Source organism: Flavivirga rizhaonensis (assembly GCF_004791695.1).
In the GTDB taxonomy this organism is placed as follows: Bacteria; Bacteroidota; Bacteroidia; order Flavobacteriales; family Flavobacteriaceae; genus Flavivirga; species Flavivirga rizhaonensis.
Genome location: NZ_SRSO01000016.1, coordinates 57,672 through 111,089 on the forward strand (window position 1 = coordinate 57,672; position 53,418 = coordinate 111,089).

Annotated in this window: 29 protein-coding genes (1 of these 29 cut by a window edge); 25 read left to right on the forward strand and 4 right to left on the reverse strand. The window is 33.6% G+C overall.

The annotated features are described in order from the left end of the window. The 25 genes from EM932_RS12370 to EM932_RS12490 form a co-directional block, all read left to right on the forward strand. On the forward strand, positions 1-315 hold the 3' portion of the coding sequence (locus EM932_RS12370; protein ID WP_135877507.1) for a Ni/Fe hydrogenase subunit alpha. 1,134 nt of this gene lie to the left of the window's left edge; only the last 315 of its 1,449 coding nucleotides appear in the window; its start codon lies off the left edge, out of view; the stop codon is at positions 313-315. After that, complete coding sequence (locus tag EM932_RS12375) at positions 299-766, forward strand: hydrogenase maturation protease (RefSeq protein WP_135877508.1); 468 nt, start codon at positions 299-301, stop codon at positions 764-766. Before EM932_RS12370 ends, EM932_RS12375 begins: the two co-directional genes overlap by 17 nt. Positions 767-777: 11 nt before the next feature. Then, positions 778-1,587: a hydrogenase nickel incorporation protein HypB gene (gene hypB / locus EM932_RS12380; protein WP_135877509.1), complete on the forward strand. Its 810-nt coding sequence runs from the start codon at positions 778-780 to the stop codon at positions 1,585-1,587. A 33-nt stretch (positions 1,588-1,620) separates the two neighbouring features. After that, a complete protein-coding gene (locus tag EM932_RS12385; protein ID WP_135877510.1) occupies positions 1,621-1,881 on the forward strand; it encodes a HypC/HybG/HupF family hydrogenase formation chaperone in 261 nt (86 codons plus the stop codon). A gap of 365 nt (positions 1,882-2,246) precedes the next feature. Beyond that, positions 2,247-2,801, forward strand: coding sequence for an RNA polymerase sigma factor (locus tag EM932_RS12390; protein WP_135877511.1), 555 nt, complete (start codon positions 2,247-2,249; stop codon positions 2,799-2,801). Positions 2,802-2,867: 66 nt separating this feature from the next. Further along, positions 2,868-4,049, forward strand: coding sequence for a FecR family protein (locus EM932_RS12395; protein WP_170179796.1), 1,182 nt, complete (start codon positions 2,868-2,870; stop codon positions 4,047-4,049). 373 nt (positions 4,050-4,422) lie between these two features. Beyond that, complete coding sequence (locus EM932_RS12400; RefSeq protein ID WP_135877513.1) at positions 4,423-7,866, forward strand: SusC/RagA family TonB-linked outer membrane protein; 3,444 nt, start codon at positions 4,423-4,425, stop codon at positions 7,864-7,866. 11 nt (positions 7,867-7,877) lie between these two features. Next, the gene (locus tag EM932_RS12405; RefSeq protein ID WP_135877514.1) at positions 7,878-9,227 is read left to right on the forward strand and encodes a RagB/SusD family nutrient uptake outer membrane protein; all 1,350 of its coding nucleotides are present in this window, start codon (positions 7,878-7,880) and stop codon (positions 9,225-9,227) included. A 93-nt stretch (positions 9,228-9,320) separates the two neighbouring features. After that, positions 9,321-12,122, forward strand: coding sequence for a M16 family metallopeptidase (locus tag EM932_RS12410; RefSeq protein ID WP_135877515.1), 2,802 nt, complete (start codon positions 9,321-9,323; stop codon positions 12,120-12,122). Between the two features lie 200 nt (positions 12,123-12,322). Continuing rightward, complete coding sequence (locus EM932_RS12415; RefSeq protein ID WP_135877516.1) at positions 12,323-15,118, forward strand: helix-turn-helix and ligand-binding sensor domain-containing protein; 2,796 nt, start codon at positions 12,323-12,325, stop codon at positions 15,116-15,118. Between the two features lie 227 nt (positions 15,119-15,345). Beyond that, on the forward strand, positions 15,346-18,369 hold the full coding sequence (locus EM932_RS12420; RefSeq protein WP_135877517.1) for a SusC/RagA family TonB-linked outer membrane protein: 3,024 nt from the start codon (positions 15,346-15,348) through the stop codon (positions 18,367-18,369). Between the two features lie 11 nt (positions 18,370-18,380). Further along, complete coding sequence (locus EM932_RS12425) at positions 18,381-19,907, forward strand: RagB/SusD family nutrient uptake outer membrane protein (protein WP_135877518.1); 1,527 nt, start codon at positions 18,381-18,383, stop codon at positions 19,905-19,907. A gap of 18 nt (positions 19,908-19,925) precedes the next feature. Further along, a complete protein-coding gene (locus EM932_RS12430) occupies positions 19,926-21,701 on the forward strand; it encodes a LamG domain-containing protein (protein WP_135877519.1) in 1,776 nt (591 codons plus the stop codon). A 95-nt stretch (positions 21,702-21,796) separates the two neighbouring features. After that, positions 21,797-23,170, forward strand: coding sequence for a glucoamylase family protein (locus EM932_RS12435; RefSeq protein ID WP_135877520.1), 1,374 nt, complete (start codon positions 21,797-21,799; stop codon positions 23,168-23,170). A 6-nt stretch (positions 23,171-23,176) separates the two neighbouring features. After that, on the forward strand, positions 23,177-24,547 hold the full coding sequence (locus tag EM932_RS12440; RefSeq protein WP_135877521.1) for a glucoamylase family protein: 1,371 nt from the start codon (positions 23,177-23,179) through the stop codon (positions 24,545-24,547). 263 nt (positions 24,548-24,810) lie between these two features. Next, the gene (locus EM932_RS12445; protein WP_135877522.1) at positions 24,811-27,066 is read left to right on the forward strand and encodes a glycoside hydrolase family 3 N-terminal domain-containing protein; all 2,256 of its coding nucleotides are present in this window, start codon (positions 24,811-24,813) and stop codon (positions 27,064-27,066) included. 644 nt (positions 27,067-27,710) lie between these two features. Continuing rightward, a complete protein-coding gene (locus tag EM932_RS12450) occupies positions 27,711-30,341 on the forward strand; it encodes a glycoside hydrolase family 2 TIM barrel-domain containing protein (protein ID WP_135877523.1) in 2,631 nt (876 codons plus the stop codon). Between the two features lie 444 nt (positions 30,342-30,785). Continuing rightward, entirely contained in the window at positions 30,786-31,688 is a 903-nt protein-coding gene (locus tag EM932_RS12455) for an alpha/beta hydrolase (protein ID WP_135877524.1), read from the forward strand. Continuing rightward, positions 31,685-33,352 (forward strand): sulfatase family protein, encoded by a 1,668-nt coding sequence (locus EM932_RS12460; RefSeq protein ID WP_135877525.1) that lies wholly within the window; start codon positions 31,685-31,687, stop codon positions 33,350-33,352. Before EM932_RS12455 ends, EM932_RS12460 begins: the two co-directional genes overlap by 4 nt. 846 nt (positions 33,353-34,198) lie before the next feature. Continuing rightward, positions 34,199-36,031 carry a family 43 glycosylhydrolase gene (locus EM932_RS12465; protein WP_135877526.1) on the forward strand — a complete coding sequence of 611 codons (1,833 nt, stop codon included), beginning with the start codon at positions 34,199-34,201 and terminating at the stop codon, positions 36,029-36,031. A gap of 10 nt (positions 36,032-36,041) precedes the next feature. Beyond that, the gene (locus tag EM932_RS12470) at positions 36,042-38,120 is read left to right on the forward strand and encodes a glycoside hydrolase family 97 protein (protein ID WP_135877527.1); all 2,079 of its coding nucleotides are present in this window, start codon (positions 36,042-36,044) and stop codon (positions 38,118-38,120) included. A gap of 112 nt (positions 38,121-38,232) precedes the next feature. Continuing rightward, complete coding sequence (locus EM932_RS12475) at positions 38,233-39,081, forward strand: endonuclease/exonuclease/phosphatase family protein (RefSeq protein ID WP_246041046.1); 849 nt, start codon at positions 38,233-38,235, stop codon at positions 39,079-39,081. A gap of 1,338 nt (positions 39,082-40,419) precedes the next feature. Continuing rightward, positions 40,420-40,947: an RNA polymerase sigma-70 factor gene (locus EM932_RS12480; protein ID WP_135877528.1), complete on the forward strand. Its 528-nt coding sequence runs from the start codon at positions 40,420-40,422 to the stop codon at positions 40,945-40,947. A 66-nt stretch (positions 40,948-41,013) separates the two neighbouring features. Then, positions 41,014-42,171 carry a FecR family protein gene (locus EM932_RS12485; RefSeq protein ID WP_135877529.1) on the forward strand — a complete coding sequence of 386 codons (1,158 nt, stop codon included), beginning with the start codon at positions 41,014-41,016 and terminating at the stop codon, positions 42,169-42,171. A gap of 1,522 nt (positions 42,172-43,693) precedes the next feature. Further along, positions 43,694-45,187 carry a M16 family metallopeptidase gene (locus EM932_RS12490; protein WP_135877530.1) on the forward strand — a complete coding sequence of 498 codons (1,494 nt, stop codon included), beginning with the start codon at positions 43,694-43,696 and terminating at the stop codon, positions 45,185-45,187. A 138-nt stretch (positions 45,188-45,325) separates the two neighbouring features. Here EM932_RS12490 and EM932_RS12495 read toward each other — a convergent pair whose 3' ends face one another. The 4 genes from EM932_RS12495 to EM932_RS12510 all read right to left on the reverse strand — a co-directional run bounded on the left by EM932_RS12495 (position 45,326) and on the right by EM932_RS12510 (position 52,607). Then, positions 45,326-45,613 carry a DUF6520 family protein gene (locus tag EM932_RS12495; protein ID WP_135877531.1) on the reverse strand — a complete coding sequence of 96 codons (288 nt, stop codon included), beginning with the start codon at positions 45,611-45,613 and terminating at the stop codon, positions 45,326-45,328. A gap of 483 nt (positions 45,614-46,096) precedes the next feature. Beyond that, the gene (locus tag EM932_RS12500) at positions 46,097-46,675 is read right to left on the reverse strand and encodes a hypothetical protein (protein WP_135877532.1); all 579 of its coding nucleotides are present in this window, start codon (positions 46,673-46,675) and stop codon (positions 46,097-46,099) included. Between the two features lie 829 nt (positions 46,676-47,504). After that, entirely contained in the window at positions 47,505-47,819 is a 315-nt protein-coding gene (locus EM932_RS12505; protein ID WP_135877533.1) for a GIY-YIG nuclease family protein, read from the reverse strand. Between the two features lie 2,121 nt (positions 47,820-49,940). Next, positions 49,941-52,607, reverse strand: coding sequence for an outer membrane beta-barrel protein (locus tag EM932_RS12510; protein ID WP_135877534.1), 2,667 nt, complete (start codon positions 52,605-52,607; stop codon positions 49,941-49,943). Between the last annotated feature and the right edge of the window lie 811 nt (positions 52,608-53,418).

The window sequence follows — 53,418 nt, forward strand, 5'->3', positions numbered from 1 at the left end:
GGAATTATTGAAGCACCACGTGGCACCTTGATTCATCATTATGAAGTTGATGACAAAGACCGCATTACCCGTTGCAATTTGATAGTTTCAACCACGCATAATAATGAAGCTATGAACCAGGCCGTAAAATGGGTAGCAAATAATGTTATTAGTGGCAAAACCAAAATTACTGAAGGGATGTTAAATCAAGTAGAAGTAGCCATTAGGGCTTACGATCCTTGTTTGAGTTGTGCAACGCATGCTCTGGGGCAAATGCCTTTAGAAGTTTCTCTTTATAATCATGCTGGAGAATTAATACATGAAAAAAGAAGGTAAATATAAAACAATAGTTTTTGGTATTGGCAATACCGGAAGACAAGATGATGGTTTAGGATGGCTGTTTTTAGATTTTCTTAAAACCCAAAATCCTCATATGGATTTGGAATACAGATATCAACTTCAAATTGAAGATGCCGAGTTGATTTTAAATTATGAAACGGTTATATTTATAGATGCCACAAAGGAAGATACAGGAGATGGGTTTTATTTTAAAACCTGTAAACCTTCAGAAGCATACAGTTTTAGTACGCATGCATTGAAGCCAGAGACTATTTTGCATTTAACTAATACACTGTATTATTATAATCCCAAAGCATTTATTTTAGGAATACAAGGCTATCAATGGGAATTAGAAATAGGAATAAGCAAAAAAGCCAAAATAAACATTAATAAAGCTAAAGACTATTTTAAGAAGAATGTAATAGTGGACTGTATTTTAACAAATTAAAAATTTGAATTATGTGTGGAACATGTGGTTGCGGAACTGGAGAGAATGGTGTTACCATTCAAAATCCGAAGGAAATAAAAAGACATCATCATCATCACGATGAAGCACATGGCCATGGTCATGAACATCCTCACCATCACCATGAGCATTCGCATAGTTTTGACCATCATCATAAAACAGTATTACATATAGAACAAGATATTTTGCATCACAATGATGTTATGGCTGCGAGAAATAAAGGCTACTTTGAGGCAAAAAATATTTTTGCTATAAATTTAGTGAGCTCTCCAGGATCAGGTAAAACATCAATTTTGGAACGCACTTTAAAAGATTTAAAAAAAGAGATACAATTTTATGTTATTGAAGGCGATCAAAAAAGTTTAAATGATGCTAACCGAATTGATGCTTTAGATATTCCAGTAATACAAATTAATACAGGAAAAGGGTGCCATTTAGAAAGTGATATGGTTTACAATGCAGTCAAGAAATTAAATATTGAGGACCATGCTATTTTAATGATTGAAAATGTTGGCAATTTAGTCTGTCCTTCCATGTTTAACTTAGGGGAATCAAAACGTGTTGTAATAATTAGTACTACGGAAGGAGAAGATAAACCCATAAAATATCCGGATATGTTTCACACTTCTGATATTTGCATTATTAATAAAATGGATTTGTTGCCATATGTTAATATTAATATTGATACATTAAAAGAATATGCTTTACAAGTGAATCCAAAATTACAATTTTTTGAACTTTCCGCTACTACTGGAGAAGGTATGCCGAAATGGTATGATTGGTTGAAAACTCAAAAAGCATAATTCAAAAATCATGAATCTTAAATCAAACTTCTAATGTGCCTTTCAATACCAGGAAAATTATTAGAAATAACATCTCAACTCGACGAAACATTTAGGACCGGTAGAGTATCTTTTGATGGTGTTATAAAAGAAGTCAGTCTTGCTTTAGTTCCCGAAGCCAAAGTAAATGATTATATATTGGTGCATGTAGGGGTGGCCATTAGCTTAATAAATGAAGATGAAGCTAAAAAAACGTTTGATATCCTAAAGCAATTAAACGAATTAAAGGATTTAGGGCCATCTGAAATTAATTGAGTTGCTGTTTCCTGGGACATTTTAAAACAATCAACTTCATGCAATGTCATGTTTTGAATATAAGATGGTTATAATTAATTACTATGTGCATACAAATGCTTAATAGAATAGTGCTGTGGGTAACCTCATTCTTATTAAATAATCGAATCAAATTTCTCCAATTCCAAAATTATTTGGTTCGACATTTTTTCTATATGGTCTACTAGTAAAATCAAAGCTTTCGAGAAATTGAGAGCTTTTTTTTATTTTACTATTTTACTTATATTGTTTCAATCATATTGAGTTAAATACAATTACATTTATTAAATTGATTTATATTAGCACAATATTGGTTACTCACAATACTCTCAATTCAAATCATATAGATGGGATCTAAAGACTTAAAAATCCTTGAAAACCTTAAAAATGGTGATGCTTCAGCCTATAAGGAATTATTTGATGAATATTATATGCCATTGAGTATCTATGCATTAAAGTATTGTGATTCATTTCAATTGGCAGAAGACATCGTACAAGATTTGTTTGTTAAATTTTGGGATGAGAAGCTATACATGAAATTAGAAGGCGTTATAAGTCCTTATTTATTTCGATCTGTGAAAAATAATACATTACAGATTGTGAGGAAACAAACCAAATATCGTTTTGAAGAAATAGAAGATCAAGTCAATAAACTAATTGCGGATGAAAAATTAGATATGACTGCTATTGAAGATAGGAAAAAGAAATTGCTAAAAGAAGTTGAGTTATTACCAGAAAAAAGTAAGGAAGTATTCAAAGCCATTGTTTTAGAAAACATGAAATATAAGGAAGTAGCGGAACAATTCAGTATTTCTGTAAATACAGTAAAAACACATTACTCAAGAGCTTTAAAACAACTTCGTAATTCGTTAGACGTTATTATAATGTTACTTTTAGTTTAAAAAAAGTAAATTTATTGTCACCCATTTTTTGTCTTCTAGTATATGTATAGTATAGAAGATCATCAAATGAATAAGATTAATACAAATATCCTCAAACTTTTTATTGCTTATACTTCGCAAGAAATTAGTGAAGAAGAGTTTAAAACGCTTCAGAATTGGATTAATAAAAGTGTTGAAAATGAAAAGAAATTTTCGGAGTATTTAATATTTCATAAAAAGGCAAGAAGCATAGGCTTTTACGATAATATTAATAAAGAAGAAGCCTGGGATAATATTGTTGTTCAATTACAAAACCCATTGTTAACAGAGAAAAAAGTACCAGTAAAAAGACTATACTGGAAATATATAGCTGCCGCATCTGTGCTTTTAATACTAGCATTAACCTTATTTCTAGATAAAAAAGGAACTCCCAAGTTTGTTGAGCCAATTATTGTAAATAACAATATTAAAACGGGGACTAATAAGGCAATACTAAGTTTATCAGATGGTTCAAATATTACTTTGGAAAAAGGACAAATATATGAGGCAAGTAATATATTCAGTAGTGGAGATCATATTGTTTATAAAACTGACGAAGAAAATTTAAAGGAAGAAGCCTACAATTATATTACCATTCCTAGGGGAGGTCAATTTCAAATAACCTTATCTGATGGTACTATGGTTTGGCTTAATTCTGAATCTCAACTAAAGTATCCCGTAAATTTTAAAGCAGGTGAAACCAGAAAAGTAGAACTAGTATATGGCGAAGCTTATTTTGATGTTTCCCCGAGTACCGAGCATCAAGGTGCAGATTTTAAAGTATATAATAATAAACAGGAAATACAGGTATTAGGTACAGAGTTTAATATTCGGGCATACAAAGATGAGATAACCATCTATACAACTTTAGTGGAAGGCAAAGTTGCAGTAAGTACAGATACTAAAGAAGAAACACTTATCCCAAATCAACAATCAAAAGTTAACACCATTGATAATGACATAACACTTTCTATGGTAGATGTGAATAGTATAATTTCCTGGAAAGACGGCATTTTTGATTTTGAAGGTAAATCATTAAAGGAGATCATGAAAGTATTATCGCGTTGGTACGATATGGAAGTTGAATTTGAAAATGAAACTTTAAAAGGAGAACGTTTTAGTGGTAGGATAGGTAAGAACTATAAAATAGAAGAGATCTTAACGACTATTAAGAATATAAACATTATTAAAAATTACGAGATTAATAATAAGACAGTCATATTAAAATAAAGAACTGATTTAAACTTTTTGCGTTTAAGCGAAAATTAGACATTTTTTGACCATTTGAAGTTTTTTTAGAGTTGCATAGCAGAGCTACAGAAGAAGAAAAAGGCAAAGAATGGGTTAAAAAGAACAATTTTTTAGCGAATGGAAAAAGTTTAAATGAGTTCAAATAGAAAAATTAACTAAAAACAATGATGCCTATGCGAAAAATGACATGAAATTTCTAATAAATAGAAGTCTATCGAAAAGATGGGATTGGAATTTATTTTTAGAAAAAAGAAGGAGGAAAACAGTTTGAACCTTGGAAAGTATTTAACTGTATATCCCCCTTGATGTATTACTTAATTAAAATATTAACTAACTAATAACAAGCAAATTTATGGAAATTAAATTAACTAAAAGCCGTTTTAAAAAACGGTTCTTAATAATAGTTATGAAAACGTTCATTTTCCTATTATGTACCACAGTATTCAGTTTATCTCCAAAGCATGTATTGTCTCAAAATTCAAAAATTGTAATAGAGGAAGATATCACTGTAACTGTCGATGAGGTTTTTAAAATTATAAAAGCCCAAACAAGCGATTATATGTTTATATATCCCGAGGATCTTTTTAGGGACTTTCCTAAAATACAACTCAAAAGGGGAAAAATTCGTTTAAACAAACTATTAAATATGAGTTTGTCTTTAGGGGATGTAAATGTCATAGTCACTAAAAACAACACCATTCTTATAAAGGAGAAATCACGAAACGATAAAAGACAACAGAAGGAAGTATCTGGAAAGGTTACAGATAAAAATGGGCTTGCAGTACCAGGGGCTACGGTACGTATAAAGGGTACAAATACAGGAACAGCTACTGATTTTGATGGCAAATATTCTATAACAGTGCCAAGCCCGGAAAATGTATTGGTTTTTTCATTTTTGGGTTATGAAACACAAGAAATTGTTGTAAATGATCAGACAACTATCAATGTTTTACTAAACGAATCGGTTACCAGTTTAGATGAAACTGTAATTATAGGTTATGGTAGTGTTAAAAAACAAAACTTAACAGGTTCTGTAGGCGTAGTCGATATGGTAGGGATCACTAACCAAGCACCTACTGTTAATTTAGATAACGCATTACAAGGTCAAGTAGCAGGTGTTTTCGTATCAAGTTCTTCAGGGCAGCCAGGTTCTGCTGCTAGAGTTAGGATTAGAGGTGCTACGTCATTATTTGGCTCTAATCAACCTTTATATGTTATTGATGGTATTCCTGTAGTAGCAACTAGTAATATACCGACAGGAGGTTCTCAAGGTCAAAGTTTAGGAAATGAGCTTAATCAAGAGGGATTAAGTACTCCTTTAGGGAATATAAACTCGGCAGATATAGAATCCATAACAGTTTTGAAAGATGCATCTGCGACTGCAGTTTACGGATCTCGTGCAGCTAACGGTGTTATTGTTATCAATACTAAAAGAGGGGCCTATGGTGAAGACCCAAAGTTTCAAGCTAATATGTCGTTAAGCACACAAAGACCACGAACCTTAGAGGTATTAAACGCAGCTCAATTTAGAGAAGCCTGGACGACTGCTGTTGAAAATGGAACGGTTAATAATGCTTATACGCAAAGTGTCTTGGATGGTTCTTATTTTGGAGATGCCAATACCAATTGGGAAGATGAAGTAAGCCCAGGGTCTCCCATAACATCTAATTATAATCTTAGTGTTCAAGGAGGGTCACAAAAAACACGTTTCGGTTTATCTTTGGGAGCTAATACACAAGAAGGTGTTTTCGAATCAACAGGGTTTGATCGCTATACTTTCAACCTAAATTTAGACACCAAAGTTAACGATAAGTGGCTAATGGGGGTAAAAACAAATATTTCGTTTTCAGAGCAAAAATCTTTAGATCCTGGAATCACCCAAACCATATACAATTACAGACCAGATATACCTGTATTTGATGAAGATGGAAATTATTCATTTTCACCAATGATTACTCGCCAAAACCCAGTAGCACTTTCTAAAGGATCTAATAATAACAAAACGTTTCTCTTTTTAGGCTCTGCATTTGCACAAGTAATATTAGCCGAAGGGCTAAAATTTAAAACATCATTTGCTTTAAATTTTAATAACGGTAATCAAAGGAGTTTTTATCCTAAGTTCACCAATGTAGGTGGTTTTGATAGACGTTTTGGTGATGGTGATGGATATGCTCAGGAAAGCAGAAATAATTCCAGTAATATACTTTGGCAAAACGAATTAAGTTTTGATAAAAGTTTTAATTCTCATAATTTAAATGCTGTAGCTTTAGCCACATTCGAAAAAAATAGTTCTTCACAAGTCTTGGCATGGGGAGAAGGCTTTGAAAATGAAATATTAACAAATATAAATAGTGCCACCATTTTTACAGATGGATCCTCGCAACAAGTAGGATCAGGCTTAATATCTTATATAGCTCGTGTTAATTATGATTTTGATGAAAAGTATTTACTTACTTTGGCAGGAAGGGTAGATGGTTCTTCCAGATTTGCACCAGATAATGAATATGCCTTTTTTCCATCAGTAGCAGGTGCATGGCGATTATCAGAAGAGCCATTCCTAGAGGATAGTGAGATAGTAGAAGATTTAAAAATCAGAGCAAGTTATGGTATTGCAGGACAACAAGCTTTTGGTCCATATCCGTGGAGAACACTGTTTATTGCCGAAGATTACGGGCCAGATCCTTCAGTAATACCTAGCCAGTTAGGTAATAATGCTTTAAAATGGGAAACCACAAGATTGTTTGATTTAGGTTTGGACTTTTCATTGTTCAAAGGACGCCTTTACGGATCTGTAGCATATTTTACTAAAGACACAAAAGATTTACTTTTTAATGCAAGACCAGGAGTTAGTACCGGTTTTAGAAGTATCACTGCTAATATAGGAGATACCCAAAATAGAGGTTATGAGCTTGAAATTAAGGCTGATATTATAAGAAGTGAAAGTTTTAGTTGGAATCTAGATTTAAATATTACCACATTAGACAATAAACTCACTAAGATTTCAGATGATTTTTTAAGGGATGATGGCTATATCTCTGGTTTTGGCGGTGGCGGTTTGTTACGTGTCGGAAGCCCTTTAGGAATTATATTTGGTTATGAAGCTGAAGGATTATTTCAAACTCAAGAAGAAATTGATTTACTTAATGCTGGATCAGATACTGGCGTGTACCAAAATGCAAGGACCTCTCCAGGCGATGTGAGATTTAAAGATATTACTGGACCAGATGGTGTACCAGATGGTAGAATAACTAATTTGGATCAAACAACCATAGGGAATGCGCAACCTGATTTTTTTGGAGGGTTTAATAGTACATTCCGCTATAAAGGCTTTGCTTTATCTACATTCTTTAACTTTTCAATAGGAAATGAGATTGAGGCTTTTGGTTTAGCTAGGGATACAAATTTTGCTAGTACGTTTCTTGGAGAAAATAAAACTACAGATGTTTTAAATGCCTGGACGCCAGAAAACCCAAACACCAATGTACCAAGAATTATATATTTTGATCCTAATAATAATGACAGAACATCTAGTCATTATGTATACGACGGTTCGTATTTAAGACTAAAAACATTAAATTTTAGCTACACGTTTCCAGATAGCGTTATAAAACGTTTAAAATTCGTAGATCAGGTTTCTCTATTTTTTATTGCTCAAAATTTATTGACAATTACAAACTATCCAGGTGCTGACCCAGAGGCTACTAATTTATTTAATAATGACATTAGTGCCGGTAGAGACAACAACCGTTTCCCAGTGGCAAAAGTGTTTACAACAGGAATAAGAATAGGATTTTAAAAAAACGAGATATGAAAAAAATAATAATATATAGTATCATGATACTTTGTTTAAGCGCATGTGAGCTTACCAATGTATTAGAAAACGATCCCCCTAATAATTTAGTGTCAGAAAATGTTGTGAATAATGAAGCTGATGCTCGTGCATTACTAAATGGTGTCTACACAATCATTACATCAAGAACTCTTGATAAGTATTATTTGTTCACAGAGCTCATACCTAGTGCTATGATTGGAACGATGAGTCGTGTAGGTGCAGGTGGTACCAATGGGCAATTTGGTGAAAACGCTTTAGAGTTTGATAACTTCGTAGTAAGGGATTTTTACTTAGCCTTTTACCAAGTAATTAATGCAGCTAATAATACCATTATCCGTACTAGTGAGCTTCCTGAAAGTGAAGTTTCCGAAGATATCAAGCGTGAAATTATTGGAGAAGCATATTTTTTAAGAGCCATGGGCACTTTTGATGCGTTAAGATATTATGGACAGTTTTTTGATGAAAGTAGTAATTATGGCATCGTACTCAGAACGGAACCTGCAGATTTCACAACCAGAAACAAAGCCAGGAGTACTGTAGCTGAGACTTATGCCCAAATATTAGCCGATTTAGATATTGCAATATCAGATGCACCAAGCTATACGGTAAGTTATAGAGCGTCTAAAACAGCAGCAAAAGCCTTAAAGGCTAAGGTGCAGTTATACAGAAAACAATATGCAGAAGCTGCAGCATTAGCTGCGGAAGTGATTAGTGAAGGTACTACCAGTTTAGAGCCAACATATGGAGAAGCTTTTAGTAAAGGATTAAGTTCCTCTGAAATGATTTTTATGACGTTTCGTGATGAAAATTCAGATTCTGAAGATAATAATAGGAAGCGATTTTATGCTGGTAGGCCAGGTACAACATGGTTCCCTGATTTAATGTCAGGCGATCCAAGACAACCCTTAACCTATAGTGGCATTCGTGTCTTAAAAACAAACGATGTTGATACATTTAGACCGACTTATTTTTTACGTTTAGCGCAAATGTATTTAATACGAGCGGAAGCCTTAGCTTTTAGTGGTGCTAGTTTAGATGAAAGCAAAGCACCTCTTAATATTATTAGAAATCGAGTTGGCAATGGAGATTCTCCAGCAACAACAATTGATGAGTTAAAAGATGATATTTTTGATGAGATTGTAAAAGAATTAGCTTTTGAAAATGGTAGTGATTGGTTTGCTGCTATTCGTTTTGACAAAGCGATGACTTTAAAACCTCAGATTACGAGTATCAATCAATATATATTACCTATCCCTGAGGAAGAAATTAATAGTAATTCACTAGTAAATTTAGCCGATCAAAATCCAGGCTATGATAGTATTTAGAAATTTAAATTTTTGAGTTAGTTATGTTTAGTAGAGCTTTAGGTTTCCTAGAGGCTTAGAGCTCTATTTTATTTAAAATTTAATATATCAATCATGAAAAACGCAACAGTAATAGCTTCAATTTTATATTTATGGAGTTTTAGCTTAATAGCTCAGATAAAAGACCTAAGCAATCACATACCCATTGACCCAACTATAAAAATGGGGAAACTAAGCAATGGACTCACCTATTATATAAAACACAACGCGAAACCAAAAAACAAAGCAGAATTACGTTTAGTTCTTAATGCAGGCTCAATCTTAGAAGATGAAGATCAGTTAGGATTAGCACATTTTATAGAACACATGGCATTTAATGGGACTGAAAAGTTTCCAAAAAACGACCTCATCGATTATTTGCAAAGTCTTGGTATTGAATTTGGAGCTGATTTAAATGCACATACTGGGTTTGATGAAACTGTCTACAAATTATCTGTTCCTACAGATGAAAAAACATTAGGTACAAGTTTACAAGTATTACGGGATTGGGCAGATGGCATTACATTTTCTCATGAAGAAATTGATAATGAGCGCGGTGTTGTTGCAGAAGAGTTAAGGGCCAGGAGTGGAGCTGGTATGCGTATGTATTATAAGTCAATTCCTGTAATAACAAATAATTCCAGATATGCGGATAGATTACCTATTGGAACGTTAGATGTTATCATGAACTCTAAATATGATGTCATGAAACGCTTTTATAACGATTGGTACCGCCCGGATTTAATGGCTTTAGTGTTAGTAGGAGACTTTGATGTAGAAGAAACCGAAATAAAAGTTAAGGAGATTTTTAAGAGTATAAAACCAGTAAAAAATCCGAAGGAAAGAGTGTATTATGAAATTTCTGATAATGAGGAACCAAAAATCACGGTCATTACAGATAAAGAAACTAAGGGAGTTAAAGTTTCTATATATATTAAAAAGCAAGAAACTGAGGTCGAAACTTTACAAGATTATAAACAGGTACTTTTAAGGAGATTGTATTCAGGGATGTTAAGGGAGCGATTAAATGAGGTTTCAATTAAGTCTAATGCTCCTTTTTTATCGGCGACTGCTGGAATTGGGAATTTTTTGGCTAATATGGATTGCTATTTTTTAAGAGCTAATCTTAAAGAAGACAAAGTTACCGAGGGGATTGATGCGTTACTAACAGAAAGCGAACGAGCCAAACAATTTGGTTTTACAGCTACCGAATTAGAGCGCTACAAAGCACTTTTACTCAATAATGCTGATATACGCAGAAAAGAAACAGGAAAGCTATCTACAAAATATTATATAGAACAATACATAGATAATTTCACAGACCATGTGCCAATTCCAAGTGATGCATTTAAGTATGAATTTTATAAAGAAGTTTTTCCTGGTATTTCTGTTGAAGACGTTAATAACGTAAGTAAACAATGGGTAAGAGACGTTAACATCGCTGTAGTTATAAATGCCATAGAAAAAGCAGATTTAAAATTACCAACTGAAAATGATATAGAAAAAATACTTAAAAATGTCACTTCAAAAGATATCGAAGCTTACAAAGATAAACTCGGAGATGTTCAATTAATGGCCAATAAGCCAGAGCCAGGAAAAATTATAAAAGAAATATATAATGAGAAGGTAGACGTTACCACTTGGCAACTAGCAAATGGTATTACAATCATAGCTAAACCAACACAGTTTCAAAATGATTTGATTTCTATGAATGGTTTTAGACCTGGTGGAAGTTCGATTGCCCCAGATTCGTTATATGTTTCAGCTAGAAATGCAGGGAATATAATAGGTTCTAGCGGTGTTAATGAGATCTCTAAAACAGATTTGAAAAAGTTAAATATGGGAAAAACACTTAGCATCTCACCACGTATAAACTTTTATGGCGAATTATTTTCTGGTAGTAGTTCATCAAAAGACTTGGAAAGCATGCTGCAAATGACACATTTATACTTTACTAAACCGAATAAGGATAAAAACGTTTTTAATGCATTTAAAGAAAACTTAAAGGCGACATATAAAGATCAAGATAAAAGCCCGGGAAGTTATTTTGAAAAAAGAATAAGTGAGGTCATGACAAAAAAGCATTTAAGAGCAATACCTTTAACTGGCAGCCAAATTGAAGATGGTTTAAAACTTGATGCAGTATACGATTTTTATAAAGAACGATTTTCATCTGCAAATGGCTTTACTTTTATTTTTGTTGGAAGTTTTCAAATCGATTCCCTAAAAGAATATGTAACGCGATATTTAGGAAGTCTCTCTTCTAATTTAAACGAAACAAGTTCTTGGAAAGATATTGGTTTAAGATATACTCAAGGAGGCGTTAAAGAAATCATATTAAAAGGTATAGATGATAAAAGCAAAGTAGATATGCGTTTTATTGGAGGTTTTGAATTTTCATTAGAAGAGAAGAAAAAATTAAGCCTGCTAGGGAAACTACTTAAAATTAAACTTACAGAAGAAATGCGTGAAAAAATGGCTGGAGTATATGGTGTACAAGTATCAGGATATGCTTCAGAGATACCTTATCATTGGTATAGAATGAATGTCAGGTTTACATGTGATCCTGATAATGTAGATAAATTAATTGCAAAAGTATTTGAAGAAATAGAAAAAATTAAAAAACAAGGAGCTTCATCCGAAGATTTAAATAAAATTAAAGAAGCAGAATTAGCTAACACAAAAGATGCTTTAGAGTTTAATGGATATTGGATATTTAAACTAAAAGAAGCTTACAAATACGGATTAGATTTTGAGTCTGTTTTAGATTATAAGACTAGTATTAATAAAATAGATTCTAAGATGTTTCAAGATGCAGCGAATACCTATTTTGATATGAATAATTATGCTGAGTTTATTTTATTACCTGAAGAATAAATTTAGAAACTATTTTTTTGAGCGCCTCTAATTCGGTAATTAAAAGTATTCGACATTTTTTTGTACATTCAACTAGTAAAAAACCTTTAACCTATTCGGTTGGAGGTTTTTGTGTTTTGCTCATAATCTAAAAAGATATTTTAATATAATTTTGATTAGCTTTGTACTAATTCCCTTTTTCTTTTAAAAAATCAACAATAATGCAACTTAAGCACTATAAAGTTCTTTTTCTATTTAGCTTCTTTATGGCGTCTCATAATGTAACTGCTCAATACATACCTTATTTTAAAAATTATGCGCTGACAGAATATAATGCAGGAAATCAAAACTGGGATGTTTCAAAAGCACATAATGGTAAGTTATATGTCGCGAATGATAAAGGTTTAGTTGAGTTTGATGGTTTAAAATGGAATTTTTATCAGTTACCAAATAAAACGATCATACGTTCAGTATTAGCCCATAAAAATGTTATTTACACAGGGTCTTATGAAGAGTTTGGATATTGGAAAAAAAATTCAAAAGGAAAATTAGTTTATACGTCATTAAGTAACTTTAAAGAAAACGAAACACCTTCAGATGAAGAGTTTTGGCAAATATTCTTTCATGATAATGCGATACTCTTCAGGTCTTTCTCAAAGCTATACATTTACAAAAATGGAGAAATAAAGAGAATAAAACCAGAATCTACTGTTTTGTCGTGTAGTGTTGTAGACAACAGAGTTTATGTTTCAACAGTAAGAAATGGTATTTTTATTTTAGAAGGAGATATATTAAAACCTTTCATAAATACAAGTGAACTTGTTGATGTTAAGATCATTTCAATAGTTAATTACAACAAGGGAAAATTACTAATAACTACGGCGCTCAATGGTTGCTATATATATAATAAAATCAATAACAGACTCGAACTTTGGGAGTCTAGCATTAGTAACATTATTAAAGAACAGCAGCTTAATACGTTTCAAACCCTTAAAAACGGGGATATGGTTTTTGGAACCATAAAAAATGGTGTTTATATTACGGATAAATCTGGACATGTTAAATACCATATTAATAAGGAAAATGGTTTATTGAATAATACAGTTTTGGGTCATGAATTAGGAAGTAACAATAATTTATGGGTGGGGTTAGATAATGGTATAGCGGAAATAGACCTGGATTATAATCATACCTTATACAATGACACTTCGGGGAAATTAGGGGCAGTTTATGATGTAATAAGTTATAGAAACACACTATATCTGGGAAGTAATACAGGACTGTTTTATTTAAAAGAAGGCGATCTTAATTTTATTGAAGGCTCCCAGGGACAAGTTTGGGATTTAAAGGAAATTAATGGACAACTATTATGTGGACATAACGATGGAACATATGTTGTTGAAAATAATAAACTAAGAAAAATATCCGAATTTACAGGGGGCTGGGTGATTAAAAAAGTTCCAGAAATGAAAAACACCTTTATTCAAGGTACCTATGGAGGATTAGTGAGATTTGATATTTCTGAAGGGAAATGGAACTCAAGGCACATGGGGAATAAAACGATACCAATAAAATATTTAGTCTTTGAAGATACACATACTGCATGGGTGGCTCATGCTTATAAAGGTTTGTTTAGAGTGAGATTTGATAAAAGCTATGATAGTATTGTAACGTTTGATAATTATAAGAATAAAGGATTATGGTCAGATTTTAGTATTAAGGTCCATAAAATTAAAAATGATATTTGTTTTAAAACGAATAGAGGTTGGCAGAAGTATGAGGCTTTAATTGATAGTATAGTTCCGCATGATTTATTAAATAATTCCTTTGGAACAGACGCAGATATTATCTCCGAATCTGGTGCCAATGAATTAGTAACCAACAATGCCAATGATAAAATTACTTTCCTATCATTAACTGAGGATAAAAAAGGCTTGAATCTTCCTAATGAACTTATTCAAAAAAGACTCGTAGTAGACGCAGAAAGTGTTTCACAACTTAATGACTCCATATATACATTAAACCTATATGATGGTTTTATGTTAATAAATAATACAGCAAAAAAGAGAAGCGATACACTCCATAAACCTATTATTGAGCATATAGAAATAGATAAAACCTTGGTTGATATTAATAATGAACAAGTTTATGAGTTTCCTTTTAATAAAAGTATAAGTGTTTCCATATCGTCACCACTATCAAAAAACCACTTTTTTGAGTATGCCATTACTACATCAGACGTTTTAAACTGGTATAAAATGGATAATGAGAGATTAGAATTATCGAGTTTAAGTAATGGAGATTATAGTATTCATTTTAGAGCGACAAACCTATCGGGTGAAGTCTCTCCTGAAAAAATAATTCAGATCACAATTTTACCACCGTGGTACAAAAATAGTTTGTTCTACCTTATAATGGCCTTAATTATAGGAGGTGTTGTATATGGATTACATAAAAGAAAAATCAAAAAAGAACAAAAGATTTTACACGATAAATTTGTAAAGGAGCAAGAAATACTTTTAAAAGAGAAAACTATAGAAAATGATAAGAAGATAGTACAGTTAAAAAATCAATCTTTAAAAAATGAAGTCAAGTTAAAAAGTAAACAATTGGCAAATACAGCTATGGCTTTAGTGAAAAAAAATGAGTCTATGCTGGAAATTAAAAATGAACTCATAAGAAATAAAGAAGGTTTTGACAATTCATCTACATACAAACGTCTATTGAGAAAAATAGACAACTCCATAGGACATGAAGATGAGTGGGAAATATTTGAATATAATTTCAATCAGGTACACGAAGCGTTTTTTAATCAATTAAAAGCAAAGCATCCTAAACTAACACATAAAGATTTGAAGATTTGTGCTTACATAAAAATGAATTTATTAACTAAAGAGATTGCTCCATTGATGAATGTGTCCATTAGAGGGTTAGAAACTCACAGATATCGATTAAAACGCAAGTTAAATTTAGAAAATGACAAATCTTTAAGTGAATATTTGCTAGATTTTAAATAAATAGTATTAAAATTCTTAAATTCCCATTTAAAAATACTACGCCAAAACTACGTCATAACTTATTTAATCCTAATGTTTCTGCTTATTTTTTGTAGCTATAATATACGTCAATAGCGATTTTTTCATTTTTTTTTACATATGACGTAATTTATGTGTAAGTCATTTTTTGACGAGCACCTCCATACTTTATAATTTAGTATCAAACTAACATTCTAAATTAAAACTATATGAAAACAAGATTTACTTTACTGTTAATTCTTTTGTTTACACTTCATGCTTTTGCTCAGGATAAAACAATCAGTGGTATTGTTACAAGTGCCGAAGATAATATGCCTGTACCAGGAGTTAATGTCATTGTACAAGGAACAATAAGAGGAGTAAGTACAGACTTTGATGGTGGCTATTCCATTAATGTTAACAAAGGAGAAATTTTAGAATTCAGCTCTCTGGGTTTTAAAACGGTCGAGATACAAATTCAAGACCAAACGACTGTAAATATTTCGCTTGAACCTGATATTGCTTCACTAGATGAGGTTGTGGTTATTGGTTATGGTACGCAGAAGAAGCGAGATTTAACAGGGGCAATAGCTTCGGTTGACGCAGAATCTATTGAAAAAACACCAACAGCGAATGTGATGCAATCTTTACAAGGAAAATTACCTGGTGTGCAAATTGTAAGTGCAGGTGCGCCTGGGGAATCTCCAACAGTTAGAATTAGAGGTCTAGGGTCTTTCAATAGTGGTGACACCAAAGTCCTTTATGTTGTTGATGGTGCTTTTTACGATAATATTGATTTCTTAAATACCAAGGATATCAAATCGGTAAATGTGTTAAAAGATGCATCATCTTCGGCAATTTTTGGTGTAAGGGCAGCAAATGGTGTTGTTATTATAGAAACAAAATCTGGGCGTTTAAACTCTAAACCTCAAATAGAATATGATGGATATACAGGTATTCAACATGCGCAGAATGTCGTGAAAATGGCAAACTCAGAACAATTTGTAACTTGGGTAAACGAATCAGGTTCTACCGCCGATATTTCATTTATTGATAATGCGATGCAACGTTATGGCCGTAGTAGGGTTAATCCTAATGTGCCAAATGTAAATACTGACTGGTATGACGAAATTTTACGAAATGGAATTATTCAAAACCACAGTATAAGTGGTACAGGTGGAGGAGAAAATGTCTCATACGCCATGGGACTGAATTACTTTTCTCAAGAAGGTATTTTAGATATGAAAAATGAATATGAACGTTTTAATATTCGTTCAAAAGTTGATGCCAATTTAACAGACAGAATTAAAGTAGGAGTAAATTCTGTATTTAGTAACGCCACACAATACAAACCAGAAAACGGAGCGTGGTTTAAAGCATATTTTGCAGTACCTATAATACCTGTCATTGATGAAATGAATACGGACGCTTCTCCTGTTCGATATTCTAATGCTCAACTTCTAGGATATAGAGGCACTCAAAATCCATTCTCAGATTTAACTTATTTTAATAATAGATTCAAAATCAGAAAAATTTTAGCAAATGTTTATACCGAGATAGATTTTATAAAAAATAAATTGAAATTTAGAACATCATATAGCCATAATTTTTCTGCATTAGAAGAACGTCGCGTAATTCAACCCTATTCACTAGGAAATAATGTAGACAGAATTTCTGAAATCAAAAGAGAAAACAATACGTTTTCAAATCAATATTGGGATAATACCTTAACCTTTAAAGATACATTTGGCGATCATGACTTGACCCTATTAGCAGGGCATTCATACAGAGACGAAGCTAACAATAAATTTAACGCTACTGGACAGGACATTAGAGGGATAAGCCTTGAGTCAAGTCAGTTTCTAGATTTTGCCGATCCAGAATCATTCAATAATAAAGTTGAAGAAATCGGAAAAAGATTTTATGGATTATCCTATTTTGGGCGAGTTGCATATAGTTTCAAAAACAGGTATCTAGCCTACGGAACAATTAGGCATGAGATATCTTCTAAATTTACAAAAGACAATTCCGATACATTTCTTGGTTTAGGTTTAGGTTGGGTACTTACAGAGGAAAATTTCATGAAAGACAATGGTGTTTTTGACTTCTTCAAGATAAGAGGTAGTTGGGGACAACTAGGTAATGATAATGTTGATGCAAGTTCTGGAGCTAATACCATTGATGTCGTTTTTACTGATTTTGGAGACCAACAATTTACAGGATTCACATCAACAAGTGTGTTCAACGATTTGGTTTGGGAATTTGTAGAAGAACTTAACTTTGGTATCAATGCAACAACTTTTAATAACCGATTATCCATTGATGCAGATTATTTTATAAGAGATACCAAAAGAGCTATATTCCCTATAACAATACCTGTAGTTGATGTTACGCTAAATCAAAATGCAGGAACCATTCAAAACAGAGGTCTTGAGTTAAGCTTAAATTGGAGTGATAAAATTTCAGATGATTTTAGCTATACTATCGGAGCTAATTTCAACACCATTAAAAATGAAGTTACAAGAATAGATAATGAGCAAGGTTATATAGATACAGGTTCAGCAGAATTTAGACAAAGAACCATACTTGGAAACCCAGTACAAACCTTTTTTGGGTTGGAAAGAGTTGGTGTGTATCAAAACCAAGCACAAGTTGATGCAGATCCTTTTGCCGCTAATCATCCAGAAGCAAATCTACAACCAGGAGATTTAATATATAAAGACCAGAATGGCGATGGTTTTATAAATGGGGATGATCGCGTTATTTTAGGATCATTCTTGCCAAAATTTGCCTATGGAGGTAATATAGGGATGTCTTATAAGAATTTTGATTTCTCACTTAGTTTCTATGGTCAAGGTGGAAATAAAATATTAAATAGAAAACGAGGAGAAATCATTTTTACAAATGACACAAATATTGATGCAGATTTAGCAGTAAATAGGTGGCATGGTGAAGGTACTAGCAATTCCTATCCTTCTTCAGAAGGCATACGGAAAAGCTGGAATCAACAATTGAGTGAGTTTTGGATTGAAGATGGAGATTTTTTCAGAATTCAAAATATTCAATTGGCATATAATATCTCTGGAAAGAGTTTAGGCACTAATATGCCAGATGCAAGGATTTACCTAACAGCAGAAAGACCATTTACAACATTTAAATACAATGGTTTTACTCCAGAAGTAAATAATGGTGTAGATAGACAAACTTATCCAATACCAGCTATATATACACTGGGAATCAATTTAAAAATTTAAAAATTGTAGTTATGAAAAAAATAAAAGTTTTATTCATTTTAAGTGCCCTAGTGGTTATGGCCACTTCGGTATCCTGTAGTGATAAATTTGATTCGCAAGAAGGTCAGTTGAATGCTGCAGATTTAGATTACACTGATACAAATGGTATGATTGAGCCTTTAATTGGCGCATATAATGTATTTGCTACCAGACATTGGGCAGAACCCTTACTCATAGCCGTTAGAGGAGACGATGTTAATGCAGGAGGTCTTGGAGATCAACAGCCTTTTGCTGATACGGATTTATACGCTTACAATAAAGATTATTGGATGTACAATGAGTTTTGGAATCAGCATTACAGTGATATCATTGATCTTAACACTGCAATAGTACAAGTTGAGCGTTTTAAAGAGTTTTTGAGTGAAAACGAAAAGCCCTTAGCAGACCAATATATTGCAGAAATTAAAGTTTTAAGAGCTTGGTTGCAATTTAACGTAGCACGCGTTTGGAAAGACGTGTTTATTTATGAAACGAATACTCCCGCCGATGAAATTGAAGCAAATGGGGTGTCTTCTAAGGAAGAAGTTATGCAATATCTATCAGATCAGATGGATGAAATTGCTTCAGATTTACCCGATATGAGACCAAATGAGCGGCCAGATTTACCTGGCGCCGTTACAAGATATACGGCTTATGCAATGAAAGCTATGGCAAATTTAGAACTCGGGAATTACCAAGGCGTGGCAGATGCTGCCGGAGCTATTATAAATTCAGGTAAGTTTTCGCTTTACTCTGATTATTACCAACTTTTCAAAAAACCTGGTGAATTGAGTGATGAAAACCTCTTGGAAATGCAGTATTCGGATTTTAATTCCGAAACGGGAGATCGTTTTTACCATCTATACGCTCCCTTTGGTTCTCAAAACTGGACTCCAGCTCGAGAAAATGCAAGAAGTGGTTGGGGATTCTATGAGCCAAGTATGAAATTTATTAAATTCATGCTGGATAGAAATGAAACTATTCGTCTTGAGACCAGTGTGTTATTTACAGATCGAGGAATTTTGGATCTTGAAGCAGATGGTTATAATAGTCTTCCTTCGTTTGTAAGAAATACAACAAGAGATGGAGATATCATCAACGATTATGCAAGAGCTAAGTTTGCCAGTGGTAAACATTATCTGCCATCCATTCAACTTACAGACGAAAGAGACGATTATGGAGGAGGAAAAAACTTCATAAATATAAGATATGCCGAAATACTATTAATGTATGCAGAAGCACTTACTCAGGGCGCTAATGGTAATGGGCTTACAGCAGCTCAAGCGGTAAATCTTATCAGACAAAGAGCCAATATGCCTGATTTACCAAGTGTGACACTTGACCAGATAATGGATGAGAAACTAGCTGAGTTAGGTCTTGAATGGGGTATTAGATATTATGATATGATCCGCTTAGGTCGATACAGTGAATTGAGTTATGACGGAAGAACTTTTTCCGAAGATAAAGCATATTTGCCCTACCCTCAGGAACAAGTTGATGCATTGCCGTTAGAAAATTAATTAAAAAACTATAAGGAAATGAAATTATATATAAATAAACTTATTGGATTCATGTTACTGTTGCTTGTGTTTTCATGTAACGATGGTATCGACTCGATAACAGCAGTAGATCCAGGCCCCGATGCAGGAGCTCCTGAGGTAACTCTTAAATATCCCATTGATGGAACTAAAATAAAAGTTAATGATCCTGTAGTAGCTATAAACGTTGAGTTTGAAGTTACAGATGATATTGAAGTAGAAACCATTGCAGTATCAATTAACAACAATCAGATAGCAACATTAAGTGGCTTTAAAGATTATAGACGTGTTTTAGCTGAGGTTCCTTTTGATAATGTCACCACAGGTCAACATGAATTAAAAGTTGAAGCGACAGATATTAACGGGAATACGACGACGGCTACTGCAAATTTTGAAAAAGAACCACCTTACATTCCAATTTTTGCAAATGAGACGCTTTATATGGATTTTGAAACAGATTACACAGAATTCATAAGTGTTACCAGAGCAACAATAGTTGGGAATCCGGGCTTTGCAGGTGAAGGTTTGGCGAGTAATAATGCTTATGCCGGAGCAGAAGACTCCTATTTAACGGTGCCAACCAGTACCATGCAATTAGGAAATGAAATATCTGCTGTCTTCTGGCATAAATTGAATGCATCTCCAGATCGGGCAGGCGTATTGGTAATAGGACCACCGGACGTAACAAACCCAGATAGCCAGAATAATAGAAATGGCGGATTCAGGTTATTTAGGGAAAATGCTGGAGGTATGCAGCGTTTTAAATTAAACGTAGGTACAGGTGCTGGTAATACATGGGTTGATGGTGGTACTGATGCCGATGTCGACCCCAATAAAAATGAATGGGTAAACATAGCATTTACTATATCTGGAACAGAAGCACGTGTATATATCAATGGTCAATTAGCCAAAGAAAGTGCTTTACCAGCTCCAGTAGATTGGACAGATTGCGATATCCTGTCTATTATGTCCGGAGCACCTCGTTTTACAGGTTGGAATCATAAGTCTGATCAAAGTTTTATGGATGAATTGCGTTTCTTCAATACGGCTTTATCACAAAGTGAAATTCAGAATATTATTGGAGTTACAAATCCATATACACCCGATGATGGCGAAACCATGTATATGGCGTTTGATGGAACCTATAAAAACTGGGTAACAGGAGGTGCAGCCGATATTACAGGAACTCCCGGTTTTGCAGGAGAAAGTAAATTAGGTAGTGATGCTTATGCTGGTGCTGCAGATTCATATATAACATTCCCAACAACAGGATTACTGGCAAGTGAATTTAGTGCTACGATGTGGCATAAGGTAAATGCTACACCAGATCGGGCAGGTGTTCTCGTTATAGGACCTGAAGATATCGGAAATGCTAATTATCCTGATTCACAAAACAATAGAAGTAATGGGTTCAGATTCTTCAGGGAAAACGCAGGAGGTATGCAACGTTTTAAATTAAATGTTGGTACAGGAGCAGGAGATACTTGGGTAGATGGAGGTGCGGCAGCTGATGTTGATCCTACAGCTAATGAATGGGTACATTTAGCCTTTACTATTTCTGGAACAAAAGCTATAGTTTACATCAATGGAGAAGTGGCTGCAGAGAGCGATATAACTGGTGTGGACTGGACGGGATGTGATATTTTATCTATCATGTCTGGAGCACCACGTTTTACAGGTTGGAATCATCGGTCTGATGAAAGTTATTTAGATGAATTGCATTTATATAACAAAACGCTTTCACAGTCGGAAGTTCAAACCATTATGGGAAATTAGTTTTAGTTGCATATTGTGTTTGTAAGTTTATTTAGTTGAATTTTTAGCTGCATTTTATTTAATAAAATGCAGCTAAAATTAATTTGTAGTTCTATATGAGTTTTTCTATTAAGAAGACATTGATTTTTCTATTGCTTTTACCTTTAATATATTTTAACTGTAAGGATGAAAAAGACAAGATTGTAAAAAGAGAGCCTATTAAGAAGCCTTTAGTTATAAATGATGATGAGGCCTTATTAGATTTAGCTCAAAAACAAACTTTCAATTATTTTTGGGATGGCGCGGAGCCTAACTCAGGTCTTGCCCCAGAACGTTTACATATAGACAATGTTTACCCTACATCACCAAAATATACCGTTACTACAGGAGGTAGTGGTTTTGGAATGATGGCTATTTTGGTAGGCGTGAAACGTGGATTTATAACCAGAGAACAGGCGTTAAGGCGTTTTGTTAAGATGGTAGGTTTTCTAGAAAATGCTGATAGATTCCATGGAGCATGGCCACATTGGTTGGATGGGCAAACAGGTAAAATGATGCCCTTTAGCAAAAAAGATAATGGTGGGGATTTGGTAGAAACCGCATTTTTAGTTCAAGGTTTGTTAACAGTTGCCGAATATTTTAAAAACGGCAATGAAGAGGAACAAAAATTAGTAGAAAAAATAGATAAACTTTGGCATGACGTAGAATGGGATTGGTATACCAAAGGTGAAGATGTGTTGTATTGGCATTGGTCACCAGAATACAACTGGGATATGAATTTTCCAGTTGGGGGCTATAACGAATGTTTAATTATGTATGTTTTAGCAGCCTCATCACCTACACATGCTGTAAATGAAGCAGTGTATCATAAAGGTTGGGCTAGAGATGGGGATATTGTTTCTAATGAAACATATTACGGGGAAGATTTAATTCTTGATTATTACGAACACGATAAATCTCCTGTAGGACCTATGTTTTGGGCACATTATTCCTATACCGGATTAAACCCGAAAGGGCTATCAGATACCTATGCAGATTATTGGAAACTCGTTCAAAACCAAGCCAAAATTCATTACAAGCATGCAGTAGCTAATCCAAAAAATTATAAAGGTTATGGAGACAGTATCTGGGGCTTGACATCAAGTTATTCCGTAAAGGGTTATAAAGGACATAGGCCAGATAAAGACCTAGGTGTTATAGCGCCAACAGCGGCACTGTCCTCATTTCCATATACGCCAAAAGAGAGCATGCAAATGTTAAAAAAACTATATAAAGACCATGATAGCCTCATAGGTAAATATGGTCCTTATGATGCATTTAGTTTCGAACATAATTGGTATACGCAAAGATATCTGGCTATAGACCAGGGGCCTATTCCTGTTATGATTGAAAATTATCGTTCCGGAATGTTGTGGAACCTCTTTATGGCAAATAAAGACATCCAAAAAGGACTGAATAAATTAGGATTCACATACTCAAAAGACGAATAAATCTCTATGCTTCGATATTCATTGATATTATTGTGTGTTGTGTGCTTTTCTTGTGGGAAAGATAATGGTCCGGGGTATCAGGAACCTTACATTCCGGGTTCAGATGATGACCCTACTGGGGTAGTGCCATTGAGTGATGAAGACATGATGGATTTAACCCAAAAAGAAACCTTTAAATACTTTTGGGATTTTGCACATTCAAATTCCGGTGCAGCAAAGGAAAGATATCATCCAAATAATCCGACGCTCAATCAAAATGTAGTAACAACAGGAGGCACTGGATTTGGACTCATGAGTATTCTGGTAGGTATAGAGCGTGATTTTATTACAAGAGAACAAGGTGTTTCTAGATTAAGTAAAATAGTAACATTTTTAGAAAACGCAGATCGTTTTCACGGCGCATGGTCGCATTGGATAGATGGTAACTCAGCCAATGCATTACCTTTTAGCGTAAAGGATGATGGGGGCGATTTGGTAGAAACCGCATTTTTGGTACAAGGACTCATTTGTATCAAAGAATATTTCAAAAATGGTTCAGATATAGAAAAAGCTTTGGCACAACAAGCAGACGAACTATGGAAAGGTGTAGAATGGAATTGGTACACCCAGAACCAGGATGTCTTATACTGGCATTGGAGTCCTAATCATGATTTTGATATCAACTTGAAGTTAACAGGCTATAACGAAGTTTTAATCACTTATATTTTAGCCGCAGCTTCACCAGATTATACAATTGATAAAACAGCTTACGAAAAAGGTTGGGCTAATAATGGAGCCATTATTTCCTCAAGTTCGCAGTACGGTTTTCCGTTGGTGCTAAGACATGCTGGTGGCTCCAATTTTGGAGGCCCTCTGTTTTTTAGTCATTATTCATTCTTAGGATTGAACCCTAAAAACTTAACCGATCCATATGGGAATTATTGGAATTTGGTAGTCAACCATACTAAGATCAATCGTCAATACTGTATAGTCAATCCGAAAAACTATATAGATTATGGCGAAGATTGTTGGGGGTTAACAGCAAGTTATTCAAGAAATGCAGACGGTTCAAGAGGGTATTCAGCACATAGTCCTTCAAACGACACAGGGGTGGTGTCTCCAACAGCAGCCATTAGTTCTATACCCTATACACCTACGGAATCTCTTAAAGTGATGCACTATTTATATCAAAATAAAGATAAATTATTAGGACCAGCAGGATTTTACGATGCCTTTAGTCCGCATTATAATTTTTGGGTTACCGAAACCTACCTTGCTATAGATCAGGGGCCTCAAATTATTATGATTGAAAATCATAGAACAGGGTTGTTATGGAACCTATTTATGCAAAATGAAGATGTTAAAAAAGGACTGGATAAATTAGGATTTAATTATTAGGAAGTTATGAAGATTAAATTAATACGATATAATGAGGCTGTCTAAAAAGTATATGAATTGTCATTTTGAGCATTACTGAACTACAAAATACATTTTGTAGTGAAAGTAGCAAGCACAGCTTACTGAAAAATCTCAACTAATTATAATATTTAAGTGTTTAATTTTTAAGAGATTCTTCACTTTAGCCTGTCTTGAGCGACAGTCGAAAGGTTCTGAATGACACTTTTTAAACGCCCCTTTTACAAATAAAAAATACTAAAAAAATGATTAATACTCTAACCAAAGCTTACATTTTTTTACTCATAATGACCGTTTTTAGTTGTCGTACCGATTCTAAAAACGTCGTTAGCAAGGTTTCTAATGAAGCCCCGTTCGACGTTAAAGTCGATTCCTTGATGCGTCTAATGACTTTACAGGAAAAAATTGGCCAAACCGTCATGTATAGTGGCGGTTGGACGGTTACGGGTCCAACAGTGAGTTCCAATAATAAAAAATATATAAAAGAAGGCAATGTTGGAGCCATGCTGAATGTATATTCAGCTAAAGGCACTAGAGATTTGCAAAAACTGGCAGTAGAAGAAACCAGATTGGGTATTCCGTTGTTGTTTGGCTATGATGTTATTCATGGCTTTAGAACCATTTTTCCAATCAATTTAGGATTAGCAGCAAGTTGGGATCTAGAAGATATAGAAAAAGGATCACGCATTGCAGCCGAGGAAGCCTCGGCAGAAGGGATACATTGGACGTTTGCACCTATGGTAGATATAGGGAGAGACCCGCGTTGGGGACGTATCTCAGAGGGCGCAGGTGAAGATGTCTATTTAGGGAGTGAAATTGCAAAAGCATACGTAAAAGGCTTTCAAGGGGACGATTTATCCAAACATAATACGATACTTGCTTGCGCAAAACATTTTGTGGGCTATGGTGCTGCACAGGCTGGTCGTGATTATCATACAGTAAATATGGGCGAGGATGAACTTAGAAATGTATACTTACCACCTTTTGAAGCAACTGTAGAGGCGGGTGTAGAAACATTTATGACGGCTTTTAATGAAGTTAATGGCGTGCCTGCAACAGCAAATAAATTTATTTTTAGAGATATCTTAAGAGATGAATGGAATTTTAATGGTTTTGTGGTTACCGATTATACGGCTATTAACGAATTAGTGCCTCACGGATTTGCAGAAGATGAAAAACATGCCACAAAATTAGCTATTAATGCGGGTATCGATATGGATATGATGAGCAGTGCAAATCGTCTCTATTTAGAAGAATTAGTGAATGAAGGAAGCGTAGATGAGACATTGATTAATGACGCTTGCCGAAGAATTTTGCTGACAAAATATAAACTGGGGTTGTTTGATGATCCCTATAGATACTGCGACGAGCAACGTGAAAAAGAAGTGGTTTATAAACCTGAGTTCTTAGAAGCAGCACGTAAATCTGCAGCGATGTGTTCTGTGTTGTTAAAGAATGAAGGCAAAGGATTGCCTTTAAATAATAGCCAAACAATAGCACTAATAGGGCCATTGGCGAAAGACAAAGAAAATATTATAGGCAATTGGGCGGCGGCTGGCGATAGAAAAGGCAAGGCTATTAGTGTGCATGAAGGAATTCAGGAGTATTTAGGCGATTCAAAAATTATATATGCCAAAGGTTGCGAGATTGAAGGTGATGATAAAAGTGAATTTAATAGAGCTATAAATGCTGCAAAACGAGCAGATAAAGTCGTTATGGTGATGGGAGAAGACTACGATATGAGTGGAGAAGCTGCCAGTAGAACCAATATAAAACTACCCGGACGTCAGACAGATTTAATAAAAGCAATTCGTAAAGCAGTACCCAATAAAAAAATTATATTGGTTTTAATGAATGGTCGTCCGTTGGATCTATCAGAAGAAGACCATTTAGCAGATGCCATTTTAGAAACCTGGTTTCCGGGAACTAGTGGTGGAAGCGGCGTTGCCGATGTGTTGTTTGGAACGTATAATCCATCAGGAAAATTACCAGTAACCTTTCCAAGAACCTTAGGGCAAGTACCTATTTATTATAATATGAAAAATACAGGACGCCCCATTCCTCCCAATAATCCAAAAGAAGATTACAAATCTAATTATATTGATTCGCCCAATACGCCTTTATACCCTTTCGGACATGGGTTGAGCTATACTAATTTCGAATACTCCGATGTTCAATTATCAGCAACCACTATAGGGTCTTCAGATACCTTAACCGCCTCTGTTACTATAACAAATACGGGTGATTACGATGGGTCTGAAGTGGCGCAATTATATGTTCATGATAAAGTAGGAAGTATCACAAGACCAGTAAAAGAACTTAAAGGCTTCGAAAAAATAGTCCTTAAAAAAGGAGAAAGTAAAACAGTGAGTTTTGACTTAACCGTTGAAGATTTAAAGTTTTATAACAATGACACATTTACCGTAGAACCGGGAACATTTGAAATTGCTATAAAAGGCACTTCAGATTTTAATTTTGAACACATATTTACATTAGAATAGCATGGTTGGATATAGCTTAATCTATTTAACATTATTGTAAACTAGTTAATAACAATATTTAGAGTCGGGTATCATTCAGAAGGCTATCGAAAACAAAATATATTTTGTTTGAAGATATAAGCGAAGCTTACGACTGAAGAATCTCTAAAAAATTATCAAAAGGTTCTTCGCTGTGTTCTGAACAAACAGCTCTAGATTAGTTGCTTAAAAAACACGTCAATGGTAGATTGAAGACAAAAAATTATCAAGCGTATAAAATGACGTTATCGAATATGAGTGATTAAATAGTCGGTTTTGTCATTCCTGCGGAGGCAGGAATCCACTCGATAAGATATATGTTTCATATTAAAATAACATGAGTTCGATACAAATTTAGTTTTATTTAAATGAAAATCAGTTAATTATATTCAAATGTCAGGTTGAGTACTTCGGCTATAGTTTATACTGAGCGCAGTCGAAGTACTCAGTATAAACTAAAGTCGAAACCTAATTAAAACAACTGAATTTTTAAAACCTTTCGACTGCGTTCAAGGTGACAAGTTTTATTTTATTGAACTTTTGTCTATTTTTTTATAAATTTTATGTCGAAAACTCACGTTAAAAAACAATGTCTTTAAAATTAAAAAATTATTATAAAAATCATTTTGAAACCTAACAACACATTTAAATTTAGACTTGCCGTATTTCTTTTAATATTGGGGCTGTTCCCAGGTAAAATAAAAGCCCAAACAATTACCATAAATTCTGGGTGGCAGTTTATTTTAGGAGAAAGAACTTCTAACAATTTGGAAACCATCAATATACCGCATACCTGGAATAAAGAGGATGCCTTTGATGAGGTAAAAGGATATTATAGAGGTGTGGGATGGTATAAAAAGCAGCTTTATTTTTCAAAATCAAAAGAAAATTTAATCCATTATCTGTACTTTAAAGGTGTCAATCAAGAAGCAGATGTATATGTTAATGGTAATCATGTAGGCAATCATAAAGGGGGTTACACGGCTTTTAATGTCAATATTTCAAAATGGATACATTATGATGCATATAATTTAATTGAAGTAAAAGTTGATAACAGTCATAATCCTAATATCCCGCCGTTAGATGCAGATTTCACCTTTTACGGTGGCATCTATCGCGACGTACAGCTTATTTCAAAACCAAAACAACATATCTCGTTATCTGATTTTGCTTCAGATGGATACTATATAGATTACTATACTATTTCAGAAGAAAAGGTGGGCATAGAAGTTAAAGTACTGATCGATAATTTTGAAAACAAATTATCAAACAACCATCTAAAAGTGGCCATTCTTGATGCTGAAAATAAAGCGGTATTTAATAAAAGTTTAAAATTTAAAAGTAGTGCAAATGCCTCAGAAGCTATAAATATTAAATTTTCAGAACTATACCATCCAAAATTATGGTCTCCGAACTCACCATATTTATACAAACTACAGCTTCAATTATTAGATGAAGAACAACATGTTTTAGATGAAAAAAGACAACATATAGGCTTTCGATGGGCGCATGTGGATGCCGATAAAGGGTTCTTTTTAAATGGGAAACCAATCAAGCTTATTGGTGTTAATCGTCATCAGGATTATAAAGGCTATGGCAATGCCGTTCCCATGGAGCTTCAGAAAAAGGATATTCAACTTATAAAAGAGATGGGAGCCAATGTGCTTCGAAATGCACATTACCCGCAGTCACGGGAGTTGTACGATATGTGTGATAAACTAGGCATTTTAGTGTGGTCTGAAATTCCCGTAGTTAATAAAATAACAGATACCAAAGCATTTTTTGATGTTAGTTTGAATATGCAAAAGGAACATGTGAAACAATATTATAATCATACATCAGTAGTAATGTTTGGTTATATGAACGAAATCTTTTTAAGATTAGCCTTCGATAATAAATCCACCGAAGTTGAAAAGGAAAACCAGAAAAAAGCTGCCGTCGATTTAGCCAAACAATTAGAGGGATTAACGCGTAAGTTAGCTCCCAATCACATAACAGTTATGGCAGGGCATTTAAACGAATTGTATAATGAAACTGGTATCGCCGATTTACCGATGTTGTTCGGTTGGAACTTATATTTTGGATGGTATGATAAAGACATACCGGATTTAGGTGTTTTTTTAGACGATCAACATAAAAGATACCCCAATAGGTCGCTGTTACTTTCAGAGTATGGACCTGGAGCCGATGTTAGAATTTTTACGAATACACCCAAAAAATTTGATTTCTCCACAGAATATCAAGCCAAATTACATCAATCCTATTACCAGCAAATTATGGAAAGACCTTATATGACAGGGATGACAGCCTGGAATTTTGCCGATTTCGGCTCGGAGTTTCGCGGTGATGCCATACCTCACGTTAATCAAAAAGGCTTAATACAATTTAATCGAGAGCCCAAGGACATATATTATTGGTATAAATCGGTTTTAAACAACAAAGAACCTTTTATACATATCGCCACTACTTATTTGGATGGTTTAACACTGTTTGATAACGACACATACCCCGTTCAAATATATTCAAATCAGAATACAGGTGTGGTTTTTTTAAACGGTGGAAAACTTCAAGATATTTCATTTAAAAATGGTGCTGTAACTGTCGATATACCGTTTGTAAATGGAGCAAACACTATCAAAGTAACGGCAGGACCAATATTCAAAGAAAAAACGACTGACGTGATAAAAACAAAAACTTTAGATTTTGAAATGTTTCCTCGTTTAGGAATTAATATAGGTTCTCATTTTTACTTTGCAGATAAAGAACGTCAAATAACATTCGTTCCAGATCAACCTTATGAAAAAGGCAAGTTTGGTTATATGGATGGCTTCGTTTTTAATCTAAGTGACGATAAACATCAAGGAGTGCCTTACAGCATTAAGAATACAGTTTCAGAACCCTTATTTCAAACCATGTTGGAAGGGTGTACAAATTATAAATTAGATATACCCAATGGCGAGTATAAAATCAGTTTATTTTTTGTAGAACCTCAAATAAAACCCATAGATAATATCTATAATTTGAATGCTGTTGATGAGACTAATGATAATGATAAAGAACAACGCATTTTCGATATTTATTTAAACGATACGTGCATAGAAAATCAGTTTAATATGGCTGAGCAATATCCGGAAAAATATGGCATTGAAAAATCAGCAATAGTTAGAGTTGAAAATAATCAAGGATTAACTATTTCCTTAAAACCGATTGTAGGCAAACCTGTGATAAGTGGTGTTTTAATCGAAAAAATAGATTGAAAAAATAACGTGAGTTCGACATAAAATTTATAAAAAAATAGACAAAAGTTCAATAAAATAAAGCTTGTCACCTTGAGCGCAGTCGAAAGGTTTTAAAAATTCAGTTGTTTTAATTAGGTTTCGACTTTAGTTTATACTGAGTACTTCGACTGCGCTCAGTATAAACTATAGCCGAAGTACTCAACCTGACATTTAAATAAAATTAAAGTTGTATCGAGTTAAATAGATAAAAAATAGCATAAGTAAGATCAGTTCAATTCAATATAAATTTCAGTAAACAATATGTGTTTAAATGTTTGATATTTAGCTATTTGTCATTTCGACAGAGCGAGGAACGAGTGACGAGAAATCTCAAAAGGGAGGACAATTTCGATTTTATCGAAATTAGAAAGGTTTAAATAGCATCACTCTAAAACAAAAAGTCCGAAAAAATAAATTTTAAAAATGATATTAATACATCTAAATCTTAAATCATTTATCATATGCTTGTGCATCAGCAATTTTATTTGGTCTCAGAACAAAACGACTTATACCTATGCGATTAAAGATTCAGATACCTTGAAAATGGATGTATATACACCAAAAAGTATGAAGACCAATGACAGACTCCCCGTCGTTTTATGGATGCACGGAGGCGGATTTGCAGGTGGTAAACGTGATAACCCCGATGAGGTTAAAATGATGAAAAGCTTAACCAAACAAGGTTATATAGGTATTTCGATGTCATACAGATTGCTATTAAAAAACTCAAAAACAGGTTCAGGTTGTGATTGTCCGAAAACCTTAAAATTGGATATTTTTAGGCAAGCAGCTATCGATTATCTTGACGCTGCTAAATATGTTGTAGAGCACAAAGCAAGACTTAAAATAGATCCAACCAAAATCATAGCTGGTGGTAGTAGCGCTGGTGCTGAGGGGGTTTTAAATGCGGTATACTTAAGAAACTTTTTTGTCGATGATGTTTCAACATATAAAGATGTGAACTTTGCAGGAGTTATTTCGCTTGCAGGTGCTTTGGTTAATTCAGATTATATCTCAAAACAAAATGCAGTACCCACAGTGCTGTTTCATGGAACCGATGATAATTTGGTGCCTTGTGGAAAAGCACCACATCATTATTGCACATCAGATAAGTTGGGTTATATGATTTTGGATGGTTCCGAAGTTATTACAGATACATTGGATAATTTGGGAGTTTCTTATTATTTCTACAAAGTAGTGGGCGGTAAGCACGAACTGTGTCAAATTCCCTTTGACCAATTAGATACGATACTTGATTTTTTCAATCAAACCATTCAATATAAAGAAACCATTCAAACAAAAAGGATTATAACTAAAACCCCATGAAAAAACTAATATATATTGTTTTAATAGCTACTGTATGTCAATCCTGTAAAGGAGAAAAAAAAGAAGTTCAGATTGGTAGTGCAAAAGTAAGGCCCAATATTATTTTCATTATGGCAGATGACCATGCCACTCAAGCCATAAGTGCTTATGGGCATCCTATTAGTCAATTAGCACCCACACCAAATATTGATAGAATCGCTGATGAAGGTGCTATTTTTAAAAATAATTTCTGTACCAATTCTATTTGTGGCCCCAGTCGCGCCGTCATTTTAACCGGAAAACATAGTCATGTTAATGGTTTTAGAATGAATGGTGATCGTTTTGATGGCAACCAACAAACCTTTCCAAAACTATTGCAAAAAGCAGGTTATAAAACGGCTATGTTTGGTAAATGGCATTTGCATGGGCTTCCACAGGGATTTGACTATTGGAATATTCTGCAAGACCAGGGCAACTATTATAATCCCAATTTTATTTCTATTAATACACAAACCCAAAAAATAGATACCACAATGGTAAAGGGCTATGCGACTGATATTGTAACCGAAGACGCGATTAGGTATCTGGATGAAATTAAAGATGCCGAAACACCTTTTATGCTCATGGTACAGCACAAAGCACCTCACAGAAACTGGATGCCGGCATTACGACATGCCAATAAATATGATACAGTTAAATTTCCAGTGCCCGAGACTTATTTTACGAACCATGAAGGATCAACAGCTTCAAAAGAGCAATACCAAACCATTTATAGGGATATGTACGAAGGACATGATTTAAAAATGACCAGGAAAAAAGGGAGCCTGGAATTGGCACACAATCCGTGGACCACAGATTTTGAGCGTATGACAGCGGAACAACGAGCTGCCTGGGACAAAGCCTATCAACCAAAAAATGATGCCTTTCATAGTGCCAGCTTATCTGGAAAGGATTTGGACCTGTGGAAGTTACAACGTTATTTACAAGATTATATGGCGACTATAGCAGCGGTAGATGAAGGTGTGGGACGTATTTTGGATTATTTAAAAGCTAACGGTTTAGAAGAAAATACTATAGTGGTTTACACCACAGACCAAGGCTTTTATTTAGGCGAAAAGGGTTGGTTTGATAAACGATTTATGTATGAGGAGTCTTTGGGAATGCCTATGCTTATGAAATATCCGGGAGTCATTAAACCGGGAACAGAAATAACAGCATTAACTCAAAACTTAGATTTTGCCGAGACTTTTTTGGATTTTGCTAGTGTTGACATCCCCAGGGATATGCAAGGGAAATCGTTAAAACCATTAGTTACTAGTGGGATTGAAGGTGATGACTTTCGAGAAGCTATCTATTATCATTATTACGATTTCCCTGCATTTCATATGGTAAAGAAAATGTGTGGAGTCCGTACAAAACGGTATAAGTTGATTCATGTGTACGATGATATAGATGAGTGGGAATTATACGATTTAGAAAAAGACCCGAACGAAACCCAAAATTTAATTGATAATGATAACTACAACGGTATAGAAGAAAAACTACGGAAGAAGCTAAAAGAGTTGCAATGGGAATATCAAGTCACAGAGAAAGAATTTGAACATGCCTCTCCCGAATCTATTAAGAAAGCCTATGAAAATTTTGAAAGATTGAGAGGGAAACCCATGAAAGCCTATACCCATTAATTAACATGGCAGCTATGGAGCACCCACAAATAATAATGGTGTTCATAAAATTGTTAAAACATGGATTGGAGGATTTGTAGGGGTATAAAAAGGGCAAAAGTGTGAAGTATTGAGAAATATTCCAGATGCACTAGGGCAATCAGATTTAAATATAAACAATGTAATGAAAATGAAAAACATGAATAGAAGGTAAATGGTCTCTATATAAATTCAGTAGCAAAATCAAATTATTGATGAGCGCTTGGCAGAGGAGCATTGCCTAGCGCAGCGGTTGCAATGTGCAAGAGAGATCAATAATGTCGATTTTCAATGAATTTGTATAAAGCCTAGCCTTTTTTGTTTCTTTTTTTGGGTAATGCAAAAAAGATATATAAAAAGAAGAATTCAATGTATAAAATGAGAATGTTTCTTAAAAAAAGATGTAGGTACAAGCAGCAGCCAGTAGGCGTGCTCCTCATAGGCTTCGCTTTGTATCTTCAAACAAAACACATTTTGTTCTCGATAATGTTCGGAATGAGATTATTCATTATAAAAAATAATATTAAATAAATGAATTTCAAGTGTTTGTCATTTCGACAGAGCGAAGCATGAGCGAGGAGAAATCTCATAAAGATGGGATTCCTCCTCAATAGCTACGCTATATACGTTCAAGTAAAATATATTTTACTCTCCGTAGCGTTCGGAATGACATAGTTTCTTTATTAAAATAATTAAACAACTGATTGTTAAGTTTTAATATATCGAGCTCACGTTAATTAAATATTTACAAGGTTTTAAACACAAACACCAAATTATATCAAACACAAGTTGATTATGACCAGATTCGTTTTTAATATAATATGTATAATGAGCACCTGTTTCTTTTGTTTTCAGTCCTGTAACGAAAAAACAAAAAGCCATAAGGTTGGAAATATCTCTAATAATAAAGAAATCTCCGAAAATACAAAAAAGCATTATAAGACTTATTGTAACCCTATTGATATAGATTATTCATATATGTCACACTATCGTGCCAGAAATAATGTGTCTTACCGCTCGGGTGCTGATCCAGCTGTAGTGAATTTCAAGGGAAGGTACTACATGTTCGTTACCAGATCCCATGGATATTGGGCATCAGATGATATGAGCAACTGGACATTTATAAAACCTCAGAGTTGGTATTTTAATGGTAGTAATGCGCCAGCGGTGGCAGTTAAAGGTGATAAGGTCATCGTTTTAGGAGATCCATCAGGTCGAGGTGCCGTAATTGAAACAGACAATCCGGAATTAGGTGATTGGAAAACAAATTATGCCGTTGTGAGTGTGCCTCATGGCGTGCAAGACCCAAACCTTTTTGTGGATGATGATGGAAGCGTCTATCTCTACGAAGAATCATCGAACAAATGGCCGATAAGAGGTGTGGAGTTAGACCCTTTGAATCATTATATTCCTTTAGGAAAACAGATCGATTTATTCAATCTAAATCCAGATAAACATGGATGGGAACGTTTTGGACAGGATCATAATTCCGATATCAAGCCATTCATTGAAGGCCCATGGATGATGAAGCATAATGGCACCTATTATTTGGAGTATGGTGCTCCCGGAACACAATGGAATGTGTATGCAGATGGTGTCTATACTGCTAAAAGCCCACTCGGACCTTTTGAATATGCTGCCTATAATCCCATTTCCTACAAACCGGGCGGTTTTTTAAAAGGCTCTGGCCATGGAAGTACAGTGAAAGACAATAATGGTAATTACTGGCATTTTTCCACAATGGCCATATCTGTAAATTTTAAATTCGAAAGACGTTTAGGGATGTACCCAGCAGGCTTTGAGGCAGACGGACAAATGTATGTGAATACGGCCTATGGCGATTACCCACACTATTTACCAGATTCGGATGTAGATAATCATAAACAACGATTTACCGGTTGGATGCTCTTGTCGTATAAAAAACCAGTCACTACAAATTCTGGATTGGTTCAAAAAGATATTAATGTGGTTGATGAAAGCGATAAAGGCTATATGCAAGAACAAATAAAGGATTTTAGTATAAAAAGTATTAATGATGAAGAAATACGCTCGTATTGGGTTTCCGAAGCCAATCATGATTCCATTTATGTGACGGTCGATTTGCTTAAAACCATGGAAGTTAAAGCCATTCAAATTAATTTTCAGGACTTTAATGCAGGGATTTTCGGAAGGCCAGAAAGTATGAAACAACAATTTGTTATTGAAAGCTCTGCAGACGGTAAAATATGGAAAACGGTAATTGATTATTCTAAAAATGAAAAAGATATGCCACATGCCTATCTTGAACTGGAAAGACCTGTGAATGCACGATTTATTAGATACAATCATGTGTATTGCTATAATAAGCATTTAGCCATTTCGGAATTTAGAGTGTTTGGAAACGGTCGTGGAATACCACCCGAAGCACCATCAAATTTTATGGCTTCAAGGCAATCCGACAGAAGAAATACAGACCTCACATGGAATCCCGTTAAAGGAGCTACGGGCTATGTTGTTTATTGGGGTATTTCAAAAGATAAGCTTAACCTGTCTGCATTCATGTACGATACGTCCAATTACGAATTACGAGCCTTAAACACCAATACAAGCTACTATTACCAGGTAGAAGCATTTAATGAAAATGGAATTTCAAAGAAAAGCGACATTTTATTTACTAATTAATCAATTAACTATGAAACAATTAATAGCAGTTATTCTTTTTGTGGCTTTAATAATAAGCTGTGCCCCAGAGAAGTCTAGGGCATCTATTATGTTACAATCCCCAGATACAAACGTAAAGCTCAACTTTTTTATGTCAAATAAACAGGAGTTATCTTATATGGTGAGCTATAAAAACGAAACAATTATTGATTCTTCTAAGTTAGGATTTGAACTGAAAGATACACCACCGCTAAGTAGAAATTTTAAAATTATAAATGTGGAGGAGTCGACCTCAGATGAAACATGGGATATGATCTGGGGCGAAGATACCCAGGTACGGAATCATTATAACACTTTGAAAGTTGAACTCGAAGAAACTTCCGAATTAAAAAGAAGGCTAAATATCATTTTTAAAGTTTATGATGACGGTCTTGGATTCCGATATGAATTTCCTAAGCAAAAACATTTAAAGGATGTCGTAATTATAGACGAAAATACCGAATTCAATTTAACCGCAGACCATAAAGTCTGGTGGATTCCAGGAGATTGGGATATTTACGAATATGTATACAATACCACAAGGTTTTCAGAAATAAACGCTTTAAAATATTATAAACCTAATACCCATTTAGGACAAACGTATGTGCCGGAAAATGGGGTGAATACACCAGTCACGATGAAGACAAATTCAGGGGTATACCTAAGTTTCCATGAAGCCGATTTAACCAATTATGCGGGAATGACCTTAGCAGTTGATACCCTAAATTTAAAAATGAAAAGTGAGTTGGTAGGTAACAGCGAAAATATAAAAGTAAAACGGCAAACACCTTTTGAAACACCTTGGCGTACCGTTCAAATAGCTGATAAACCTGGTGACCTAATAGAGTCTAAATTGATTGTAAATTTAAACGACCCGGGAGTTGTTGATGGCCTACCTTATTTTAAACCCATGAAATATGCAGGTATATGGTGGGATATGCATATTGGTACAGGGAGTTGGGACTATTCAGGAACATACCATGCAGCAAACACCAAATATGCAAAAGACATGATTGATTTTGCTTCGGAACACAACATTGATGGCATGTTGGTAGAAGGCTGGAACATTGGTTGGGAAAAATGGTGGGATAAAAAGAACAAAAAAGTACATTTTGATTTTGTAACACCTTATCCGGATTACGATTTAGAAGCAGTAGTACGTTATGGGAAATCAAAAGGCGTGGAATTAATGATGCATCATGAAACTTCGGCAGATATTGTGCTTTATGAAAAACAATTGGACACCGCATTTGCTTTAATGAAATCCTTAGGCATTCACTCCGTAAAAACAGGATATGTTGGTAGTGTTATTCCAGAGGGTGAATATCATCATGGACAATATATGGTAAACCATTATCAAAAAGTATTGGAAAAGGGATTGGAAACACAAGTAGCAATTAATGCGCACGAGCCCATTAAACCAACTGGAAAACGACGTACATATCCGGTAGCGATTGCTCGAGAAGGTGTGAGAGGACAAGAGTACAATGCATGGTCTAAAGATGGGGGCAATCCGCCAGAACATTTAACCATTGTGCCATTCACAAGAATGTTGGGAGGTCCTGTAGATTATACACCTGGTATTTTTAATACGTCATTAAAGCCTTATAAGGAAGACAATCAAATAAATACAACTTTGGCACATCAATTGGCGCTTTATGTTGTGTTATATAGCCCAGTACAAATGGTTCCGGATTTAATAAAGCATTATCAAGAACATCCGGCAATGCAATTTATTAAAGATGTTGGTGTAGATTGGAATACTTCTAAAGTTTTAGATGCCGAAATAGGAGAATTTATAACAGTAGCTCGTCAAGAAAAAGGTACGAATAATTGGTTTTTGGGTTCGATTACAGATGAAAATAAGAGAACCATACAGGTAAAGCTGGACTTTTTAGATGCCGGTAAAACCTATATGGCAAGATTATATAAAGATAGATCAGATTCACATTATATGAATAATCCTGAAGTTTACGACATTGAAGAAAAAGAAGTGAATAATCATAGTGTTTTGGAACTTCATTTGGCTGAAGGAGGTGGGTGTGCCGTATCTTTGATGCCGAAATTATAACTAACCTCAGTTCAATGTAAACTTTTTAACTAAATAGATGTTAAATGATTGGTTATTATGTTTTTTGTCATTTCGACAGAACGAGGAACGAGTGACGAGAAATCTCAAAAGAATGAAATTAATTATGAAGCAATTAAGCTGTTTAATAGCCCTATTTTTTAGCCTAGGTGTTCTGTTTGGACAAGAGACCACTAAAGTCATGACCTACAACATCAAATTAGATTACCCAAAAGAAGGAAAACACAGTTGGAACCACCGCAAGGACTTGATAACCGGACAGATTAATTTCTACGAACCACATGTTTTTGGAGTGCAGGAAGCATTACCAAATCAAATGCAATATTTGGATAGTACACTTGTAAGTTATAACTACGTAGGCGTAGGGCGTGACGATGGAAAAAATTCAGGAGAATATTCAGCCATATTTTATAAAAAAGCATCGTTTGAGGTTATTGAAAGTAGCACATTTTGGTTGTCTGAAACACCAGAAAAAGTATCTATGGGCTGGGACGCGGTTTGTAATAGAGTGTGTACGTATGCACTTTTTAAGAGCAAAAAAACAAATCAGCATTTTTGGGTGTTTAACACACACTTCGACCATGTTGGGAAGCAGGCAAAAAAAGAAAGCCCAAAATTGATTCTTCAAAAAATAAAGGAATTAAATTCTAAAAATTACCCAGCTATCTTGATGGGTGACTTTAATTTAAAACCAGAAACCGAAAGCATTCAATTCATAAAAAAACATTTTAATGACTCTAAAGAAATTTCAGAAACCCTCCCTTTTGGCCCATCAGGAACATTTAATGGTTTTCATTTTGATAAACCAGTAACGCATAGAATAGATTATATTTTTGTCAGCAAAAAAACTATTAAAGTTAGCAAATATGCCGTGTTAAGCGATTCTAAAGACTGTAAATATCCGTCAGATCACTTACCAGTTTTTGTCTTTCTTAAATTTTAGTTGATTTTCTATTAATGTAATCGAAAAGAATTCTCCGAGGCTTGTCTCGGATCCAATGTCATTAAGTTAAGGGATTTTGCTCCTTTTTTGTCACCTTGAGCGAAGTCGAAATGCTAATAAAAACTAGAACTCCAATAGGTCTTCGACTGCGCTCAGACTGACATTACAGCCTTAACTTAATGACATTGACCCCGACCCTTCGTAAGAGGCTCGAGCGTTAAAGAAACAGTCTGGTAGACTGTTTTAGCGAAGGAGCCAGATCGCGTAAGGGGAAAAGCTTCGAAACCCAGGAGCATAGCATTGGATGGCGCATTGGCGAGACGTCGAAGTTTTGTGCTTGGTTCTTCTCGAGCGTAAGAGAGAGAAGAAATTCCTATCGAAGGGGCGTCTTTTCTTTTGTTACTTTTCTTTGGACGCGCAAAGAAAAGTAAATAATAAATCTTTTTTAAAGATGCAGGTACACTTAGCTGTTGGTTTACCAAGCGAAAGGCATGGCAAACAGGAACGGGAATCTAAATAACAGAATTTAGATTTTAGAACCGAAAGTTCAAAGCCTTGTAGGCAACTTGATTGGGTATGAAACGAGCGAAATACCCCTACGGTTTGCCTCTGGGATAGTTCGTTTCAAGAAATTCTTTAATCTAAAGATTCTCCGACCTTTTTGGTCGGGGTTTCCCATTCACCTCTCCTTCGGAGAGGCCAGAACTGCCTTTTTTGGCAGTTCTGGGAGAGGAAAAACAAAGCGAGTTTGATTTAAAAGCAAGTTTACACATAAGTATAAAATTACTCATATTGGTATGAGTCACTTTGAGTACTTCGACTTTAGTTTGTCCTGAAATCAGTAGAATTAATCAGCATAAACTAAAGTTGAAAGGCACAATCTGACACGAAAATATAAATGATTGATTTTTAGTTTAATATACTTATTGTTATATTTAACTCACGTTAAAATAAAAAGAAACACTATTTATTTGTGAGAAATTCATTATATTTATTTTAAAATAATACTCTAATTATTTAGTTTTTAGGATAAAATTATATTCTTAGATCATGCATTCATAACAATTAGAAAATAATATAAATGACTATAAATGAAATTATATAAATATAAAGAACATTTTCTTTTTATTTTTGTAATTATTTGGATATAAATTAGTTTACACAAAAACAAGGTTAGTTTTATTGATTAATCACAGATTGTTTTTTATTAAAGACATACGGTCTCTTGGAAATAGAATCGCCTTACTTTTTTATGAAATTAATAAATAATTACGTACATTTTTACAGGATTAGTAGAAAATTACTTAGTTTTATCGAATTATTATCTCTAACAAAGCCATGAGGGGAGGCAAGGACGAACTTACATTAGAAACTTACAAGAAACTTTTTGAGGATTTATATCCACAACTGTGTGTGTTTGCATATAAGTATCTTAATGATTTGGACCTCTCAAAAGATACCGTTCAGGAAGTATTTGTCAAAGTCTGGGAAGATAAAATCACGTTTCAAAACGAAAACCATGCCACAGGCTTTTTTTATAAAGCCGTAAAAAATAAATGTCTCAATTATTTAAAAAGTAAACAGTATAAAGTTACTGAGCGTTACGAGCTTGCAAATTTGGAGGTTTATGACACTGAAGAGTACTACATCTCTGAAGCTGTTGCTATAGAAACCACCGCAGTTATAGAAAAAGCCATCAATAAATTGCCCGAAAAAGCAGCACAGGTTATTAGATTAAGTATCGAGGACTATACAAATAATCAGATAGCGGACGAATTGTCCATATCTATCAATACAGTCAAAGATCATAAAAAGATAGCCTACCGTAAATTAAGAGATTTTCTTAGTTTTTTAACAAAAAAATAATTTTGTTACATGATACCACCCACTTTTTCTTTTTTTTGTATTAATCATATAGCCTAAAACATTGCAATGGGTAATTCCAGTAAAATAAAATCACTTTCAAAAAAAATAGCAGCCTCGCTAATAAAGAATGAAATGCCTAACGATTTAGAGACGTCTGAGATTTTTGATGCCAAAACGAAAGCACAGATGTTATCAGAAATAAAATCGGGTAAGTATTCAGATCTTTTAAAAGAAATTGATACAGAAAAAGATTGGAAGATTCTAGAAAGAAAAATACAGCAGCAAACTAGAAAATCATTCAAGTTCTGGTATTATGGTGCTGCAGCTACTGTTGCACTGTTAATTACTATAGGTTTCGTTTTTAATAAAACAAATCAAGATCAAGACTTTGATGAACCGATTATAGTAAATAATAATATTAAAATAGGAACAGATAAAGCAACCTTAACACTTGAAGACGGATCGGATGTTATTCTTGAAAAAGGACAAGTTTATGAATCAAACCATGTTGCCAGTAATGGCGAGGAGTTAGTATACAAAACTAGTAAGCAGAAGCAAACAACGGATAACTATAATATATTAACAATACCAAGAGGCGGACAATTCTATATTTTATTGTCTGATGGCACAAAAGTATGGTTGAATTCCGAATCTCAATTAAAATACCCTATAGCATTTACTGAGGGAAAAACGCGTCAGGTGGAATTAGTCTACGGCGAAGCTTATTTTGATGTGTCACCAAATACGGAACATAAAGGTGCTAAATTTAAAGTATTTAACAGATCTCAAGAAGTAGAAGTATTAGGAACCGAATTCAATATAAAAGCCTATAAAGACGACACTAATATTAGTACACTATTGGTAGAAGGTAAAGTGTCGGTAAGTACAGCAGTTGAAAATCAGGTGCTAGTACCAAACCAACAATCAACTCTTAATCTAGAAACTAATAAAATAAGTATAACTACGGTTGCTGATGTTTACAACGAAACGGCATGGAGAGACGGTATTTTTAGTTTTGAAAACAAACCTTTAAAGGAGATTTTTAAAGTCTTGTCCCGTTGGTATGATATGGATGTGATTATTGAAAATAAAGTGAAAACAGAAGAGCGTTTTATTGGGACATTCAATAAAAGTAACAGCATTGAAGATATATTAATAGCTATTAAGAGTACAAATTTTATTAATAGTTATGAAATAAACGATAAAACACTAACCATTAAATAAATATTCAAACTTAAAGGAACAAATAGTTGGTTGGTGTAATTTTGTTAGAGTTCTTAAACTAATAATGTGTTATAAATAAATTGCGTTTGAATGTTAATTTGAAACTTGCTAATAGACATTATAATTGTCAGTTTGTAGTTTTTCTCTCCGATTAACATGATTTAGAAATAAAAAATAATTTCATTTGTCATGTCGACAACAGGGACATCTCATATGGGCAACTAATATATTGAATAATTTGACTATCAATGTAAAGAAATTGTTTTCTCGGCAATTTTAATGAATACCATATATAATCAAAATATAACGGTGTAATCTCATAAAGGGAACAAGTATGGTTTTAAGATTAATTAGGTTAGAGTAGTTAAGAAAATAAACCATCTGTTCCCTTTTTTATAAAATAGGATGAGTAGTATTTACTTGTTTGAAAAAATAAAAGATTAAAGATCATTTTAGTGAATTACTAAGGTTAATAGTTATTTAAAAAATATTGAAAAAGCAATGTTAAAAACGAAGAGCGGAATGTAAAGAAATAGTCCAGTTGACTATTTTAATGAATGAGCCAGCTGGCGTGTTGGCATAGAGTTAATGCGTTTAATAAAAAAAACTTAAAGAAGATGCAATGTCAAAAAGGGAACCTGTATGGTTTTAAGATTAATTAGGTTAGAGTAGTTAAAAGTTAAAAACCACCTGTTTCCTTTTATACAGTAAGTAGAATGATTAAATAAAACGGAAACAAAAGTTATTGAAAAAAAAAATAGAATATAATAGCCCTAAATACCATATCGGTTGTTTTTTGAATTAGTCACTCCAAAGACAACATTTTCATGTAAAGTACGGGCAATCGATATCATAGTTCGGTTGTCCATATTTTTTAATCGAAAGGTGTCATTCAGAATGAAATGAAGAATCTATATAAGGTTAAGTGATTGAATATTAAATTGCTGATGTTTTTGGCTTTAGTTTATAAGTAGCTTTTTCGAATGCGTTTAAGGGCTATGTCGAAGTACTCAAAATGACAATTTATAGACTTTTTGAACACCCTATTTTCATCGCCGATGTAAACATTCGGAATTTATTCTAAGGTCTAACTATAATTTTAGTGATAAACAATTTAAAGCAACGTCAGAATATAACTTTTTTAGAAAAACAATGTTAAAATTTAAGCATTTGTCATTTCGACAGAGCGAGGAACGAGTGACGAGAAATCTTATAAGGATGGGATTCCTCCTCAACAAGTTTCGCTTGATACCTTCAAACAAAATATATTTTGTTTTCGATAGCGTTCAAGATGACAAAACCCTTCTTTAAAAGATGTAACTATTTGATTTACAGTAGTAAATTCTGTCAAACTGACGTTAAAGTAAAAAGCCGTGCTTTTAACACCAGTTAAGATTCTAAAATTTAAAAAAAAGTAATGTTTGGGAGTGTTTATGTTAGTCAATTTGTTACAACCAAGTCTTTATTCTTAATTCTATCAGTAAAGCGGTCTTAAATCTTTTTACAAAAAAACAACCAAAAAATGCAAAACAGATTTTCCATAATATCATTTTTATTAATTACAAATGCCCTACTGTCGCTGTTTTCGGTACATAGCAATGCCCAAACTTTAAATCTTAATGATTCTCTTGAGATAAATCAATCTATTAAAAAAGGAGATTACCCCTTAACTCCTTATGTAGACATAGGAAAAACACTTATGTCTGGTATTACTATTAAAGAAGGCCATATCATATCCGAAAGGATGCTACAATCTATTGGTTCAACAACCTTTACCTTAAGCAATGGTATCAAAGTGCACTATAAGTTTACAAACAAAAACAAGAATGATGTACAATTCAAGGCCATAAGCTATGGAGGCTTGTCTTTAGTAAAAGATAAGGATTTACCTTCCGCACAATTTCTGGCTAAAATAGTGTCTTCATCAGGATTAGGTGATCATTCAGCTATCGATTTATCAAGAATATTAGCTGGTAACACTGCAAGAACAGAGATCCATCTTTCCAATATAACAGAAAGTATCAGTGGGTCTTCAACAATGAAGGATGTAGAAACCCTATTGCAAATGATTCATTTACGTTTTGTAAAACCACGATTTGACAAAGAAACCTATTGGGTCTTAATAAAGGATTTGAATAATCATATTACCAAAAGAAGTTATGATATTAATGAAAGGATAAAAGATAGTATAACAGTAACTTTATATGGAAATAGGCACCCTAAAAGGCGTTTATTTAATAATGACTTTGTTAAAGACGTGTACTTTGAGAAAATAAAGACCTTGTACACGGAGCGTTTTAATAATGCAGCCGATTTTGAATTCTTTATAGTAGGAGACCTTCAAAAGAGAATGTTAAGGCCTTTATTGGAAAAATATATTGCCAGTATTTCAACAAATGATACTAAAGAAACATGGCAAGATAATTCGGTGCCTTGGTTACAAGATACGATTATTAAGGACATTTTTTTAACTATGAAAGACCCAAAAAACGAGGTCAGAATTGGCTATAAGAACATAATGAGTTATAGTTTAAAAAACGTATTAATAGCAGGAGTCTTGAGCGATATTTTAGAATTACGATTAACAGAAATTTTACAGGAACAAGTAGGAAGTTATATTGGAAGTGTGAAAGCAAGTGTGCAAAAGAGGCTTATTGAACAAGCAAACTTGCAGGTCGCTTTTGATTGTAATTCTGATAAGGTAGAGCAGCTTGTAACGATGATACATCAGGAGATAAAAAACATAGCAAAAGGAGCTATTTCACAAACAGATTTGGATAAAATCAAATCAAATTATTTAAAAGAGAGAAAACAAGAGCAAGATTACAATAACTACGATATGCACGTACTAACAAATTACTTTCTAGAAGGGTACAATATGAATGACCCTAAAAACTTTGAAGACTTAGTAAATACAATTACGATTAAAAATATAGAATTGTTTACTGAAACATTAATAAAAGATTCTAAATCTTATAAAATCATCTTTAATCCAAGACCGATCGTTAAAAAATGATACTGTGGATCATTTTAGCGAAGTAGACTGACGATTAAATAAATGAGGTTTAAAACTTTGGAAAAGACTGCTTTTTTGATAATTCTTAGAAAAAAGACTATCTTTTTCAGGTAGCCCTTTTTCCTAGTCTTTATGAAATTATGGCTGTCTAAACAAAACAAAAATACATTCATTTCCAGGTGTTTTGGTCATATATATATGTCTTGGATTATTAGTTTGCCCGAATATATTAACTGAACAAAGAATTCCAGTTATTGGAGTATCACAATCTACTGGTGGGGTAATTGCTTCACATTTTTGTGAGTTATCATCATTGTAATAAGCTATAGGAGAAAATAAAGTATTAGACTTAAATGCAAGAGAAGCGGTTATGGCTAATATTAAAGCAAAAGCAGGAAACACGATTTTAAAAAAAAATGTTTTCATAATAAAGATATTTAAAGATTAGTGACCTACTCTATTTTACAGGTTTTCGGTCTTAGCCCTGACTACAGGATAGCCTATCTGGAATACAAGTTTGTTTTTCAGGCCTTGATGTTAAGTTGGAAAATAAACTATATATATCAGTCGATCAATAATATGTAATAAAATTTATTTTAAATGGAGAAAGAATTGTCTTAGAGGGATTTTATTATATGTGATAGTTCTTATTTTATCGGAAAATAGTGAATTATTCTTTTTTGTGTCGTGAAATCAGTTAGGATAGAGAAATCATATAATTTTAATTCCTCAAATGCATTCTGAGTTAAGTTTAGGCTTCAACTTCGTTTCTTTGGGAGGGAGACACAATAACTTTAATGTGGGAAAAACCAGAGCATACTAGTTTTTTGAAAAGAATTATAAAAATTTAAGATAAGATATGGCTCTGGCTTTATTTGGGGATTGTTGTTATGCTAACTAATAAAGTTATCATTGAAAAGTAATAAGCGAAAGGTTATCTAAATTGGATAAGGATTCGCTTGATTTAATCTGTTTAACAAGGTCATCTCTTTTAATACCAAAGGCACTGGATAAGTAGTGAAGCTGTGTTTTTTCTTCCGTTGAATCCTTAGGTGTTGTAAAAAAGCAATGCCAATGCTCACCGCAATCTATAATTCTGGCAACAGATTTAAACTCTTTTTTAGAAAATTCAGAGATATATTGACTTAGGGTATATCCAAATTCATGATAAGCAGTAAAAATAAAAGAGGTTAAAGTTTCTAGGGGAAGTAAGAATCCATCAAGTAATTTTTCCTGGTCTTTTTTCTTGTCCGTTTTTAAAAGCTGCATTAAATTTTCTGGTACTTTTATTTTTTGAAAGTCACTTTTTAGCTTTAACCAAAGTAAATGGGCACTTTTAAATATTTCATCGCTTGTCGTAGTAAGCTCTTTTTTACCAGTCATTTCCTCTTTAGGAACGCCATTTAAAATCATTTGCTTTACTATAAAATCATTTCCGTATCGTTTAATAGGGTTTTCCTTTTCGAATTCTCTGTCATTAAATACCATGAGTTTCTTAATTGGTTTTTTTATGTGTAACTACGCGTTGTATCATTATTTCGTTAGATTGAGGGTAATTACTCACAAAAATCGGAAAGAAAACTTAACTTAAAAGGATAATAAATTGCCTGAGAGGGATTTGTTAGTAAAACTCAGTTTTGAGAAGCCGTAAGGCACACTCAAAACTGTGAGTTGAACTAATCCCGCTTTTGAGCGGGATCTCAAAAACACAACCACAAACTCAATCTGTACTAAACTTGCTTGTGCTGAATTAAAAACTGGGTAGATTCATTTGATAAGTAAATTTAGGACAACCGCAAATTAGTACTACCCAGCTTAGGGGGATTTTAATAAGTATATTTAAAATTCGATTACAAATGTAGGAGTCGAGAATTTAATTGACTAGGAGTAAAAGTTGTCTGAGAGGGATTAATACTATGAACTCATCTTGGCTTTTTCTATTTCCTAAAAAATGGCTAAAATTCGCCCATATTATGTTACTTTTTTTATGCTTAGCACTGCTATGCCTTGCAAAAAATGCCTCATCTGAACAAATTTTATCTCATTTTCGGTTAAAAACAAAAAGTCAAGATAAGTTCTATTTGAAACCTAATATTTTATTCCTACTTAATGTGAAGTTGAGGCTAAGGTTAATTTTTTGATCTGTATATCTATGATTCGTTAAAGTAAATCACTTAAAAGAATAATTCTCGATAAGCCCTGGATTGAGAAAATAGTTGTTAATTAGTCAGTAAAACTAAAAGCCAATTTAACGTCACTCTAAGTAAAATGTTACTTTTAGAAATACATTAATTAGTTTATGGCAACTTGTCGATTACTATTCTTGTTTATTAGGATGTCCATAGTCAGTATAATTTTTAGAAAACTTAATCAAATCTTTCCAATTTTCATTAATTAGTGCGTTCTTTTTTCGTTGAGACCAACCTTTAATTTGTTTTTCAATTTTAATGGCTTCCGACGAATTGGTGCACTGCAAATACCATTTAAGTTCAATTGGTAGTCTTGAATACGTATAGCTATCTTTTCTATAACCAGATTTATGTTGACTAATTCTTCTTTCTAAATTGTTGGTCATTCCTGTGTAGTAAGTGTTATCTGAACAAAGTAATATGTAAACGTAATAAAATTTCATTTTAAATTAAATTTGTGCTTCGACAAGCTCAGTAAGACAGGCTAATTTTAAATTGTCATCGAAATGAGGCACGATTGAGGCATCCCATAAGAGTAAGTTTTCAGATTATTATTAATATAGAAGATTTCGGAATATACAGACTATATGATTAATTTCAGCTACGCTCAATCTCCAGAATCCCTATAAAAAAATTGATCGGGCGCAACCGAAATTAGATATCAGACTCGACAAAGATCGTTGATAAGATTTAACTGAAAAGGATTAAAACTTATCCGAAAAGGATGTCTTATGAGTCTGGTTTATAAATAGATATATTCTATTTTGATTGATTAAACCTTGGAGATTAGGCTGCGTTAACAGCAAAAAAAGTAATGTAGTATATTATTTATAAATGGGGCTTGATTAGTATATATCTAGAGTCTATTTTTCTCTTTTGTTTCGGTTACGCACAATCGAAGAAATCCAATAGATGGTTGACTGGGCGCAACCGAAGTCAAAAAGACAAAAATTACTAACCATCACAAATATCGATGATAAGATTTAACTGAAAAGGATTAAAACTTATCCGAAAAGGATGTCTTTTTTGGTCTGATTTGATATGATGTGATGTGAATTTGATTTAAAAAAGAAGTTATTTTTTGTTTCGGCTACGCACAATCGGAAGAAATCCAATAGATGGTTGATTGGGCGCAACCGAAGTCAAAAAGACAAAAATTACTAACCAATACAAATATCGAGGATAAAGTTTAATTTTAATGGATTAAAACTTATCTGAAAAGGATTTAACGATCTAGTGTTGGTTTTATCAAAAAAGTGAGACTGACCAAGAGGGAATTGAATCTCGCTGTCATGTTGATCTTTCGGCTATGCTCAAGACAGGCTTTAGGAGACATCACATTTGAGTAATGAAAATCTTTATGAGATTTCTCGTCACTCGTTCCTCGCTCTGTCGAAATGACAAGTGCTTGAAATTCAACGATTAAAATGCAATAAATAGTGTTTAGTTGTCAGGTCAAGTGTTTTTTAAGGAACGATAAAAATGTATCGAGACCTAATTACAAGTAGTTAACTATGATGAGTTCTCGATACATTCCGATGAAAAATCGGAATACTCGAACCGGAAGGGGGTGTAAAATTATATCTCATCTGTTCTGAGATTTCTCGTCACTCGTTCCTCGCTCTGTCGAAATGACAAGTGATTGAAATTCAACGATTAAAAATGCAATAAATAGTGTTTAGTTGTCAGGTCGAGTGTTTTTTAAGGAACGATAAAAACGTATCGAGACCTAATTACAAGTAGTAGTAGCTATGATGAGTTCTCGATACATTCCGATGAAAAATCGGAATACTCGAACCGACAGGGAATATAAAATAGCATCTCATCTGTTCTGAGATTTCTCGTCACTCGTTCCTCGCTCTGTCGAAATGACAAGTGCTTGAAATTCAACGATTAAAATGCAATAAATAGTGTTTAGTTGTCAGGTCGAGTGTTTTATGAGGAACGATAAAAATATATCGAGACCTAATTACAAGTAGTAGCTATGATGAGTTCTCGATACATTCCGATGAAAAATCGGAATACTCGAACCGACAGGGAATATAAAATAGCATCTCATCTGTTCTGAGGTTTCTCGTCACTTGTTCCTCGCTCTGTCGAAATGACAAACGATTAAAATCCAGTATTTTAAAGTGAAAGACCAATATTGCATCTCGCTGTCATGTCGAAATGAGGCACGATTGAGACATCCCATAAGGATAAGTTTACAGATTATTCTTCTTAAAATATATAAGATCTTGGAATGTTAAGAATAGCCTAAGAGAAGAAACAGACTATACGATTATTTTGGTTCTTTTTTCTCTAGTAATAGCAGGGTTCAGATAATCAAGAGTTTTATGCGATTTCTCACATTCGTTCGAAATGACAAATGTGTAAAATTTGGTGTCATTCAGAAGGCTATCGAGAACAAAATATATTTTGTTTGAAGATATAAGCGAAGCTTACGACTGAAGAATCTTTTAATATTGAAATCATTATTTTCTAAGTGGGTTCCTGCCTTCGCAGGAATGACAAAGCAAATTATTTTGTTCATTCAACTCTAGTTTTATTAAAAAATAGCTCCTTTAAAAATTATTAAATTTCCAACTAAAACGTAACATAAAATACTGTTTAAGAACGGTACTTTGAGAATCTCGAATATAGTTTTGAGTGGCAATACGTCTTGCGTTGGTATTTTGATTTAATAAATCATAAACTTTTAAAGATAAAGTTCCACGGTTTTTAAACATAGTGTAGGCCAGGGTTGTATTCCAAAACCAGGCACTTTTTTGAAATCCTTCCGCAACATTTGGATTATAATTAAAACTAATGTCATGCCGCCATTCAAAGTTTTTAGGAACAAATGTTGTTATTTGCAATCCAGCCGAATGATTGATGAACTCCTGGTCTTCAAAATTGTCTAGATCAAACGTGGTTTTATTAAATGAAAGCCTGTAATTTGGTACCATCATCATCACATCATCCCAAGTAAAAGTGATACCCGCATGTGGTGTTAGCGCAGTATTGTTTGAAGCATATTGTACTTCATTATTAAAGTTAACGGTTCTATTTGTACTTGCAGACAGGCCAACACTATATTTTAGTGTTTTTAAACTATCTATTTTTATGGTTTTATTATAACTTCCACCAGCGCTTAAGTTATAACCACCATCTACATTCGCATAGCTTGTGTTTCGTACAAAATTGGCATCAATAGTTGTTTTAGTAACCACTTGATTGTTGCTTAAATTAGCATAGACATGGCTAAAGAAACCGTTATGTTTTTGAAAGTTGAATGTATTATACCCAAAATAAAGACTATGGGTGTTTGTAGGTTTTAGATTTGGATTGCCCGTAACTGTATTCAACGGGTTTGATACATCCTGAAAGGATTGGAGCTGGGATAATTGTGGAGGAACATTATCTAAGCCATAGCTGGCATATATATATGATTTGGGATTAAATTGATACTGAAAATTCGATCGTAATTCTACAGTTTCAAAAAGACGAGCTAAACTTAATTGAGGCCTTAGAAAATCGGTGTTCTGTAAGGTCCTAAATACATATCCCGCTTCAGAACTAACAGACCATTTTTCTTTTTTATAAGTAAACCTTAAGGCGGGTGTACTTCTTTTGTTTGTATATTCAAAATCGGTACTTAGGTCCTCATTAAGAAGTGTGAAATCTTGAGTGTCTGGATCAAAATCGAACGTACTTTTTATGTTTTCCTGTTTGTCATACCGGTAATTAAATTTAAGATCTAAAAACAAATTATTCCCTATTAAAGGCCATCTGAAAGAGGCGCTTGTATTAATGCCTTTTGATTTTTGGTTACCATCTGTAAATTGATTTCTATTAATAGTTTCTGGATTGTCTCCAAAAATGGCAGCTTCAGAATTTAAAAAGTCATCAGATTCTCTAATATCATACTTATTTGAGATGTTAAGTCTTAAATAGGCTCCGTTTCTACCAAATCGTTTTGTAATACTTAAATGGTTATTAAAACCTTTGTTTAAAGTTTCTGAAAATGAAGACGTGCTGGATTGATTTGTTAAAGTACTTTCTTCATCCTGAGATGCTTGATTTGTGGAAGTTTCAGTTTTGTTTTTGGTGGTATTAAATGAAGGGTTTATGTTGATTAAAAGTGTAGAGTCTATTTCGATGTTGAATCCCAATCGAATGTTATGGTTGTCGCCTTCATTATATGATTTTGAGTTGGAATTGGAATTATACCTTGAATCTGGGAGAATATTTATCTGTTGTATAGTGCTCTCATTTTCTGTACGACTATTAGAGAAAAAATAATTGGCAGAGATATCGCTCTTTTCTTTTAATTTATCGACATAATTGGCTCCATAATTTTGAGATACAATAATACCTTGCCCACCACTAGTAAGGCCACCACCAAAACTGAATCCGGGCGAATTGATATTATTTCCTCCAGCAAGGATACTAATGCGCTGGTCGTTATCAAAAATATTAAGCATACCAGCAAATTCATAACGCTTATCGGTTCCAGTGCCAGCAGCTAATTGTCCAAAAACTCCATCATTGTTTTCTTTTTTTATAACAAGGTTAATCGTTTTTTTCTCCTTATCTCCTTCGTCTCCTGCAAAAGCTTCAGCCTTAGTTTTTGTATCTGTAATTTGAATATTCTCAATAATTTCTTTGCTTAAATGTCTGGTTGTTATAGTGGGGTCATTGCTAAAAAATGGTTTTCCATTTACTAAAATATGATCCACTTCTTTACCATTAATAGTTATTTTTCCAGTCTCATTAACATCCACTCCTGGCAATTGCTTCAATAAATCTTCAACATTTGCGTCTTTTTTAGTTTTAAAAGATGAAGCATTAAATTTTAAGGTATCTTTTTTTATGACTACGGGAGGGCTAACTTTTATAAAAACTTCCTCTAAAGCATTAAGGTCTGTTTTTAGGCTAATGGTATTTAAATGAATAGTTTCCTGACCTAAATTAATGGTTTGATAGTAGGTTTGATACCCAACATATGAGATATAGAAATTTAAACGCTTATCGGATGTTTTACCTTCTAAATTAAATCTACCATTTTTATCTGAAATAGTATAAGTAACTAATGAGCTATCCTTAGCCCGTTCTAAATAAATAGTTGCAGCTTCCAAAGCTGTTTTATCGGTTTCTGCTACTAAAGTTCCAGAGATTTTAAACGGCGTTGTTTGTGCGAAAGATGCTGTTAAGTAAAGCGCTGTAAATACAAAAAAACAATATTTCACACGTTTAAATTTTAGTTCATTGATTTAGAATGAATCAATTTTGGAATATAAAATTTGTATAGGTACGTTACTTTCAGATTAGACTTTTTAAATGTTAGTAACAAAGCGTGTCTCATTATACAGACCTTTGAAACGTATCTTTGCTTTTTGATATGTATGTTGATTTTTGAACCCATACGGTAAGTCCTTAAAGAGGAAGTTGTTTTGTCTATGTTTAATGAAATGATTATCAATTTTTGTGCTATGAATTAATTGTTGAGTATTTGAAACTTTGTCGTTTTCAATTCCAGCTACGCTCAACATCCAAAATTCCAATAAAGATGACAGGGCGCAACCGAAGTTGAAAAGACAACTAACTAAACTAACAACTATACGGCAAAGATCGATGATAAAACTTAACTCAAATGGATTAAAACTTACCTGAAAGGGATGTTGTGTAGTTGGCAGTTGGCTGTAAATATTATTGAATTGTAGGGCCTTTCAGGTTTAGAGTTAGCTAGAGTCCCATGTTATTGAGTTAGTCAATCTTGTTTAAGAGTTCAAGATGTCACTTTGAGTTAAATTCTGGAAGAATTTATTACTTCGACTAAGCTCAGCAGAACTATCGAGAAGCTTTTTCGTCGAAAATTTATTTACCTGTCGGCAGCTACGGTGTGCCTACATCTTTTAAAAAAGAGTTATATTTTAACGTCAGTTTCTATGTTAAAAACCAAATAAAAAGGCATTATTATGTTATTTTATTGCAATAAAAGCCTACGGAACAAATCTGAGTTCCGATTTTTTTTTGCCCTATTTCTTTAATAACCTACAT

Bases quoted from the DNA above. Each gene is read 5' to 3' on its own strand.
- EM932_RS12485 (WP_135877529.1), top strand. From the start codon at position 41,014: ATGGGTAATTCCAGTAAAATAAAATCACTTTCAAAAAAAATAGCAGCC.
- EM932_RS12395 (WP_170179796.1), top strand. From the start codon at position 2,868: ATGAATAAGATTAATACAAATATCCTCAAACTTTTTATTGCTTATACT.
- EM932_RS12480 (WP_135877528.1), top strand. From the start codon at position 40,420: ATGAGGGGAGGCAAGGACGAACTTACATTAGAAACTTACAAGAAACTT.
- EM932_RS12415 (WP_135877516.1), top strand. From the start codon at position 12,323: ATGCAACTTAAGCACTATAAAGTTCTTTTTCTATTTAGCTTCTTTATG.
- EM932_RS12385 (WP_135877510.1), top strand. From the start codon at position 1,621: ATGTGCCTTTCAATACCAGGAAAATTATTAGAAATAACATCTCAACTC.
- EM932_RS12435 (WP_135877520.1), top strand. From the start codon at position 21,797: ATGAGTTTTTCTATTAAGAAGACATTGATTTTTCTATTGCTTTTACCT.
- EM932_RS12440 (WP_135877521.1), top strand. From the start codon at position 23,177: ATGCTTCGATATTCATTGATATTATTGTGTGTTGTGTGCTTTTCTTGT.
- EM932_RS12500 (WP_135877532.1), bottom strand. From the start codon at position 46,675: ATGGTATTTAATGACAGAGAATTCGAAAAGGAAAACCCTATTAAACGA.
- EM932_RS12410 (WP_135877515.1), top strand. From the start codon at position 9,321: ATGAAAAACGCAACAGTAATAGCTTCAATTTTATATTTATGGAGTTTT.
- hypB (WP_135877509.1), top strand. From the start codon at position 778: ATGTGTGGAACATGTGGTTGCGGAACTGGAGAGAATGGTGTTACCATT.
- EM932_RS12460 (WP_135877525.1), top strand. From the start codon at position 31,685: ATGAAAAAACTAATATATATTGTTTTAATAGCTACTGTATGTCAATCC.
- EM932_RS12465 (WP_135877526.1), top strand. From the start codon at position 34,199: ATGAGCACCTGTTTCTTTTGTTTTCAGTCCTGTAACGAAAAAACAAAA.
- EM932_RS12400 (WP_135877513.1), top strand. From the start codon at position 4,423: ATGGAAATTAAATTAACTAAAAGCCGTTTTAAAAAACGGTTCTTAATA.
- EM932_RS12455 (WP_135877524.1), top strand. From the start codon at position 30,786: ATGATATTAATACATCTAAATCTTAAATCATTTATCATATGCTTGTGC.
- EM932_RS12405 (WP_135877514.1), top strand. From the start codon at position 7,878: ATGAAAAAAATAATAATATATAGTATCATGATACTTTGTTTAAGCGCA.
- EM932_RS12470 (WP_135877527.1), top strand. From the start codon at position 36,042: ATGAAACAATTAATAGCAGTTATTCTTTTTGTGGCTTTAATAATAAGC.
- EM932_RS12445 (WP_135877522.1), top strand. From the start codon at position 24,811: ATGATTAATACTCTAACCAAAGCTTACATTTTTTTACTCATAATGACC.
- EM932_RS12375 (WP_135877508.1), top strand. From the start codon at position 299: ATGAAAAAAGAAGGTAAATATAAAACAATAGTTTTTGGTATTGGCAAT.
- EM932_RS12420 (WP_135877517.1), top strand. From the start codon at position 15,346: ATGAAAACAAGATTTACTTTACTGTTAATTCTTTTGTTTACACTTCAT.
- EM932_RS12475 (WP_246041046.1), top strand. From the start codon at position 38,233: ATGAAATTAATTATGAAGCAATTAAGCTGTTTAATAGCCCTATTTTTT.
- EM932_RS12425 (WP_135877518.1), top strand. From the start codon at position 18,381: ATGAAAAAAATAAAAGTTTTATTCATTTTAAGTGCCCTAGTGGTTATG.
- EM932_RS12495 (WP_135877531.1), bottom strand. From the start codon at position 45,613: ATGAAAACATTTTTTTTTAAAATCGTGTTTCCTGCTTTTGCTTTAATA.
- EM932_RS12390 (WP_135877511.1), top strand. From the start codon at position 2,247: ATGGGATCTAAAGACTTAAAAATCCTTGAAAACCTTAAAAATGGTGAT.
- EM932_RS12430 (WP_135877519.1), top strand. From the start codon at position 19,926: ATGAAATTATATATAAATAAACTTATTGGATTCATGTTACTGTTGCTT.
- EM932_RS12505 (WP_135877533.1), bottom strand. From the start codon at position 47,819: ATGAAATTTTATTACGTTTACATATTACTTTGTTCAGATAACACTTAC.
- EM932_RS12490 (WP_135877530.1), top strand. From the start codon at position 43,694: ATGCAAAACAGATTTTCCATAATATCATTTTTATTAATTACAAATGCC.